The organism is Arthrobacter sp. TmtSoilC79 (assembly GCF_059739405.1).
On record NZ_AP046051.1, the window covers coordinates 57,672 to 109,730 of the forward strand.

The 52,059-nt window shown below is 62.8% G+C and carries 65 protein-coding genes and 1 tRNA gene (2 of these 66 running past the window's edge); 34 read left to right on the forward strand and 32 right to left on the reverse strand.

Annotated elements, in window-relative coordinates; translation table 11 throughout:
* The 5 genes from AC6JA3_RS00220 to AC6JA3_RS00240 all read left to right on the forward strand — a co-directional run.
* A protein-coding gene (locus AC6JA3_RS00220) for a response regulator (RefSeq protein WP_497919784.1) crosses the window boundary here: on the forward strand, positions 1-224 show its final stretch. It extends 469 nt beyond the left edge of the window; only the last 224 of its 693 coding nucleotides appear in the window; its start codon lies beyond the left edge, outside the window; the stop codon is at positions 222-224.
* A 152-nt stretch (positions 225-376) separates the two neighbouring features.
* On the forward strand, positions 377-826 hold the full coding sequence (locus AC6JA3_RS00225; RefSeq protein WP_026541048.1) for an Lrp/AsnC family transcriptional regulator: 450 nt from the start codon (positions 377-379) through the stop codon (positions 824-826).
* Between the two features lie 228 nt (positions 827-1,054).
* Entirely contained in the window at positions 1,055-2,497 is a 1,443-nt protein-coding gene (locus tag AC6JA3_RS00230) for an amino acid permease (protein ID WP_091553642.1), read from the forward strand.
* Between the two features lie 70 nt (positions 2,498-2,567).
* Positions 2,568-3,722, forward strand: coding sequence for an alanine racemase (alr, locus tag AC6JA3_RS00235; RefSeq protein ID WP_497919785.1), 1,155 nt, complete (start codon positions 2,568-2,570; stop codon positions 3,720-3,722).
* A gap of 36 nt (positions 3,723-3,758) precedes the next feature.
* Positions 3,759-4,541, forward strand: a complete 783-nt coding sequence (locus tag AC6JA3_RS00240; protein ID WP_497919786.1) for an IclR family transcriptional regulator — start codon at positions 3,759-3,761, stop codon at positions 4,539-4,541.
* Between the two features lie 124 nt (positions 4,542-4,665).
* On the opposite strand, the gene AC6JA3_RS00245 is transcribed toward AC6JA3_RS00240, so the two are convergent.
* The 3 genes from AC6JA3_RS00245 to AC6JA3_RS00255 form a co-directional block, all read right to left on the reverse strand.
* Positions 4,666-5,442: an IclR family transcriptional regulator gene (locus AC6JA3_RS00245; RefSeq protein WP_497919787.1), complete on the reverse strand. Its 777-nt coding sequence runs from the start codon at positions 5,440-5,442 to the stop codon at positions 4,666-4,668.
* Between the two features lie 87 nt (positions 5,443-5,529).
* Positions 5,530-6,270 (reverse strand): cyclase family protein, encoded by a 741-nt coding sequence (locus AC6JA3_RS00250; RefSeq protein WP_497919788.1) that lies wholly within the window; start codon positions 6,268-6,270, stop codon positions 5,530-5,532.
* The gene (locus AC6JA3_RS00255; protein ID WP_026547774.1) at positions 6,267-6,713 is read right to left on the reverse strand and encodes a hypothetical protein; all 447 of its coding nucleotides are present in this window, start codon (positions 6,711-6,713) and stop codon (positions 6,267-6,269) included. The genes AC6JA3_RS00250 and AC6JA3_RS00255 overlap by 4 nt, the downstream gene beginning before the upstream one ends.
* Positions 6,714-6,877: 164 nt before the next feature.
* Here AC6JA3_RS00255 and AC6JA3_RS00260 point away from each other — a divergent pair, with 164 nt between their 5' ends.
* The 3 genes from AC6JA3_RS00260 to AC6JA3_RS00270 all read left to right on the forward strand — a co-directional run bounded on the left by AC6JA3_RS00260 (position 6,878) and on the right by AC6JA3_RS00270 (position 10,742).
* Entirely contained in the window at positions 6,878-7,756 is an 879-nt protein-coding gene (locus AC6JA3_RS00260) for an intradiol ring-cleavage dioxygenase (protein WP_497919789.1), read from the forward strand.
* Between the two features lie 38 nt (positions 7,757-7,794).
* Entirely contained in the window at positions 7,795-9,102 is a 1,308-nt protein-coding gene (locus AC6JA3_RS00265; RefSeq protein WP_497919790.1) for a M18 family aminopeptidase, read from the forward strand.
* 224 nt (positions 9,103-9,326) lie between these two features.
* Positions 9,327-10,742: an amino acid permease gene (locus tag AC6JA3_RS00270; RefSeq protein WP_497919791.1), complete on the forward strand. Its 1,416-nt coding sequence runs from the start codon at positions 9,327-9,329 to the stop codon at positions 10,740-10,742.
* 84 nt (positions 10,743-10,826) lie between these two features.
* Here AC6JA3_RS00270 and AC6JA3_RS00275 read toward each other — a convergent pair whose 3' ends face one another.
* Both AC6JA3_RS00275 and AC6JA3_RS00280 read right to left on the reverse strand, forming a co-directional pair.
* On the reverse strand, positions 10,827-11,486 hold the full coding sequence (locus AC6JA3_RS00275) for a DUF1345 domain-containing protein (protein ID WP_026547772.1): 660 nt from the start codon (positions 11,484-11,486) through the stop codon (positions 10,827-10,829).
* A 9-nt stretch (positions 11,487-11,495) separates the two neighbouring features.
* On the reverse strand, positions 11,496-11,657 hold the full coding sequence (locus AC6JA3_RS00280) for a hypothetical protein (RefSeq protein WP_167332892.1): 162 nt from the start codon (positions 11,655-11,657) through the stop codon (positions 11,496-11,498).
* Between the two features lie 204 nt (positions 11,658-11,861).
* Here AC6JA3_RS00280 and AC6JA3_RS00285 point away from each other — a divergent pair.
* Positions 11,862-11,944 (forward strand) — tRNA-Leu (locus tag AC6JA3_RS00285).
* A 70-nt stretch (positions 11,945-12,014) separates the two neighbouring features.
* Here AC6JA3_RS00285 and AC6JA3_RS00290 read toward each other — a convergent pair.
* Positions 12,015-12,353 carry a YnfA family protein gene (locus AC6JA3_RS00290; RefSeq protein WP_497919792.1) on the reverse strand — a complete coding sequence of 113 codons (339 nt, stop codon included), beginning with the start codon at positions 12,351-12,353 and terminating at the stop codon, positions 12,015-12,017.
* 266 nt (positions 12,354-12,619) lie between these two features.
* On the opposite strand from AC6JA3_RS00290, the gene rpsF reads away from it, so the two are divergent.
* From rpsF to rplI, 4 genes are all read left to right on the forward strand, one after another.
* Positions 12,620-12,925 (forward strand): 30S ribosomal protein S6, encoded by a 306-nt coding sequence (gene rpsF, locus AC6JA3_RS00295; RefSeq protein ID WP_011776755.1) that lies wholly within the window; start codon positions 12,620-12,622, stop codon positions 12,923-12,925.
* A gap of 50 nt (positions 12,926-12,975) precedes the next feature.
* The gene (locus tag AC6JA3_RS00300; protein ID WP_011776754.1) at positions 12,976-13,557 is read left to right on the forward strand and encodes a single-stranded DNA-binding protein; all 582 of its coding nucleotides are present in this window, start codon (positions 12,976-12,978) and stop codon (positions 13,555-13,557) included.
* Between the two features lie 128 nt (positions 13,558-13,685).
* Complete coding sequence (gene rpsR / locus AC6JA3_RS00305) at positions 13,686-13,925, forward strand: 30S ribosomal protein S18 (RefSeq protein WP_003800144.1); 240 nt, start codon at positions 13,686-13,688, stop codon at positions 13,923-13,925.
* A gap of 18 nt (positions 13,926-13,943) precedes the next feature.
* Positions 13,944-14,396 (forward strand): 50S ribosomal protein L9, encoded by a 453-nt coding sequence (rplI, locus tag AC6JA3_RS00310; protein WP_024818808.1) that lies wholly within the window; start codon positions 13,944-13,946, stop codon positions 14,394-14,396.
* A gap of 64 nt (positions 14,397-14,460) precedes the next feature.
* Here rplI and AC6JA3_RS00315 read toward each other — a convergent pair whose 3' ends face one another.
* On the reverse strand, positions 14,461-14,883 hold the full coding sequence (locus AC6JA3_RS00315; protein WP_026547770.1) for a DUF1801 domain-containing protein: 423 nt from the start codon (positions 14,881-14,883) through the stop codon (positions 14,461-14,463).
* 70 nt (positions 14,884-14,953) lie between these two features.
* On the opposite strand from AC6JA3_RS00315, the gene AC6JA3_RS00320 reads away from it, so the two are divergent.
* Positions 14,954-15,805, forward strand: a complete 852-nt coding sequence (locus AC6JA3_RS00320) for a PhzF family phenazine biosynthesis protein (protein WP_497919793.1) — start codon at positions 14,954-14,956, stop codon at positions 15,803-15,805.
* A gap of 16 nt (positions 15,806-15,821) precedes the next feature.
* Here AC6JA3_RS00320 and AC6JA3_RS00325 read toward each other — a convergent pair whose 3' ends face one another.
* Complete coding sequence (locus AC6JA3_RS00325; RefSeq protein ID WP_497919794.1) at positions 15,822-17,354, reverse strand: DUF6297 family protein; 1,533 nt, start codon at positions 17,352-17,354, stop codon at positions 15,822-15,824.
* Between the two features lies 1 nt (position 17,355).
* Positions 17,356-18,033, reverse strand: coding sequence for an ABC transporter ATP-binding protein (locus AC6JA3_RS00330; protein WP_091553590.1), 678 nt, complete (start codon positions 18,031-18,033; stop codon positions 17,356-17,358).
* Positions 18,034-18,113: 80 nt separating this feature from the next.
* Between AC6JA3_RS00330 and AC6JA3_RS00335 the strand changes: the two genes are divergently transcribed.
* The gene (locus AC6JA3_RS00335; RefSeq protein ID WP_497919796.1) at positions 18,114-18,905 is read left to right on the forward strand and encodes a class I SAM-dependent methyltransferase; all 792 of its coding nucleotides are present in this window, start codon (positions 18,114-18,116) and stop codon (positions 18,903-18,905) included.
* Here AC6JA3_RS00335 and AC6JA3_RS00340 read toward each other — a convergent pair.
* Positions 18,862-19,071, reverse strand: a complete 210-nt coding sequence (locus AC6JA3_RS00340; RefSeq protein ID WP_035760803.1) for a hypothetical protein — start codon at positions 19,069-19,071, stop codon at positions 18,862-18,864. The genes AC6JA3_RS00335 and AC6JA3_RS00340 overlap by 44 nt on opposite strands.
* A 176-nt stretch (positions 19,072-19,247) precedes the next feature.
* Between AC6JA3_RS00340 and AC6JA3_RS00345 the strand changes: the two genes are divergently transcribed.
* The gene (locus AC6JA3_RS00345) at positions 19,248-20,165 is read left to right on the forward strand and encodes a diacylglycerol/lipid kinase family protein (RefSeq protein ID WP_245232926.1); all 918 of its coding nucleotides are present in this window, start codon (positions 19,248-19,250) and stop codon (positions 20,163-20,165) included.
* Between the two features lie 66 nt (positions 20,166-20,231).
* On the opposite strand, the gene AC6JA3_RS00350 is transcribed toward AC6JA3_RS00345, so the two are convergent.
* Positions 20,232-21,170 (reverse strand): hypothetical protein, encoded by a 939-nt coding sequence (locus AC6JA3_RS00350; protein ID WP_497919797.1) that lies wholly within the window; start codon positions 21,168-21,170, stop codon positions 20,232-20,234.
* Between the two features lie 69 nt (positions 21,171-21,239).
* Positions 21,240-21,638, reverse strand: a complete 399-nt coding sequence (locus tag AC6JA3_RS00355) for a hypothetical protein (RefSeq protein ID WP_238324888.1) — start codon at positions 21,636-21,638, stop codon at positions 21,240-21,242.
* Positions 21,639-21,752: 114 nt separating this feature from the next.
* On the opposite strand from AC6JA3_RS00355, the gene AC6JA3_RS00360 reads away from it, so the two are divergent.
* Both AC6JA3_RS00360 and AC6JA3_RS00365 read left to right on the forward strand, forming a co-directional pair.
* Positions 21,753-22,046, forward strand: coding sequence for a DUF4287 domain-containing protein (locus AC6JA3_RS00360; protein ID WP_497919798.1), 294 nt, complete (start codon positions 21,753-21,755; stop codon positions 22,044-22,046).
* An 85-nt stretch (positions 22,047-22,131) separates the two neighbouring features.
* Complete coding sequence (locus AC6JA3_RS00365) at positions 22,132-22,581, forward strand: SRPBCC family protein (protein WP_497919799.1); 450 nt, start codon at positions 22,132-22,134, stop codon at positions 22,579-22,581.
* Positions 22,582-22,590: 9 nt separating this feature from the next.
* On the opposite strand, the gene AC6JA3_RS00370 is transcribed toward AC6JA3_RS00365, so the two are convergent.
* The 3 genes from AC6JA3_RS00370 to AC6JA3_RS00380 all read right to left on the reverse strand — a co-directional run bounded on the left by AC6JA3_RS00370 (position 22,591) and on the right by AC6JA3_RS00380 (position 25,181).
* Positions 22,591-23,559, reverse strand: a complete 969-nt coding sequence (locus tag AC6JA3_RS00370) for a hydroxymethylglutaryl-CoA lyase-like TIM-barrel protein (protein WP_497919800.1) — start codon at positions 23,557-23,559, stop codon at positions 22,591-22,593.
* Complete coding sequence (locus tag AC6JA3_RS00375; protein ID WP_497919801.1) at positions 23,556-24,806, reverse strand: CaiB/BaiF CoA transferase family protein; 1,251 nt, start codon at positions 24,804-24,806, stop codon at positions 23,556-23,558. Before AC6JA3_RS00375 ends, AC6JA3_RS00370 begins: the two co-directional genes overlap by 4 nt.
* A gap of 246 nt (positions 24,807-25,052) precedes the next feature.
* A complete protein-coding gene (locus AC6JA3_RS00380; RefSeq protein ID WP_497919802.1) occupies positions 25,053-25,181 on the reverse strand; it encodes a hypothetical protein in 129 nt (42 codons plus the stop codon).
* A gap of 26 nt (positions 25,182-25,207) precedes the next feature.
* Here AC6JA3_RS00380 and AC6JA3_RS00385 point away from each other — a divergent pair, with 26 nt between their 5' ends.
* From AC6JA3_RS00385 to AC6JA3_RS00400, 4 genes are all read left to right on the forward strand, one after another.
* On the forward strand, positions 25,208-26,284 hold the full coding sequence (locus tag AC6JA3_RS00385) for an alpha/beta hydrolase (protein ID WP_091553578.1): 1,077 nt from the start codon (positions 25,208-25,210) through the stop codon (positions 26,282-26,284).
* Positions 26,285-26,346: 62 nt separating this feature from the next.
* Positions 26,347-27,303 carry an alpha/beta hydrolase gene (locus AC6JA3_RS00390; RefSeq protein WP_497919803.1) on the forward strand — a complete coding sequence of 319 codons (957 nt, stop codon included), beginning with the start codon at positions 26,347-26,349 and terminating at the stop codon, positions 27,301-27,303.
* 91 nt (positions 27,304-27,394) lie between these two features.
* The gene (locus AC6JA3_RS00395; protein ID WP_026547758.1) at positions 27,395-28,021 is read left to right on the forward strand and encodes an FMN reductase; all 627 of its coding nucleotides are present in this window, start codon (positions 27,395-27,397) and stop codon (positions 28,019-28,021) included.
* 108 nt (positions 28,022-28,129) lie between these two features.
* A complete protein-coding gene (locus AC6JA3_RS00400) occupies positions 28,130-28,486 on the forward strand; it encodes a TFIIB-type zinc ribbon-containing protein (RefSeq protein ID WP_497919804.1) in 357 nt (118 codons plus the stop codon).
* Between the two features lie 6 nt (positions 28,487-28,492).
* Here the strand turns inward: AC6JA3_RS00400 and AC6JA3_RS00405 are convergent, their stop codons facing one another.
* Positions 28,493-29,068, reverse strand: a complete 576-nt coding sequence (locus tag AC6JA3_RS00405) for a hypothetical protein (RefSeq protein ID WP_026547757.1) — start codon at positions 29,066-29,068, stop codon at positions 28,493-28,495.
* A gap of 7 nt (positions 29,069-29,075) precedes the next feature.
* Positions 29,076-29,549: a hypothetical protein gene (locus AC6JA3_RS00410; protein WP_026541077.1), complete on the reverse strand. Its 474-nt coding sequence runs from the start codon at positions 29,547-29,549 to the stop codon at positions 29,076-29,078.
* A gap of 590 nt (positions 29,550-30,139) precedes the next feature.
* Between AC6JA3_RS00410 and dnaB the strand changes: the two genes are divergently transcribed.
* The gene (gene dnaB, locus AC6JA3_RS00415) at positions 30,140-31,528 is read left to right on the forward strand and encodes a replicative DNA helicase (protein WP_026541078.1); all 1,389 of its coding nucleotides are present in this window, start codon (positions 30,140-30,142) and stop codon (positions 31,526-31,528) included.
* A gap of 97 nt (positions 31,529-31,625) precedes the next feature.
* Positions 31,626-32,357, forward strand: coding sequence for a hypothetical protein (locus AC6JA3_RS00420; RefSeq protein WP_497919805.1), 732 nt, complete (start codon positions 31,626-31,628; stop codon positions 32,355-32,357).
* Between the two features lie 72 nt (positions 32,358-32,429).
* Here the strand turns inward: AC6JA3_RS00420 and AC6JA3_RS00425 are convergent, their stop codons facing one another.
* From AC6JA3_RS00425 to AC6JA3_RS00440, 4 genes are read right to left on the reverse strand one after another with little or no spacing between them, the layout of a single operon-like run.
* Positions 32,430-32,888: a ribose-5-phosphate isomerase gene (locus tag AC6JA3_RS00425; protein ID WP_026541080.1), complete on the reverse strand. Its 459-nt coding sequence runs from the start codon at positions 32,886-32,888 to the stop codon at positions 32,430-32,432.
* Between the two features lie 8 nt (positions 32,889-32,896).
* Positions 32,897-34,645, reverse strand: coding sequence for a dihydroxyacetone kinase family protein (locus AC6JA3_RS00430; RefSeq protein ID WP_497919806.1), 1,749 nt, complete (start codon positions 34,643-34,645; stop codon positions 32,897-32,899).
* 33 nt (positions 34,646-34,678) lie between these two features.
* Entirely contained in the window at positions 34,679-35,452 is a 774-nt protein-coding gene (locus tag AC6JA3_RS00435; protein WP_026547753.1) for an SDR family NAD(P)-dependent oxidoreductase, read from the reverse strand.
* Positions 35,453-35,480: 28 nt separating this feature from the next.
* Positions 35,481-36,323 carry a sugar phosphate isomerase/epimerase family protein gene (locus AC6JA3_RS00440; RefSeq protein ID WP_497919807.1) on the reverse strand — a complete coding sequence of 281 codons (843 nt, stop codon included), beginning with the start codon at positions 36,321-36,323 and terminating at the stop codon, positions 35,481-35,483.
* A gap of 204 nt (positions 36,324-36,527) precedes the next feature.
* Between AC6JA3_RS00440 and AC6JA3_RS00445 the strand changes: the two genes are divergently transcribed.
* The 4 genes from AC6JA3_RS00445 (at position 36,528) to AC6JA3_RS00460 (ending at position 40,610) form a co-directional block, all read left to right on the forward strand.
* The gene (locus AC6JA3_RS00445) at positions 36,528-37,865 is read left to right on the forward strand and encodes an MFS transporter (protein ID WP_026541084.1); all 1,338 of its coding nucleotides are present in this window, start codon (positions 36,528-36,530) and stop codon (positions 37,863-37,865) included.
* Between the two features lie 64 nt (positions 37,866-37,929).
* Positions 37,930-38,826 carry a transketolase gene (locus tag AC6JA3_RS00450; protein ID WP_026541085.1) on the forward strand — a complete coding sequence of 299 codons (897 nt, stop codon included), beginning with the start codon at positions 37,930-37,932 and terminating at the stop codon, positions 38,824-38,826.
* On the forward strand, positions 38,823-39,842 hold the full coding sequence (locus AC6JA3_RS00455) for a transketolase family protein (protein ID WP_026547750.1): 1,020 nt from the start codon (positions 38,823-38,825) through the stop codon (positions 39,840-39,842). Before AC6JA3_RS00450 ends, AC6JA3_RS00455 begins: the two co-directional genes overlap by 4 nt.
* Before the next feature lie 111 nt (positions 39,843-39,953).
* Complete coding sequence (locus tag AC6JA3_RS00460) at positions 39,954-40,610, forward strand: GntR family transcriptional regulator (RefSeq protein ID WP_497919808.1); 657 nt, start codon at positions 39,954-39,956, stop codon at positions 40,608-40,610.
* A 6-nt stretch (positions 40,611-40,616) separates the two neighbouring features.
* On the opposite strand, the gene AC6JA3_RS00465 is transcribed toward AC6JA3_RS00460, so the two are convergent.
* From AC6JA3_RS00465 to AC6JA3_RS00480, 4 genes are all read right to left on the reverse strand, one after another.
* Entirely contained in the window at positions 40,617-40,817 is a 201-nt protein-coding gene (locus AC6JA3_RS00465; protein WP_497919809.1) for a hypothetical protein, read from the reverse strand.
* Positions 40,817-41,791: an acyl-CoA thioesterase gene (locus AC6JA3_RS00470; protein ID WP_026541089.1), complete on the reverse strand. Its 975-nt coding sequence runs from the start codon at positions 41,789-41,791 to the stop codon at positions 40,817-40,819. The genes AC6JA3_RS00465 and AC6JA3_RS00470 overlap by 1 nt, the downstream gene beginning before the upstream one ends.
* A gap of 62 nt (positions 41,792-41,853) precedes the next feature.
* A complete protein-coding gene (locus tag AC6JA3_RS00475) occupies positions 41,854-42,417 on the reverse strand; it encodes a hypothetical protein (RefSeq protein ID WP_497919810.1) in 564 nt (187 codons plus the stop codon).
* Positions 42,414-42,746: a PEP-utilizing enzyme gene (locus AC6JA3_RS00480; protein ID WP_026541091.1), complete on the reverse strand. Its 333-nt coding sequence runs from the start codon at positions 42,744-42,746 to the stop codon at positions 42,414-42,416. Before AC6JA3_RS00480 ends, AC6JA3_RS00475 begins: the two co-directional genes overlap by 4 nt.
* 117 nt (positions 42,747-42,863) lie before the next feature.
* Here AC6JA3_RS00480 and aztD point away from each other — a divergent pair, with 117 nt between their 5' ends.
* A complete protein-coding gene (gene aztD, locus AC6JA3_RS00485) occupies positions 42,864-44,177 on the forward strand; it encodes a zinc metallochaperone AztD (protein ID WP_497919811.1) in 1,314 nt (437 codons plus the stop codon).
* 125 nt (positions 44,178-44,302) lie between these two features.
* On the opposite strand, the gene AC6JA3_RS00490 is transcribed toward aztD, so the two are convergent.
* The gene (locus tag AC6JA3_RS00490; protein WP_026541093.1) at positions 44,303-44,737 is read right to left on the reverse strand and encodes a DoxX family protein; all 435 of its coding nucleotides are present in this window, start codon (positions 44,735-44,737) and stop codon (positions 44,303-44,305) included.
* A 67-nt stretch (positions 44,738-44,804) separates the two neighbouring features.
* Positions 44,805-45,377: an antibiotic biosynthesis monooxygenase gene (locus tag AC6JA3_RS00495; RefSeq protein WP_026541094.1), complete on the reverse strand. Its 573-nt coding sequence runs from the start codon at positions 45,375-45,377 to the stop codon at positions 44,805-44,807.
* Between the two features lie 41 nt (positions 45,378-45,418).
* Between AC6JA3_RS00495 and AC6JA3_RS00500 the strand changes: the two genes are divergently transcribed.
* From AC6JA3_RS00500 to AC6JA3_RS00510, 3 genes are all read left to right on the forward strand, one after another.
* Positions 45,419-46,759: an MATE family efflux transporter gene (locus tag AC6JA3_RS00500; protein ID WP_497919812.1), complete on the forward strand. Its 1,341-nt coding sequence runs from the start codon at positions 45,419-45,421 to the stop codon at positions 46,757-46,759.
* 9 nt (positions 46,760-46,768) lie between these two features.
* On the forward strand, positions 46,769-47,350 hold the full coding sequence (locus tag AC6JA3_RS00505; protein WP_223944244.1) for a DUF308 domain-containing protein: 582 nt from the start codon (positions 46,769-46,771) through the stop codon (positions 47,348-47,350).
* A 68-nt stretch (positions 47,351-47,418) separates the two neighbouring features.
* The gene (locus AC6JA3_RS00510) at positions 47,419-47,763 is read left to right on the forward strand and encodes a hypothetical protein (RefSeq protein ID WP_026541097.1); all 345 of its coding nucleotides are present in this window, start codon (positions 47,419-47,421) and stop codon (positions 47,761-47,763) included.
* 90 nt (positions 47,764-47,853) lie between these two features.
* On the opposite strand, the gene AC6JA3_RS00515 is transcribed toward AC6JA3_RS00510, so the two are convergent.
* The 3 genes from AC6JA3_RS00515 to AC6JA3_RS00525 form a co-directional block, all read right to left on the reverse strand.
* Entirely contained in the window at positions 47,854-48,213 is a 360-nt protein-coding gene (locus AC6JA3_RS00515; protein ID WP_139183519.1) for a hypothetical protein, read from the reverse strand.
* A 254-nt stretch (positions 48,214-48,467) separates the two neighbouring features.
* Positions 48,468-48,965 (reverse strand): hypothetical protein, encoded by a 498-nt coding sequence (locus AC6JA3_RS00520; protein ID WP_139183518.1) that lies wholly within the window; start codon positions 48,963-48,965, stop codon positions 48,468-48,470.
* A gap of 18 nt (positions 48,966-48,983) precedes the next feature.
* A complete protein-coding gene (locus tag AC6JA3_RS00525) occupies positions 48,984-49,532 on the reverse strand; it encodes a CGNR zinc finger domain-containing protein (protein WP_026541098.1) in 549 nt (182 codons plus the stop codon).
* Between the two features lie 71 nt (positions 49,533-49,603).
* Between AC6JA3_RS00525 and AC6JA3_RS00530 the strand changes: the two genes are divergently transcribed.
* A complete protein-coding gene (locus AC6JA3_RS00530) occupies positions 49,604-50,623 on the forward strand; it encodes an EamA family transporter (protein ID WP_223944242.1) in 1,020 nt (339 codons plus the stop codon).
* Between the two features lie 57 nt (positions 50,624-50,680).
* On the opposite strand, the gene AC6JA3_RS00535 is transcribed toward AC6JA3_RS00530, so the two are convergent.
* Entirely contained in the window at positions 50,681-50,944 is a 264-nt protein-coding gene (locus AC6JA3_RS00535; protein ID WP_011776688.1) for a WXG100 family type VII secretion target, read from the reverse strand.
* 158 nt (positions 50,945-51,102) lie between these two features.
* Here AC6JA3_RS00535 and AC6JA3_RS00540 point away from each other — a divergent pair, with 158 nt between their 5' ends.
* Positions 51,103-51,375: a DUF2277 domain-containing protein gene (locus AC6JA3_RS00540; RefSeq protein ID WP_026541100.1), complete on the forward strand. Its 273-nt coding sequence runs from the start codon at positions 51,103-51,105 to the stop codon at positions 51,373-51,375.
* Between the two features lie 25 nt (positions 51,376-51,400).
* Here the strand turns inward: AC6JA3_RS00540 and AC6JA3_RS00545 are convergent, their stop codons facing one another.
* On the reverse strand, positions 51,401-52,059 hold the final stretch of the coding sequence (locus tag AC6JA3_RS00545) for a heavy metal translocating P-type ATPase (RefSeq protein WP_497919814.1). Its footprint extends 1,906 nt past the window's final position; the window shows 659 of its 2,565 coding nt (coding positions 1,907-2,565); the start codon falls outside the window, past its right edge; it ends in the stop codon at positions 51,401-51,403.

Here is a 52,059-nt window from a genome sequence, read left to right on the forward strand (position 1 = left end):
ATCCGTTGCTTGATGAGCTCACCCCACGCGAAACCGAAATTCTCACCACTATTGCCGAAGGCCTGTCCAACGCGGAGATTGCCCACAAGTTCTTCCTCTCCGAGGCGACAGTGAAGACCCACGTTCGCCGGATCCTGAGCAAGCTCCAGTTGCGGGACAGGGTGCAGGTTGTGGTCTACGCCTACGAGACCGGGCTGGTTGTGCCAAGCAACCCGGACTACTGAGCCTTCGCCGGAAGGCCCCAACACCAACCGGCCGTCGATGTCCAATTGGTGGCAGGAAACGCCGCTGGGCTTGTGGACGTATCATTTCTTTCGCGGGCCTTTCGGTCGGGGCAGGAGCTTAGGGTTCCTGCAGGGTAGGTGGAAAGGGACACATGGAGCGGGCGGGTCTGGACGGCATCGATCAAAGAATCCTTGCGGAACTCACCAAGAACGCCCGTATCCCGCACGCCGAACTCGCCGGCAAGGTTCTCCTGTCCAGAAATGCGGTGAGGCAGCGGATTGACCGCATGGAACGGCAGGGGTATATCCAGGGCTACACGGTGGTGGCCGGAGTCGACGTCGAATCACTGGTTTCCGCGTTCCTGATGGTCTACCGCAAAGACCGAATGCGGGGTGCCGACGTCCTGAACGAACTCCGATCCATTCCGGAAGTGGTTCTGTGCGACGTCCTCAGCGGGGACTTTGACCTTATTGTGCGCGTCGAAGCACGTTCCCTGGGCCGCGTCCAGGAGATTTGGGAGCAGATCGCTGCCCTCCCCGGAGTGAGTGACACCGTGACGGCAATGACCTTGTCCAATGTGATCCGACGGGCTTCGCTGTAGGAGCTGCGTTTTTCGGGATCAGCAACCATGTTGGGGGCGTTCTGCCCTGCAAACAGTCACATCGTCATGCCATGCGAGCAAAGCGTGCGTTATTTGCATTCATAAATGTTTTTAATGACTAAAGTCACATGATCTGTGTTACCTTCGTCACTACAGGCGCCCCCACGGCTCCCCGCCCCGGAAGTCACCGGCGTACCGTTCGCAGCTGTCACTCAACGGAGACAAGACATGGAATCTTCAACACCCCTGAAGCTGGACCATCCAGTTGATACCCCCTTGGCCACCGCGGAACCCGGGTTGCGCCGCTCCATGGGACCCCGCCACCTGATCATGATCGCGATGGGAGGAGTAATTGGCTCAGGTCTCTTCCTGAGTTCGGGTTACACCATCTCCCAGGCAGGCCCCTTGGGAGCGGTGATCGCTTACCTGGTGGGTGCCTTCGTGGTCTATTTGGTGATGGCATGCCTTGGGGAGCTCGCCATTGCCTACCCCGTCTCCGGCGCTTTCCATATCTACGCTTCCCGTTCAATCGGTCCGGCAACGGGATTCGCAACGGCGTGGCTGTACTGGCTCTGCTGGGCAGTGGCCATCGGATCGGAATTCACGGCCTCCGGCTTGCTCATGCAGCGCTGGTTCCCAGACGTCGAGGTCTGGGTATGGTGCCTCGTTTTCGCGGGCCTCCTCTTCGGTTTCAACGCTTTCTCCTCCAAGTTTTTCGGGGAATCCGAATTCTGGTTTTCGATCATCAAAGTGGGCGCGATCATCGCTCTTATCGTCTTCGGCGGGGCCGCGTTGTTTGGCTTCCATCCCCTGGCAGAGTCCGGTAACCACCCCTTCCTTTTCGAGAATTTCAGTACCCCGGGCGGGCTTTTCCCCAACGGTTTCGCCGGAGTGCTGGTCACCGCGCTGGCCGTCTTCTATGCCTTCTCCGGCTCTGAACTGATCGGCGTCGCCGCGGGGGAGACCAAGGACCCTGCAAAGAACATCCCCAAGGCCATGCGCAGCACCGTCATCCGGCTCCTGATCTTCTTTGTTGGAGCCATCGCCGTCATTGCTGCAACAGTCCCTTACGACCAGGTGGGCTTGGATGAAAGCCCGTTCGTGACCGTCTTTTCATCCGTAGGCATCCCGTTCGCGGCGGACATCATGAACTTCGTCATCATCACGGCGCTGCTGTCAGCGGGAAACAGCGGATTGTTCTCCTGTGCACGGATGCTCTACTCCCTTGCCGATGAAGGACATGGCCCCCGGGCACTGAAGAAGCTGACCCGGCGCGGAATACCCCTGGTTGCCCTTTCGGTCAGCATGGTGGGAGGACTGGCTTCACTGGTCAGCAGCGTGGCTGCACCGGAGACCGTCTACCTGGCCCTGGTGTCCATTGCCGGATTCGCGGTGGTGGGAGTCTGGATGTCCATCACAGCATCACACTTCTTCCACCGCAGGGCATTCATCCGTAATGGCGGGAAGGTGTCCGATTTGGCCTACAAAGCGCCGTTCTTCCCGGTACTGCCCATCCTGGCCTTCACCCTGTGCCTGGTGTCCCTGGTCGGGATAGCGTTCGACCCTTCCCAAATTGCTGCTCTGTACTTTGGCGTTCCGTTCGTTGCCGCGTGCTACCTGTTCTTCCACTTCCGCTATGGTCCCAAGGCCAAGGCAAAGCGTTCTGCCTGATACGGGATTCGCCATGCGTCACAGTCGGGCTTTGTGCCCGGCTGTGACGCCATTTCCGGGGGACAACAGTATGACTGCGAATAGGAAACTCTCTGTGGTGACCGACAACCTGGCCAGTTGGCTTGAGATTGACGGTGCTGCCTTCGACGCGAACGTCCGGTCCATGATCGCAATGCTCCAGGACCGGGCCCTGTTGTGTGCCGTGATCAAATCCGACGCCTACGGGCACGGGGCGGACCTCCTGCTGCCGTTCCTGGTGGCGTCCGGCGTTCCGTACATAGGGGTAGGCACCAACACTGAAGCGGCACTTGCCCGGAAACATGGGTTCACCGGGAAGCTGCTGCGGGTCCGTGCCGCGGCGCCCCAGGAGATCAGGGCGGGCCTGCCCCACCACATTGAGGAACTCGTTGCCGATCCTCAGAGTGCGTGGGAAATGAGCAGGATCGCAGCGGGGGAGGGGCGAAAGCTGCGCGTGCATCTGGATATCAATTCCTCAGGAATAAGCCGGCACAGCCTCGAGGTGTCCTCGCCTTCGGGACGTGCATGCGCTGCGGGAATCATCAGTCATCCGGAGTTGGAACTTGCCGGCATCATGACTCATTTTCCGCACGACAACGTGGGCCACGTGAAAGAAGCCTCGAGCCGCTTCAAGGCCGACTCGAACGCGATCCTCTACCAGGCCGGAATCTCCCGCCACAGTGTCCTCCTGCATGCCGCCAACTCCTACACGGCACTGAACGTTCCGTCCGCTTGGTTGGACATGGTCCGGGCGGGTGCTGTGCTCTACGGCGATTCCGATCCCGGGCACTCCATGTTCCAACGCTGCATGAAGTTCAAAGCCCGGATCGGGTCCATCAACAGCTACCCGGCCGGCAGCAGTGTCGGATACGGGCTGACCCATACCCTTGCCACCGATTCACGCCTCGCCACAGTAACTGCGGGCTACGGTGACGGCTACCGACGCTCACTCGGACGGAGGGGGCATGTGCTGGTCCGTGGTCAACGGGTACCGGTGGTGGACATCGTCTCCATGAATTCGATGGTTGTGGATGTCTCTTCCGTCCGGGATATCAGCCCTGGTGACGAGGTAGTCCTCTTTGGTGGGCAGGATGGCGGGCAAATCACGGTGGGGGAGCTGGAGACGGCGAATGAGGCGATCCTCGCGGACCTCTACACGGTGTGGGCCAACGGTGCCCGTGTCCTTGCCGCGGACGTCAGCGTGTGAGAATGGCGTGAACGCTAGGTGGAAGGAGCGGATTTCGTGGAGGTGTCACCGGAGGCGTCATCCCTGGCCCAGGGTCTTCGCCTTGTCCGCATGGTCACGGACCGCGAAAAGCAGGGACGCCAACTGTTGGGTGTCTCCCAGCTCGCAGCTGGCTTGGACATGGAGCAAAGCCGGGTCTCCCGATTGGCCCAGGAGTTGTGTGACCTGGGGCTGCTGGAGCGGGTGGACCGCGGACCGTTCCGGACAGGACCACGCTTCTTCAGCCTTGCAGCGTCCCTCAACAGCACGTGGGTACAGCAATCCCGAGCCGAGCTTGAAGAGCTGGTTTCCGCGTTCGGACTGCGGTCCAGGCTGTCAGTGCGGGAGGGTGTCCGCGTTCTCTTGCTGCGTTCGTCAACCAACAACTCGGTCCTGGGCGGATTCGCCAAGCCCGGCATGGTTACGCCCGTATGGTGCACGGGGTCCGGGCGGGCCTTGCTGTGGGACTATTCGCAAAAGGACATTGGTTCCCTGCTCAGGGATGTCAACTTCATTGGCGTAGGTGGACCCGCGGCCGCACACACAGCTCCCGAAGTGTCAGATTTGATGGAACGCGACAGGCCGGGAGGCTACGTCCTGGCTGCCGAAGAATTTGAACATGGAGTCTGGGAGCTGGCCGTTCCCGTTCGCGCTGAGGATGGCCGGATCATTGCTGCCCTGAGCGTGCTGGGCAGCCGGTCCGGCGTCGAATCCAATGCCCCGGAAATCGCCGCCGTGCTTCACGCCGGCGCCGAACGCCTTGGCACCCAGGGATCCGCCACCCAGGGACCCGGCGCCTAAAGCCCCAGTACCTAAAGCCCCAGTACCTAGAGCCCGGCCATCCAAGAAACCCAAGCGCCCAAAAGCCCGGCCACCCAAGAAACCCAAGCGCCCGAACCCCCAGCCGCCCACCGGCGTCGGACGTTTAGGCCTCAACCCCGGGGTCAATCCCGCCCACCCGGGACTCAAGCCACGTCCGCCAGGAACCAAGCGCGACGGCGAAAGCCTCCCGCTGGGGCTCTACGCGCATCTTCGGCCCAACAATTTGCAGGGCTGCGGCGACATCGCCCTTGAAGTCCCGGATGGGCGCGGACAAAGAGTAGAGGCCGGGCTCGGCTTCTTCATCAACAATCGAGTACCCGCGGACGCGCGCCTTGCGGAGCCTATCCAGGAAGTCATCCACGGAGACCGGCGTATTGGGCCCGTGCTTCACGAACTCCACTGTGCCAAGGATCTTCCGGATTTCCGCCTCGGGGGCATCCCACAGAAGCGCTTGGCCGGCATCACTGCAGTAGGCGGGGTAGGGGCGGCCCAACCAGGAGCCCACAAGGTTTGCACTTTCAGGAACCTGCTCGCCAATGGTGACCGTACTGTTTCCGCTCAATACGCCAAGGAAGCAGGCCTCGTTGGTTTCCGTGGCCAAGCCCTCCAAGGCGGTGAGGCCATCGGTCTTCAAGCGTTGTTCGGTGACCAGTTGGGCATCCGTCAGGATGGACCAGTCCAAGCTGTACTCGCGTTGGTCCGAGCGGGTCAGGAAGCCCTCTTGCTGGGCACCCTTGAGGCTTCTGGACACCTGGCTGCGGTCTTTGCCAAGGTGGGCCGCGACGTCGGCCACCGTGCCGCCGTCGAAACCGTCCGCATGACGCGCCCCCACCGCAAGGAGGGCCATCATGCCGCGTCCCATGCTGGAGCTCTTTGACATGGATCGATTCTAGCTACCCCGGCCTGCCCAGGTGTCACAGCAGCGTGCCACGCCGTAAGGCCGCGCCAATTATGCGACGGCCGGCAGCTAGTGGATGGCGAAGACCCTCGCGGGAAAACCGCTGCCCTCGAGCGGTTTGGCCCATGAAGCTACCAGGGCGGCGCCTGCTTCCGGGAGGTGGTCCATGGAGGCAAGGAGTTCAATTTGCCACTTATCCTGCGCCAGGACGTAGGTTTCCAGGCTGAAATCCTGCCGGGACGTAGCCCTGCCGGGGTCGGTATCCGTCTGTTCGTGTCCTACCGCGCTGACTGACCGCTTTTCGATCAGGTACTCCAGGACCTCCCGCGACCACCCCGGGGTGTGGCTGATTCCGTCGGCGTCGACGTTCGCCATGGCGGCGCTGTCCGGCCAGCGGTGGCTCCACCCCGTGCGCAGGGCAACAAATGATCCGGCCGGGATCTCTCCGTTGCGCGCTTCCCAGTTGTGGACGTCATCCAAGGTAGGAGTGGCATCCGGATCTGCCGCGACGCGTTCGCTGATGTCCAGGACAACCAGTGGCAGGATCATGTCCTCCACCGGCAGTTGATCGAGGGTGCGGCCACCGCGGATAAAATGCGACGGCGGATCCACGTGGGTGCCCCACTGGCCCACGATCGAGTATCGGTGCGCCGTGAACCCGTCGCCCTTTTCCAGGTCGAAGAGGGCTTCCCTGGACTCGTCGGGGAAGGCCGGAAAGTGCGGCTGTCCGGGATGGAAGGCGTGGGTGAGGTCCGTGAAAGTCCTGTTGCGGAGCAGTGGTGCCAGTTCCTGCCAAAGGGGAGGGGTCATGATGCCACCCGCGTTTCGGCGTGGATTGCGGAGCTGCTGGAGACGCTGAGCGGCCCTGATACTTCGATGACCGGAACTTCCCAGGGGTGGATATCCACAATCCGTTGCACCAGCTCCTGGACGGTGCGGTGGTCCAGGGAATCGTCAAAGTAGGTGGTGAACACAAAGGTGGGTGAGATGGTTCGCTGCCCTACGGTTCCCAGTGTGGGCTTTGCGCCCTCGGCCACGGTGAAGCCCTCGAATCCGGCAGAGGACTCGAACACGTGGTGGTAGTTGCCGAAGCCGCCCAGCTCGGGAGCGGTCTGCAGTTCGTTCAGCAGTGAGGTGATGCCAGCATCGGACTCAAGGGCTGCAAGGTCGCCACTGGCAAGCTGCTTCATGGTCTCCACCGGTATGGGCCAATGGATCCGAAGCTTGCGCACTGGTTTCAGTTCAATATTCATGCGAGTGACCTTCCGTCATTATGTCCGTGGAGCCATCGTGTCATGATGTGACGGGCATTACAAGCATATGAAAATGTCTATGTTGCACGTTGCGGCCAGCTCTTCACAGTCTTGCCACAGCGGCACCATGTACAAGACACAGGCTGCACGGGTTTTATGGAGGCATGAATACTCCCCACCCGAACCACGACCGCGGGCTTGAGTTCGACCTCTCCACGCTCCTCAACCGGCGGCGCACTCTGGGTGTCCTCCTGGGCGCCGGTTCGGCAGCAGCCCTGGCTGCCTGCACCCCGGGTACGGGAGGTAGCGCCGCAACGCCGTCGAGCACCGGCAGTGCCGCCGCAACAACGCAAAGTTCGACGGCGGCCGCGTCGCCTTCCGCTACCAGCACGGTCACGCGGGCATTCGCCGAATGCGGCGTGGAAATCCCCGAAGAGACGTTGGGACCCTACCCCGCCGACGGAAGCAATGGCCCCAATGTGCTCGAAGCTTCCGGGGTGGTCCGGAGGGACATCCGTTCCAGTTTCGGAACCTCCACCGCCAAGGCCGAAGGCGTGCCCCTGACAGTAACCCTGACGCTCCTCGACAATGCCAACGGCTGCGCGCCCTTGGCCGGCGCTGCGGTATACGTCTGGCACTGCGACCGGAACGGAAAGTATTCGCTCTACGATGCAGGCCTGAAGAACGAGAACTTCCTGAGGGGAGTGCAGGAAGCCGATGCAAAGGGCCAGTTGACCTTCAGCACCATCTACCCGGGCGCCTACACGGGACGATGGCCGCATATTCACTTTGAGGTATTTGAATCCATGGGCAACACCACCGCGGCTGGGCAAGTGTTGGCTGTCTCGCAGATAGCCCTTACGGAAAAGGCGTGCAAGGAGGTCTATGCAACCACCGGCTACGAGTCCAGCGCCCGGAACTTCCCCAGGACGACGCTGACGTCCGACAACGTCTTCGGCGATGACGGAGGTATATACCAATTGGCGACTATATCCGGCTCGGTTGCGGGCGGTTATACGGCCGCGCTGAACGTCACCGTGTAAGCCCCGCCGGCACCGGAAGCGGGGTTAGACTCGGGGTCATGCCTTCGAATGCCTCCACAGCAATTGACCATGTCCAGGACCTGGGTGCCTACGTTTCGGCATCACCGTCGAGCTTCCATGCAGTCCACGAAGCAGGGCGACGCCTGGACGCGGCCGGCTTCACGGCGCTGGATGAACTGGAGCCTTGGGATGGCGGGGCAGGTAGGTTCTACATCATTCGCGACGGCGCCCTGATCGCGTGGGTGACGCCGGAAAATGCAGGCCCCACCACGGCTTTCAATATCCTTGGCGCCCACACGGACTCACCGTCGTTCAAACTGAAGCCCAAGCCCACCACCGGCAAATTCGGTTGGTTGCAGGCCGGCGTCGAGGTTTATGGCGGTCCGCTGCTCAACTCCTGGCTGGACCGGGAACTGCAGTTGGCCGGAAGGTTGGTCATGCGTGACGGTACGCAGCATCTGACGGCCACTGGTCCCCTTCTTCGCTTCCCGCAATTGGCCATCCACCTGGACCGGGGGGTCAACGACAACGGGCTGCATTTGTCCAAGCAGCAGCACATGAACCCGATCTTCGGCCAGGGGGACCCTGCTGGTGAGGACCTCCTGGGATTGCTCGCGGATCGCGTTGAGGGCGCCACAGTGGATGCGGCTGCCATTGGCGGGTACGACGTCGTAGTGGCAGACACGCAGCCACCCGCGGTTTTCGGGGCCAACAGCGAGTTCTTCGCTTCAGGCCGAATGGACAACCTGTCCTCCACCCACGCCGGCTTGGTGGCATTGATCAACCACGCTGCAACAGCTACGGAAGGGGGCCCGATCGCTGTGCTGGCCGCTTTCGATCATGAGGAGATCGGCTCCAACTCGCGCTCCGGCGCCTGCGGCCCCATCCTCGAAGACATCCTGGTCCGCATTTCGGACGGGCTCGGTGCCTCGGTGAGCCAGCGGCGGCAGGCCCTTGCGGCCTCGTTCTGCGTCTCGGCCGACGCGGGCCATGCTGTCCATCCCAACTATGCGGAAAAGCATGATCCTGCCAACAAGCCAGTGCTCAACGGTGGGCCGCTGCTTAAGATCAACGCGAACCAGCGCTATGCCACGGATGCCACGGGTGCTGCGTTCTGGGCCCGGCTGTGCGATGAGTCCGGTGTTCCATACCAGGAATATGTTTCGAACAACGATCTCCCGTGCGGATCCACCATTGGGCCCCTGACTGCTACGCGCCTTGGCATCCGTACGGTGGACGTGGGCATCCCCTTGCTGTCGATGCACTCTGCCCGCGAGCTGTGCGGCGTTGAGGATCCCCGGTACCTGGCGACTGCTGTTGAGCTGTTCTTCCGCACTTCGCTCTGACGGATAGCCTCAAACAGTTATTTCAGGGGTGTGACAAAAGTTTCGAATATGAAACATGGGATGCCTCACGGTTTACATTTTGTGCACACGCCCCTTTTTGGTGCTGTCAAAATGTTCGGCCGCACAGGCATGGTGGTGGGGTAGCAGGCTAGCGTGAATGAGTCATGTGGCCCGTGGCACACCGCGCGGCCACCCCGCGAAAACCTAAAGGACGGCGCAGATCCATGCACGCTGACCAACAACTTTCAAAATCCCTGAAGCCCCGCCACCTCTCCATGATCGCCATTGCCGGCGTGATCGGCGCAGGACTGTTCGTTGGCTCGGGGGCCGCCATCCAGCAGGCCGGTCCCGGCATCCTCGTGGCCTACCTGGCTGCCGGCCTGGTGGTCATCCTGGTGATGCGCATGCTGGGCGAAATGGCTGCTGCCAACCCGGAGACCGGCTCGTTCTCCACATACGCTGACAAGGCCCTTGGCCGCTGGGCAGGGTTCAGTATTGGCTGGCTCTATGCCTGGTTCTGGATCATCGTCCTCGGCATCGAGGCAACGGCGGGCGCCGCCATCATGCACCGCTGGGTGCCCGGTGTGGACCAGTGGATCTGGGCGCTGGTTTTGATGGTGCTCCTGACACTGACCAACCTTGGCTCCGTGAAGTCCTATGGTGAGTTCGAGTTCTGGTTCGCGTCCATCAAGGTCGCTGCGATCGTCATCTTCCTCCTTGCCGGCATCGCTGCCATCCTCGGCCTTATGCCGGGTGTTTCAGCGCCGGGTGTCGCCAACCTCCTGGACCAGGGCGGCTTCATGCCCAATGGTCCAGGTGCAGTCCTGGCGGGCATCCTCGTGGTGGTGTTCTCGTTCTTCGGCGCCGAAATCGCCACCATTGCCGCGGGCGAATCGGAGAACCCCGTAGACGCCGTGAAGAAGGCCGTGAAGTCCACCGTGTGGCGCATCCTGATCTTCTACATCGGCTCCATCGCCATTGTTGTCACGCTCCTGCCGTGGAACGACGCCTCCGTGGCCAAGAGCCCCTATGTTGCCGTGATCGAGCTCTACGGCATCCCGGGCGCAGGCACCATCATGGACATCGTGGTCCTCACCTCGGTGCTGTCCTGCCTCAACTCCGGCCTGTACACCGCCAGCCGCATGCTGTTCTCGCTCTCGCAGCGCGGCGACGCTCCCAAGTCCTGGATGAAGATCTCCAAGCGTGGCGTGCCGGCAGCAGCAGTCCTGGCCTCCACCGTGGTGGGCTTCGTGACCGTTGGCCTGAACTACATCGCCCCGGACACAGTGTTCCTGTTCCTCGTGAACACCTCCGGAGCCATCGCACTCTTTGTGTGGCTGGTTATTGCGGCCTCGCAGCTCATCCTCCGCAAACGCATGGGTGCCGCGGCCAAGGACCTCGACCTCAAGATGTGGTTCTTCCCGTACCTCACGTGGATTGCGGTCGGTGCCATCGTGGCGCTGATCATCGGCATGGTCATCATCGATTCCACCCGTGAATCGCTCTTCCTGTCGCTGGCACTGGCCGCGATCGTGGTGGGCATCGGTGTGTGGCGCTACCGCAAGCGCGGCGTCACTTCACCTGAGCCGACCACTGAAGAAGCCGAGCAGGCCAGCATCGGTGGGGGACCGGCGTCGTAAGCGTCTTTCAACAGCGGGGCAGCAACCGTCAACATTCGACGGCGGCTGCCCCGTTTCGCTTTAAGCTCCCGTTGAACGTCTTGGTTATTGGGCCAGGCCGATGACCAGGTTGATGGTCACTGCCAGGATGACGGTTCCAAACAAGTAGGAAAGAAGGCTGTGCTTGAGCGCTTCCAGCCGGATCGAGTGGTTTCCGAGATTGGTGTCGGAGACCTGGTAGGTCATACCCAGGCTGGTGGCCAGGTAGGCAAAATCCGTGTACTGCGGTGGCCGGTCCTGATTGAAGCTGATGCCGCCCACGGAACCCCCGGCATGGGCGTCCCTGCTGTAGTAGAGCTCTGCATAGCGAAGGGTGAAAAGTGTCTGGACCAGCATCCAGGACAGGCCCACGCACCCCAAAGCCAAAGCTGCAGAGGCCAAGCGGGAGCCCGTCCCCTGGGCATGGGAATCCACGATCACAGCTGCCACGGCGGCGAGGCTGGCCAGATTGGCGATGAGGATCAAAAGATCCGTAACTCCCCTGGAGGGGTCCTCGGAGGTTGCGTGCTGTTCCGTGCGGGACGGATCCAGCCGGGCAATGACAAGCCAAACCCAGGCAACGTAGACCAGCGCGGCCACGGCCCAACCAACTGCCGGAGCGTCCACCCAACTGCCCGAGAGGCCGGTGGCGGCAAAAGCCGCTGCGCCGGCCAGCACCATGACCACAAACCGCAGCCGGCTCCGCTTCACCCTGACATTGTCCATGTGCCCACCCTAGCCAGCTGGAGGTTGGGCTTCCTTGTGTCCGCTGCGTTTCTCGTCGGCTTGGAGGATTCCGTCGCGTACGCCGGAGCGGACCACGAAGTACAGGGAGTAGAGACCTATCGCGGCGAACACGACGGTCAGGAGCAGAGCGCTGATGGGTGTGGCATCCATGTGCACCACCCTAGCGAGGAACCGGCGTGGCAGGCCTGGCGATGAACCGCCCTGGCGCTGACGGCCTTGGTGAGCGCCGCCTTGGTGAGGACCGCCTCGGCGGGGGTGCTAGAGGCGACAGGAATCCACGGATCGGCTTCGTTCGTGTTATTGTCTTTGTCGCTGTCAAGGAGAAAATGGAACATTGTTTCTCCTGATCACCTTGCGCGGGTGGCGGAATGGCAGACGCGCTAGCTTGAGGTGCTAGTCCTCGAAAGGGGGTGGGGGTTCAAGTCCCCCTCCGCGCACAGAGAAACCCCCGGAAGGAAATCTTCCGGGGGTTTTGTCGTGTTCGGGCCTGTACCCTCGGTGCCGGGCCTAGGCGCCCGGGCGTGGTGCGAACATGATCACGCCTACGCCCACAACACAGATGGCCGCGCCGATCACGTCCCAGCGGTCGGGACGGAAGCCGTCCATGAGCATTCCCCACGCGAGCGAGCCGACGATGAAGACGCCCCCATATGCTGCCAAAACCCTGCCGAAGTGGGCATCGGGTTGGAAGGCTGCGAAGAAACCGTAAATGCCAAGTGCCAGAATGCCCAGTCCAGCCCACCACCAGGCCTTGCCCTCACGGACGGCTTGCCAGATCAGCCAGGCGCCGCCGATCTCGGCAACGGCGGCAAGAATGAAGAGAATGATGGACTTCAGGACGGTCATGGCTCCAGTATTCCCTGCTCCATCCCTCATCGTTTCCTGCCTGTTCCGTGCTGGGCGCCCTTGGTTATCCACATACGCCAAGTGCCCGGTTCCAGCCGCGGACACCCTCGAATAGCTTTGAGTGCAGGAGATGCACTAAGATATTGAAGTCTGTGTTACGCCCTCTTGCCGTGTCTTCGGTCGGGGAGCGCCAACGCAGCATCGCAAATGAACCTCCTGTTACGGAAATACCGTAACCGCTTAGCCCAAAGGAGGTGGGTTCACATATGCGTCCTTACGAATTGATGGTAATCATCGACCCCGAGGTCGAAGAGCGTACCGTAGAGTCGTCGCTTCAGAAGTTCCTCAATGTCATCACCACCGATGGTGGAACCATCGAAAAGGTAGACATCTGGGGCCGTCGCCGTCTGGCGTACGACATCAAGAAGAAGTCCGAAGGTATCTACGCAGTGGTGAACTTCACCGCAGCACCGGCTACCGCCAAGGAACTTGATCGCCAGCTGTCTCTCAACGAGACGATCATGCGCACCAAGATCATCCGTCCTGAAGACCAGAAGGTTGTTGCTGAGTAATCAGCCCCTTTCAGATCTTTACCCCGCAGGAACGAACAAGGAGGAAGTAGATGGCAGGCGAAACCACTATTACGGTCATCGGTAATCTCACCAATGACCCGGAGCTGCGGTTCACCCCGTCTGGCTCGGCAGTAGCGAACTTCACCATCGCTTCTACTCCCCGGACCTTTGACCGCCAGTCCAATGAGTGGAAGGACGGGGAAACCCTGTTCCTCCGCGCATCTGTCTGGCGCGAAGCGGCCGAGAACGTAGCGGAGTCCCTCACGAAGGGAATGCGCGTCATCGTTTCCGGCCGTTTGAAGAGCCGTTCCTACGAAACAAAAGAAGGCGAAAAGCGCACCGTTATCGAGCTTGAGGTCGACGAAATCGGCCCCAGCCTGCGTTACGCAAACGCCAAGGTCAACCGTACCCAGCGCTCCGGCGGCGGGCAGGGCGGCTTTGGTGGCGGTAACGCCGGTAATTCCGGTGGCTTCGGAGGTGGCGCTCCTGGTGGAAACCAGGGCGGCGGCAACTCCGGTGGAACCTGGGGCGGCAACCAGCCCGCACAGCAGCAGGATGACCCCTGGGCTACGCCCGGTGTCAGCAATGCTGGCGGCTGGGGCAACGGCCCGGATTCCGAACCTCCCTTCTAAACACAACATTAAAGTCCGACGCCGGACGCTCACCGGAACTGCCGCAAGGCACCAAGGTGGCAACCGCCGTCGAACACCACCATCCCGTGGATCAATATCCACGGGCTCCATAGAAAAGGAGCTCCACGATGGCTAAGGCTGAACTCCGTAAGCCCAAACCAAAGTCCAACCCCTTGAAGGCCGCTGACATCACTGTCATCGACTACAAGGACGTAGCACTGCTGCGCAAGTTCATCTCCGACCGCGGAAAGATCCGCGCTCGTCGCGTCACTGGCGTTACCGTTCAGGAACAGCGCAAGATCGCCCAGGCAATCAAGAACGCCCGCGAAGTTGCTCTGCTGCCTTACTCCGGCGCTGGCCGCGGCTAAGGGAAGGGATTAACTAACATGGCAAAGCTCATTCTGACCCACGAAGTAACCGGTCTCGGTGCTGCTGGCGATGTCGTCGAGGTCAAGGACGGTTACGCACGTAACTTCCTGCTGCCCCGCGGTTTCGCCCTGACCTGGAGCAAGGGTGGCGAGAAGCAGGTTGAGTCCATCAAGGCTGCCCGCGCTGCTCGTGCCCACGCTTCTGTCGAAGCTGCACAGGCACAGGCCCAGGCTCTGTCCTCCAAGAAGGTCAAGCTCGAGGTGAAGGCCGGCGAGTCCGGTCGTCTCTTCGGCACCGTCAAGCCTGCTGATGTCGCTGCTGCTGTTGAGGCCGCTGGCCTCGGCGCCATCGACAAGCGCAACGTTGAACTGCCGAACCACATCAAGTCTGTCGGTTCGTACACGGCCAACGTTCGCCTGCACGAGGACGTTTCCGCTGTTATCGACCTTGAGGTCGTAGCCAGCAAGTAGTCTCTGACTGCAACTGAAGACCCCCGCTACCGGATTCCGGTGGTGGGGGTCTTTTTGCGGGAAATCATGGGGTGTGCAGCGACTCCATGACGTGCTGGTATCCCGTGCGGATCATCTGGGCGAGGACTTCGCGGTCGATGTCGTCCAGTTTGTTCACGTAAAGGCAGGCCGCGCCGGTCTTGTGTTTGCCAAGGTCGGGAAGCAGCCGGTCAGCATCCGGACCATAGGTCAGCCCGTACAGCGCCAGGTTGGCCTTGCGTGGCGAAAACCCGACGGCGGCCGAGTCGCCTTCGCGGCCGGTCCCGTATTTGTAGTGGTAGCTGCCGAAGCCCACAATGGTGGGCCCCCACATGACGGCCTCCTGACCGGTGATGGTGCGCATCATCCCGAGCAGCTCGAAGCCGTCCGCACGCCGCGTCGGGTGTTCCACTGCGGCCAGGAAATCTTCAGCGGACACGTCCGTGGGCTGGGTCTTGTTCTCTGCCATAGGGGTAGTTTCGCAGACGCAGGACAGGTTCGTCAGCAATACCTGGCGGCGCCGATGGTAGCCTTCAGCGGTGACTTCACAAGCCCCGCGCACCCGCCCGTTCCACCAAGTGGATGTCTTTTCCGACCAGCCTTACCGGGGCAATCCGCTCGCCGTGGTGGTCGATGCCGAAGGCCTCAGCAGCGAGCAAATGCAGCACTTCGCCAACTGGACAAACCTCTCGGAGACCACGTTCCTCCTCCCTCCCACCGACCCCAGGGCGGACTACAAGGTACGGATCTTCACGGGCAGCGAGGAGTTCCCGTTTGCCGGGCACCCCACCCTTGGTTCGGCACACACGTGGCTGCAGGCCGGGGGAGTGCCAAAGACAGATGGCATCCTTGTCCAGGAATGCGGCGCGGGTTTGGTCCGGGTGAAGCACGACGCCGGACGGTTGGCTTTCGCCGCGCCGCCGCTGACCCGCTTCGGCCCGGTTGATAACGACATCAAGACCCAGCTCGCGGCAGCCCTGCGTCTGCGCGAGGAAGAGTTGCTGGATGTGTCATGGCTTGTGAACGGGCCCACCTGGATTGGAGTGCTCCTCAGCTCGGCGGAACAGGTGCTGTCCATCGACCCCGACTTCGTTTCCATGGGTGACCTCAAAGTGGGAGTGATTGGTCCGTACCACCCCGGTTCCGCCGTCGACTTTGAAGTCCGCACGTTCATTCCGGGCGACGCCATGGTGGAAGACCCCGTGACCGGCAGTTTCAACGCCGGCGCGGCCCAATGGCTGATCGGAAGCGGCCGTGCGCCCGAGGAATACGTCGCTGCCCAAGGTACTGTGCTCGGCCGGGCAGGCAGGATTCACGTCAAGGCCGGGGACGGCGAAATCTGGGTGGGCGGAGCGTCGGCAACGTGCATCGAAGGGACCGCCCTGCTCTAGGGAAGTCCCTGTGCACTCAGGGCTGCTTTGGCCGCGTCAACACAACCACCAGGAAGATCCCTGCACTGAATGCGGCCTGCACCATCAGTACGGACCACGGGACGTACCCAAGGTAAAGGGCCACCAGCAATGGAATTGTCGCCAGGATGGTTACATCCAGCCCGCGGAGCAGGGACCCCAACTGGGCGCGTGGTACAGGGCCAAAGGGGGTTTCAACCGGCGGAGCTGTCCAGTCCGGCGGGGTCCTGGCGGCCGCCCGGAGAGTGCCCGCACCCATGCCCACGCCCGCAAGGCCGCCAACACCAACCAACCACGGATCCGCAGCGCCCAAAAGAACCAACAGCCCGCTGAGCGTCGCCATCCACGCGGCCATGGCCAGGCACGGCATCAGGGCGCGGCTGGTCTTCACCAGCGCCGGATGCAAGGGCAGCAGGGCATCGAGCTCAGGAACCAGCGCGGTCTTGCGGGCCACGGTTCCCATGCCGGATGCAGTGGCGCATCCCGCGATCACGATCACCGCAAGCTGCGCGAACTCGGGCAGGCCGCCTTCTACGAGGAGGATTGCCACGCAGGCCGCAAGCCATAGGCCGGCTGGGATCAGCGGGGGATTCAGGCGGAGGAAGGCAACGGCGTCAGCGCGGATCAGCGAGCTCAGTGGACCACGCGCCGGCCTGGCGTAGAAGCGGCCCGCCCTGCCGCCGTCGACCCTTTGACGGCCGCCACCCAAGGCCCGAAGTACCTCGTTGGAGTCCATCAGGAACAGCGAAGCGCCGGCGTGGCCGGCCACGGCACCACCGCGAACCAGCTCTTCACCCCGCACCTTACCGGCGCGGGGTGCCACCAGCGCCAGTAGTCCGACGGCGGCAGCGGCTACCAGCGCCGCCGGCCAAGGCGATCCGGACAGTGACGGCAGTACTGCGCAGGCGAGGAGGCCCGCCGTCGTCGCAGCTTTACCAGCCCGTGGTCCCAACCAGCCCAGTTGCTGCACTGCCGCCATCGCCATGGCAACAGCGGCGGCACCGCCAAAGGAAAGTGCAGCGAGAAGATGTTCACTGGGGGCGCGGTCAACGGCGGTCACCAGGCTGAAGGGCAAGTAGACGATGCCCGACCCTGCCGCCGTAAGCGTGACCTTGCGGAGGAACGACGGCAGGACCATGGGCCGGCGGTCCACCGGCAGCGACAGCCACCAGGTACTTTCTGCCCCATTTGCCGTTATGGGCCCAAGCTTTCGCGCCAGGTTGCTGATGACCATGAGGACCGCGAAAGTTACTGAAGTCCACAACACGGTTTCCGGAAGAACCAACCATCGCTCGTCGATGATGCTGTCGGTAGTGGACGCCCTGTCCGCAATCTCATTGCGCAGCGCCAGGACGAACGAGGCCGCGATGGTGAGGGCGACGCCGATCCCCAGCCCCCAGCTGTAGGCGTCCACAATACGGTCACCCCAGGAGGTCCGGCTGCGTTTGTAGCGTCGGGCGGATCGGCGCGTGAACCGGACCAGCTCGGCGGCCAGGTTCCTGTTTTGCCTCGACGGTTCAAGATCGAGCATGTCAGGAGCCGGCAATGATCGAGGCCCCCTGTTCCGGATCGAATTCCCGGACTTCCTCGTCAATGACCAAGCATGTGGAGGCCGTGGCCAGGAGCATTTGGGGATCGTGGGTAACCAAAACCACCGCACCACCGTTCTTGGCATGGGCTGTGATGCGCTGGCCCAGCGCAATCCTCATGCGCGGATCGAGCCGTTGCTCCGGCTCGTCAAGAACCAGGAGCGACGACGGGCGGATCAGTCCGGCTGCCAGCAACAGCCGGCGCCGCTGACCGGAAGAAAGAGCATCAGGTATTGCGTGGGACCTGCCTGTGAGTCCGAAGAACGCCAGCTCTTCCTCCACCCGCTCTTCAGGGGCGTCCAGGGAATGGCCGCGGGCAATGAGGAGCAGATGTTCCCGGACGGTGAGGGAGGGGAAGAAGAGGTCGTCGTCAAACACCGCGGAGACCTGCCGGCGGAAGGGGACAGCGTCCGGGTCGATGAGGAGGCCGTGGACTTTCACTTCGCCGGCCAGGGACGCCTGCCGTCCAACGAGGGTGCGTGCCACCGTGGACTTTCCTGCGCCGTTGTCGCCCACGATCCCCAGCACTTCACCAGCGTCGACAGACGCAGTAACTTCGCCGCATACCGGGGCTCCGGCATAACCGACCAACAGGCCTTCGGCCTCCAAAACTGTCCCCATGCCTCAACCCTACCGGCGGATTGGCGGGTGCCTGCCGGACCGTTTAGCGTGGCCATGGCAGATACACACCGGAGGCACTGATGCGTGATTTTGAGACCTTGGTAGCTGAGGCTGAAGAAGCCGACGTGAACGGCTGGGGATTCGGCTGGCTGGAGGGACGGGCCACCGAGGAACGGCCGCCCTGGGGATTCGCGAAGCTCTTGGCGGGCCGCCTTGCTGCTGTGCGCAGTGCCCTCGACCTGGACACAGGGGGCGGGGAGGTCCTCTCCGAAGCTGCCCGGTTTCCGGAGGTCATGGCTGCCACCGAGGGCTGGCCGCCCAACGCGCAAAAGGCCCGTGAATTGCTGGGTCCGCGCGGGGTGGAGATCGTGGAAACAACGGCAGGTTCCGGGCTGCCTTTCCCGGACGGGTCTTTTGAATTGGTGACGGCGCGTCATCCCGTCAGCCCGGACTGGGCAGAAATCCACCGCGTTCTTGCCCCCGGCGGCCACTATTTCGCGCAGCATGTGGGGCCGGCGTCGGCCTTTGAGCTGATTGAACATTTTCTCGGCCCCCTGCCGGAAGAGCGGAAGGGCCGTGATCCACACTCCGAGGCAGCTGCCGCGGAAGCTGCGGGCCTGACAATTACCGGCCTCCAAACAGCCAGGAGCCGCATGAAGTTTTTCGACGTAGGCGCCGTGGTGTGGATCCTGCGCAAATGTGTGTGGTGGGTTCCCGGCTTTACACCGGAGGGCTACGAGGAAAAGCTCAGGGAGCTGGACCGCCGGATGCGGGCGGGACAGCCGTTTGTTGCCCACTCAACGCGGCACCTGATCGAGGCAGGCAAACTTACAGCAGCGCCCGGGCATCAAGGTCTTCCATTGCCCAGCTGAGGATCTTCAGCTCGAAAGGATCGCGCTCCTGGATCCCAAAAATATAGGCATCGAAATCCCAGAGCCGGGCATTCCCGCCATTCGCCCAGTACCAGGCCCAGAGATCGTCCAGGGTGATCTCATGCTCAAGGACCAGCGTGCGTGCAGTCTGGCGTGAGTCGTCCATGGGTTGTCCCCGCTGCTGACACAGCACCACACCGTATCAGGCTGATTGAGTCGGATCTCCGCTTCTGGAAACCCTTTCTCATGTTTTCACGTTCATGGGCCATCCGGAACCCCCACTGGATTACGAATAGTATGGGAACTTCCGAGGAAAACTACCGCCTGAAAAGGGACCTCGCAATGAATCAGGAGCGCACTGTGGATTCTGCCCGGACCTTTGAGTCGATCGTCATCATCTTTAACCCCAACAGCACCGGGGATGCGCCCGAGTTGGCGCAGCAGCTGCATGACCGCCTGAAGGAACTCCTCACGTATCAGCCTGAGATCACGCTCCAGCCCACCGAGCACGCCGGGCATGCCGTGGACCTGGCCCGTGAAGCTGCCTCAAAGGGCGGCGACGTCCTGGTGGTTTCCGTCAGTGGCGATGGCGGCTACAACGAGGTGGTCAACGGTGTGATGCAGGCCGGGAACCCCAAGGCAGTGTGCGCCGTCCGGGCTGCGGGTAACGCTAACGACCACAGCAGGATCATTGCCACCAAGCCGTTGGAAGAGGCAATTGCGGAGGGGCGGGTCCATAACATCGACCTCCTCCGGATCCACACCGGACAAAAAGAGAATGAGCCGCTCCAGTATGCGCATTCGTACATCGGTTTCGGCCTTACTCCAGTGGTGGCCACTGAGCTTGAAAAGGGCAGCAAGGGTGCTCTGAAGGAAATGGTCACGGTGATCCAGACCTTTTCCAAGTTCGAGCCCTTCGGCATCCGCCTGGCTGACGGGAAGCGCAGGAAGTTCGACAGCCTGGTCTTCGCCAATATCAATGAAATGGCCAAGTACGCCACGTTGAGTGAGGCGGAGAACCACCCTTCGGATGGCAAGTTCGAGGTCATCGTTTTCCCGCACATGCCAAAATGGCGGACGCTGCTGACGGCATTGAAGGCCACCACGCAGGGCCTGGGTGACCAGCCGAGCGTGAGCCGCTACGAATTCACCACGCTCAAGCCGCTCCCGTACCAGATGGACGGCGAAGTGAAGAGCGTCGAGGCCAACGTCAAGGTCATTGTGGAGTGTGCTCCGGGGGCCCTGGCCACGCTCGGTTAGCCTGCCTGCAGGAGCGCATCGCTGTGTCCCTGCGGGGCGCAGCGCCTAACCTGCGGGGCGCAGCGCCTAACCTGCAGGGACGCAGGCGGCCGTAACGAAGTCGTAGATTCGGCCACGCAGGTCATTGGACGCCGGAATTTTCAGTACGCCTTCCCTGTCTCCCACCGTGACCCGCAGCGGAAGGAGTGTCCCCACTTTGTCCTCGGCAACAGCGTGCGGATCGCAACGTGCCGGGCGAACGGTCAACGGGATTTCCTGAGGCGCCCCGCCCACGGTCACGTTGACGGGCCACGGAGCTTCGGGGGATTGCGCCAGCAGGGTGGTTTCGTCGATCGACTCAATAGTGATGCGTTCCGCCCCTTTTCCCGCCGTGGTCGGTGCTGGCGTAATGACAAGGCGCACGACGGCGGTGCGGCCGTCCGCTGCCACCTCCAGTTCGGGGTCCAGGACAATGCCCGCGACGGCGGCCGCCTCCGATGCGAGGCACAGCTCGCCGGCATTTCTGGAAAGGACGCCGAAGGGATCCGAAGCGCTGGTGTCTTCCTCCACAGACGCCTTGTCCGGTGCTGAGTAGGTTACCTGGGCTTTGAGTTCAGCGGACGTGCTTACGGATGCTTCGCAGGTGGCCGCGGGCAATACTGCCGGAAGACTTTTAGGCTGATGGGGCGGCAACTCAAGGCTGCCCGCAGACGGTTCCCAGGAGATGTCACCGTTAAAGAGCGTGGATCTCAGCTGGGCGCGTGTCACTGTCAGGGGCAGATCCGTGGTGTTGGTGAGCTGCAGCAGGATGGCCTGCTTGCCGTATTGGTCCCTGGACTGATTGACCTCAACGGTGATGGGGCCATGGTTTGTGCCCGTGGTCTCTGGGCTCGAACCGCTTGAAACGCCGGGACCTGGCCCGCTGGAACTTGAACCGCCGGAACCTGGTCCTGCGGGATCGCAGGCGGCCAACAGCGGTACTGCCATGGCGAATACCACGCCCACCGCAATCGAACGCCACGTCATGCGATCAGTGTAGGGCGCAGGTCAACGTCAAGGGCTGGAACAGCTATTTTCCGCTGCCCAGCCGCCCTACTACTTCGACAGTGGGGACGAGTACTGCAGGTAGATCCGGAATTCCTTGCCGCCGGCGTTGGCGATCCCGGTGCAGGTCTTTCGCAGGGTCCACAAGTTCAGGGGGCCGCAGCGTTCAGAGGTCAGGCCTATTTCGGCTCTTAGCGATTGGGCTGTGTGTGGCGGTTGGACGTCCACAACCATTTCGCGCGAACAGCCTCCTGATCCACATTCCAGGGAAATTACTCCTGCTTTGCTGGGTGCGGGAACCGCGGGGAATCCTGCGTCGGATGGGACGCCGCCTTCATCTATTGCCGTCCAGAGAATGGAGCAAAGCCAGGCAATGAACACAACTCCAACGAACAGCACGGAGATGCATCCAGCGCGTGGCCGTGCATGGGAGTGAAACTGTTTTGCCATTGATTCCCCCAAATTCAAGATGCCAGCCTACAGGGGCCACCTGATGATTCGTTCGGCCCGGTACGATGACCGCACGAATAGATGAATTCATGAAACAGAGATGGGGCACCACTGATGTCATTCCAGGCTTACCTCGATGCCATTGAAGACAAAACCGGGCTAACTCCGCGGGAATTGGTGGGGATCGCCGAATCCAAAGGATTTAATGATCCTTCCGTGAAAGCCGGGACCATCCTTGAATGGCTCAAAGCTGACTACGACCTCGGGCGGGGACATGGAATGGCCTTGGTTCACGCCATAAAGAAAGGGCCACAGATCGACAGCAAGCATGTGGGATCGGATGGAACGCACCGGGACGAGTCGGACATGCTCTGGTTGGACGGCAAGGCCACCAAGCCGGGCTCGTAACAGCCGGCGGCCTATGGCGGGCAAACAATAAGCATGCTTAGCTTAACGTCATCGCCGCGGCTACACCTGCTCAGAGAGGAACACCATGTCCACCGTGACGCAGCTGTTCACGTCCCCCGCCACTGACGTCTGGAAGGTCATCGAAAACGGCTGGCTTTATTCAGGCTGGGTGGTGGGTGCCTCCAGGATCCGCGCCGTGGACGATCACTGGCCGCAGGTAGGTTCCAAGCTGCACCACTCAGTGGGGTCGTGGCCCTTCCTGCTCGACGACAGCAGCAGGGTGACCGGCATGGATCCGGGCAAGTCGCTGGAACTTGTGGCCAGGGGCTGGCCCTTGGGCGAAGCCAAAGTGCTGATCACCATGGAAGACCTTGGGGGTAACCAGTGCAGGGTCTCCATTGAAGAGGACGCCGTGCGTGGTCCTGGAAAAGTGATACCCAAGGCCCTGCGGGACCCGGTGATAGCTGTGCGCAACCGCGAGACCCTGAAGCGTTTGGCGCTGATGGCTGCGGGCGGAGCAGGCAGGAAGAACTAGGAAACAGCATTAGGGCGCAGGCTGAACAGGGGCAGGAACCACCCAGTCAAAGGCCTCTGCCTTCGAACGCGCGCCCTGGGCCGCCTTGGAACGGTTCGGTTCACCCAGTTCGGCCAGCAATTTCTCGGACAGCGCCACGAGCTCTCCGAAAATCTCCGGAGTAAGCCACTCCGGACGGGTTGCGAAGAGAATGTCCTCGCTGGAGGTATTGCCGCTGGCGCCGGGGGCGAACGGGCAACCACCCAATCCGCCAAGGGCGCCGTCCACCATGGCGGCGCCGGCTTGAATGGCCGCGAGGGTGTTCGCCACCCCCAGGCCCCAGGTGTCGTGCCCGTGATAGACGATCCGGCGCTCAGGGGACTCGTCGCGCACGCGGGTAATAAGGCGGGAAACCTGCGCAGGGACGGCCTGGCCCAGGGTGTCGCAGATGACGATGTCCGCGGTGCCTGCAGCACGGGGATCGTTGGCAATGGAAAGGATGCGTTCCTCGGGGACGTATCCCTCAAAAGGGCAGGTGAACGAGGTCGCAATGCACAACTGGATCCGCCCGTTCACGGCACGGGAGTATTCCACAGCTTCAGGCAGCGCGGCCAGGCTCTCATCCGTGGTGCGCCCGATGTTCGCCGTGTTGTGCGAATCCGAGGCAGACAAGCAGTACTGGAAATTACGGGCACCAGCCGCTGACGCCTTGGCTACGTGTCCGGGTGTGGCTACCCAGATCCAACACTTTTCCAGTTCCTCCGGCGTGAGGGCCCGGACTACGTCCAGGGTGTTGGCCATGGTGGGGACCAGGTCTGCGCGGGCCATGGAGCCCAGCTCGATGGCGGGCACTCCCAGCCGCAGCAGTTCCCGTACGGTCTGGATCTTCTGTTCGGTGGGCAGGAGCTTGCCGGTGAGCTGGAGTCCGTCGCGCAGCGTGACGTCACGCAGGATCACGTTGCCCAGCGTTGAGGCCAGGGGGCTTTCGTACGGGTTCATGGGTGGAGGGCCTCCTTGTGGCCGGTAGCGGCCTTGATCTGTGCGGCATCCATGTTCAGGAGCCCACCAAGGATCTCCTGGGTATTTTCACCCAGGTCGGGTCCCAGGTTCCGGATGGGCAGGGACTGGTTGCCAATGACCGGAACAATGCCGGGAAAGCCGACGTCGGGGAGGACTTCCTCGCCGGTAGAGACGTCGAACTTCTGGATCATGTTGCGGGCAGCGTACTGGCTGTCCGTGCTGATATCGGCCGCCGTGTAGATGGGCCCGGCTGGAACCCCTGCAGCCTCAAGCGCCGCGAGAGCCTCGGCAGCGGACTGCTCAGCAGTCCATTCTCCGATCGCCTGATCCAGTTCTTCGCGTTGCGCCCAGCGCCCGGCATTCGATTGCAAGGAAGGGTCCTCCGCCAGGTCCGGGCGCCCAATGGTCTGCATGTACCGCTGAAAGATCGAGTCGCCGTTGCCGGCCACCACAATACTGGAACCGTCCTTGCACAGGTATGCGTTGGACGGCGCAATGCCCTCCATCCGGCCACCCACGCGTTGCCGGTCCACGCCATAGGCCTGATAGTCCGGGATCAGCGATTCCATCATGGAGAACATGGCCTCGTTCAGCGCGACGTCGATAATGCGCTCGGTGAGGGGTACAGCGCCTGCCGAGTCCCGGCGTCGTGCTTCACGCTGGTACAGGCTCATCACGGAACCGAAGGCGGCATACAGTCCCGCGATCGAGTCGCCAATGGAAACGCCTACCCGGACGGGAGCACGGTCCGGGTCGCCCACCAGATTGCGGAACCCGCCATACGCTTCGGCGACGGCGGCGAAGCCGGGCCGCTCAGACAGCGGTCCGGTCTGCCCAAAGGCGGAGATGCGGGTGATGATCAGGTCCGGATTCGCTTTGTTGAGGACGTCCGGTCCCAGGCCCCACTTTTCCAGGGTGCCTGGCCTGAAGTTCTCCAGCAGGATGTCGCACTTGGCAACGAGCTCGAGCACCGCCTTCTTGCCCGCATCGGTGCGAAGGTCCAGGACCACGGACTTCTTGTTGCGGTTCAGCGTCCGGTAGAGCATGGATGTGGTGCCTTTGTGCAGGCGCCAGTTGCGCAGTTCGTCGCCGGTCCCGGGCCGCTCCACCTTGATGACCTCGGCCCCGAAATCGGCCAGCAGGCGTCCTGCCGTGGGTGCCGCGATGTAGTTGCCGAGTTCCAGGACCCGGACACCGTCCAGAGGGGCGATTGCTGGCTGTGTCATGGTCTGCTTTCGTAGGTGCCGTTCAGGCGTCGGTGGCCAGATTCCACTCTATGAGCTGGCCCTCATAGTGCAAGCAATTCCGCTGATTAGACTGGGCCGATGTCTTTCACGATCCGACCCGCCCTGCCCGCTGACGTGGCGGGCATACTGGCTGTGGAGCTGGACGCGGGTCGTGTTTCCGCGTCCGGATCTGGGTCGTTCGCCGCGAATATGACCGCCGCTATGGTGGACCCCGTCCGTCTGGTCCTAGTGGCCGATGCGCAGGATGACACGACGGCGGCTGGAGGTTCGACGGCGGCGAAGGCGTCCTGCTGCGGGCGGCGCGACCGTCGGACTGACGTCGGCAAACGCCTTGGCGGCCGTAGCATGGTCCACAGGTGCACCGACCGGGGGAGTGTGTGATGGGACCGTTGGAATCAATCCAAGCCAGCACGGGTAAAGACCAACCAGCAGGCGCGGGTCGATTGTCGCGGCCGGGGCGAAAACGGTCCTTGCGGCTGAAGAAGCTGGACATCGCGATCGTGCTGGTATTGATCGTCCTGCTGGTGTTGTCGGCGACGCCATGGCCTTCGGCGATGCTGATCCGGAGCGTCTTTGAGCGCGGGGCGCAGGCAACCATCGACGAGATGACACCGTATATCCCGGATACCCCGCTGCAGACCCAAGCTGGAGTGGTCTACAAGCCCGGTTCAACCTTTGACGTTTTCAGCCCCGAGGGAACCACGGCGCCCCTCCCCACGGTGGTGTGGATTCATGGGGGTGCCTGGATTTCCGGAGCGCAACGGGACGTGAATCCGTATCTCCAGATCATTGCCGCCGAGGGGTACACCACCATTGGCATGAGCTACCCGATCGCGCCCGAAGCCACGTACCCCACTGCCGTGCGTGACATCAACGAGGCCTTGGCCTACATCAAGGCCCATGCAGCCGAACTGAATGTGGACACCAGCAGGATTGTCCTGGCCGGCGACTCTGCCGGTGCCCAGCTCGCCAGCCAGATGACCACCCTGACCGTAAACCCGGAGTATGCCAACCTGATGGGGATCGAGCCGGCCCTCCAGAAGTCGGAGTTGGCGGCCACCATCCTGCATTGCGGTGTCTATGACCTCCGGGCCATGGCGGACCTCAGCGGGATCGTTGCCTGGGGATTCAAGACGTCCTTGTGGGCCTACACGGGCACCAAGGATTGGTCCGCCACCTATGCCGGGGCCACCATGTCCACCATTGACTTCGTCACGGACGATTTCCCGCCCACTTTCATCAGTGGTGGGAACGGTGACGGACTCACCTGGCTGCAGTCGGTTCCCTACAGCAACCGCCTCAAGGATGCCGGCGTTCAGGTGACCGAGCTGTTCTGGCCCGCCACCCACGAGCCCGAACTGCCGCACGAGTACCAGTTCCACTTGAACTTTGACGAGGCCCGCGAGGCGCGGGACAGGACGTTTGCTTTCCTCTCCACACACGCCCCGCGGCGCTAAAACTTCAGCGTCCCACATGCGGAAGGCTCAAAGTATCTCCATGATGGAACTATTATTGGAGTATGACTTCCTCTCCTGACGCCATTCAAGCCACTCGCAGGCCCGTTCTTTACTGGGCGTCCGGAGTGTGCGCGGCGGCTCTGGTCCTTGTTCCCCTGTGGATGCTGATCGGGAATCCCGCCGTTCTGCGCGGCCACCCGTTGATGCCCGCGCTGTTGGTGACTGCCGCCGTCGTCGGGCTTCTTTGGGCTGTCCTGCTGTGGCGGCGCCGCCGCGTTTCCCTGAAACGATCTGCATGGCGTACCGTCGGCGCCTGGGCAGGGCGCGTGGCGGTGCTCGCGCTGGTGGCCATGCTGGTGTGGCTGAACCCTTTCGCGTACCAGCCGGCGGCCGCAGCCGGGGCAGCGGCCGGCGTCTCTGTGGCTGAGGAGCCGACGGCGATCGTCCTGGCGCCCGAAGGTGGACAGGCCACCAAGGGCCTCGTCTTCTACCCGGGCGCCCGGGTTGAGGCCAGGGCCTACGTGGATATTCTCAAGCCCGCAGCGGATGCAGGAGTGTTGGTGGTGATTTTGAAGACACCCCTTAATCTCAGTTTGCTGGATGGCAACCAAGCCCGTGGTGCGATGGCTGCGCATCCGGAGATTTCCACGTGGACGGTAGGCGGCCATTCGTTGGGCGGCGTCAGTGCGAGCTCGTTCGCGCTGGGCAACCAGGACGTTGACGGCCTGCTGCTGTATGCCTCCTATCCGCTGGATTCCATGCGTGACCGCGCCGGGCTGAAGGTGCTGTCCATCTCCGGCTCGAAGGACGGACTCAGCACGCCGGAAAAGATCAATGCTTCGCGCGAACTGCTGCCCTTGGATTCCACGTTCGTGGAGGTGCAGGGCGGTAACCACGCGTTCTTCGGCAGCTATGGCCCCCAGCCCGGTGACGGCGACCCTTCTGTGGATCGCGAGGATGCGCAAGGGCAGATTTCCGCGGCCACGGTGGCGTTCCTGACCGAGCTGAAGGGGAGCTAGAGGGTTCAGGGAATACTTCCGGGCGGCCCCCTGTTCATTGATTTAGATGCAAACGCATGTAAACTGGATGAACAAGCAACAGGAGAATGCCATGGAAACCCGCCGCATCACCGTACTTTCCGCCGGACTCGGTGTCCCGTCGTCGAGCCGCCTGCTGGCCGACCAACTGGCCGCCTCCGCCGAGCGACAGCTGCGTGCGGCAGGCTACGACGCCACGATCGACATCGTCGAACTGCGCGACCTCGCGGTGGACATCGCCAACAACTTTGTGACCGGCTATGCCGCGCCCCGTCTGGCTGAGGTGATTGCCGGCGTCGACCAGTCCGACGCCATCATCGCCGTGAGTCCTGTCTTCAGCGCCTCCTACAGCGGACTCTTCAAGTCGTTTATCGACGTCCTTGATCCGAAGTCCCTGGATGGCAAAGCCGTTCTCCTCGGCGCTACAGGCGGCACGGACCGCCACCAGATGGTGCTCGACTACGCCATGCGGCCGCTGTTCACCTACCTCCGCACCAGGATTGCGGCTACCGGCGTCTTCGCGGGGCCGCAGGACTGGGGAAACACCGACGACGGCGGCTCGCCCCTCTCGGCGCGCGTGGACAGGGCTGCGGGTGAACTGGTGCAACTGCTCAGCGGCCCCCAACCAAACCGCAAGAATGATGCCCTTGAGTCATTGCCGTTCGAGCAGCTGCTCGCAGGGATCTCAGCGGGCCGTTAGCCCTGTCCGGGAAGCAGCCGCGGAAGAGGCTGCCTGGGGGAGTTCCGGTCCTTGGCTGGCCTGAACTATTTGGCACGGTTGATCGTTGGGGCAGACATGAAATGTCCTGTGGATTCCATTGACCTGGTGATGAGCGAACGAAGCGGCGTGGAGATCGACTACTGCCCGCAATGCAGGGGTGTATGGCTGGACCGTGGCGAGTTGGACAAGATCATTGATCGCGTCGCCGCGGAAACAGGCCCTGCGGCCGCCCGTCCTGCAGCTGCACCGGCCCAGCCCCCTATTGCGCCGCCGCCCCTTTACAACCCGTTCGAATCCCGTCCCCAGCAGCCGCGCTATGACGACAGGGACAGGCGTGACTACGACCGGCAGGATGGGGACAGGCGTGATGGCTACGACCGCGATGGATATGGCCGCAAGCGCAAGAAGAAGGAAGGCTTCCTCGGGGACCTGTTCGACTTCTAGGGCTTCCTAGTCGTCCAACAGTTCAATAAACTCGCGGGCCTGTTTGATGGTGATGTCCGAGTGGCGTGTCAGCGCGATGGCAGCGCCCTCGACATCGCCGCTTTTGGCGAGCGTGCGGATTCTTCCGTAGATCTCGTCATTGAGCATGTTGCTGCTCACTTCCCGGGTCACCTCGCCTTTGCTGACGATGGCCCGGTACCGGTACGGGAAACGCTCCGGCTCGTCATCGTCCTCGGCCAGCAGGTCCTTGGCGGGGACCTCGGGCGTGAACGGCTGCGGGTGCGCTGCGAGGGCACCTACGGCATCGCGCGATGCCCGTAGGCCTTCTCCGGTGGACTGGAGGTATAGCTTGATGGCTGCCATGCCTTGGCCCCGCGCAATCAGGGAGTACAGCTGCCGGTGCTGCTCCTGGTTCAGCTTGGCGGCAGATTCCCTGGCAAGCTCCACGGGATCCGTAGGGGTGTTGGCCGCTGCTGCGTCCGCCTTGGATTCGGCGGAGCGCTTGGTGAACGAGCGAATGAGCAGGAGCACGCCCGCAATGACCGCAACGAGGATCAGGAGCGGGATGAGGATGGAATCCATGGCGTTGTCAGAGCCGATCTACGTAGTTCTTGGCGGTAAGCAGGTCTGAGTGGGTGGCTTGGCGCAGAACCTTGATGGCCTCGATCTTTTTCCCGCTGCGAACCAGGTTTTGGAGCTCGAAAGCAAGCTGTGGGTTCAGTTGGCCATTGGGAAGGACTGCGGGCTGGTGTCCGGCCTGCCCCGCCGATGCTGACCTCCCGGCCTGGGCTTGGATGGCGGTCCGGGCGTTCTCCGCCTGTTCCCGGTGGCTGGCCTCGTTCTGGCTTGGCTTGGTGGTGGCCTCGATGCGGGCCCGCAAAGCCAGTGCTTCCTGGACTTGGGACGCTTGGTGCGCAGCCGAGCGGGCCGCCAGTTCCCGCTGATACCTCTCGGCGTCAGAGACGCCGGTATCGCGCGGTTTGAAGGCCGCCGTGAGCGCCCACAGCAGGCCGACGAGGACTAGAAGCGGAAGGGCAATCGTCAACACATCACCAAAGTTCATCCCCATGCCTAGAGCTTATGCCAGAAGTTGGTTATCCACAGCACATTCCATGAACGGCATAAGCTTCCGAGAGAGTCGTGTCAAATTCAAGCTATTTTGTAAGATGCATCACATTTGAGGCATGTTTGGTGTGTTTTCTGCGCCCTTCCATGCGTGGTTGGACGCGGGGTCTGTGGATTAATCCGCGGCGAATCTTTCTTCAGTCCACAGCTTGTGAAGTACGTTTTCGCAGGTCAGAGGCTGTTTTCCTGCAAAAGAATTTCTCTATCCACAGGGTAACGCACAGTCTGTGCACAACGTGGGGCTTGTATTCCACAGGTTTTCCACAGGGGGTGTCAGGCACCTGCTGTAACGTGTCTGGAGTGTCCATTTTGGACCTGGATATCCCCTGTTGAGTTTCCCCGGACCCTGAAATAGCCACTTCTGGCGGCAGGTGGGAGATATCAGCTGTGGATAACTTGTGGATACGCTATTTTGTCCGCCCTGTCTGGCATCGTCAGAGACACCAGGCGGACCTCGTAGCCACACACTGCGCTTTACGGGCCGCCAGGGAGTAGATCTCTGCAGCGGTACACAAATGGAGGACGGCTTTGTCAGTTACGCACCTGGACTCAATCGAGGGCACACGCGCTTCGGACTCGAGCCGGAAACCTCCCCAGGACATTCCTGCCGAGCAATCGGTGCTCGGCGGCATGATGCTGTCCAAGGACGCAATCGCGGATGTGGTCGAAATTGTCCGCGGCCACGACTTTTACCGTCCGGCGCACGAGACCATCTATGAGTCCATCATCGACCTCTATGGTCGTGGTGAACCTGCCGACGCCGTCACCGTCTCGGATGAACTGACCAAGCGCGGGGAAATCAACAGGATCGGTGGTCCTGCCTACCTTCACGAGCTCATTCAGACCGTGCCCACGGCAGCCAACGCCGGGTACTACGCCGAGATCGTTGCCGAGCGCGCAGTCCTCCGCCGCCTCGTTAATGCCGGCACCAAAATCGTCCAGATGGGTTACGGCCAGGACGGCGAAGTGGAGGACCTGGTCAACCAGGCCCAGGCCGAGGTCTACGCGGTGGCGGAAAAGCGTACCGCCGAGGACTACGTGGCGTTGAAGGACGTCATGGAATCCACCGTGGACGAGATCGAAGCCTCCGGCCACCGCGGCGAAGGCATGACCGGCGTCCCTACCGGCTTCTACGAGTTGGATGAACTGACGCACGGACTCCACCCCGGCCAGATGATCGTTATTGCAGCACGTCCCGCCGTGGGTAAGTCCACGTTCGCGCTGGACTTCGCCCGTTCCGCCGCCATCAAGAACAACCTGGCTACAGTCATGTTCTCCTTGGAAATGGGCCGGAACGAGATCGCCATGCGCCTTCTCTCTGCGGAAGCCACGATTGGCCTGCAGGACCTCCGCAAGGGCACCATCAAGGACGAGCAATGGTCCAAGATCGCCACCACCATGGGCCGCATGAACGATGCTCCATTGTTCATTGACGACAGCCCCAACATGTCCCTCATGGAGATCCGGGCAAAATGCCGCCGCCTGAAGCAGCAGCACGACCTCAAACTGGTCATCCTGGACTACCTCCAGCTCATGAGCTCCGGCAAAAAGGTGGAATCCCGCCAGCAGGAAGTTTCCGAGTTCTCGCGTGCGCTTAAGTTGCTCGCCAAGGAGCTCCAGGTTCCCGTCATCGCCCTCTCGCAGCTGAACCGTGGTTCCGAGCAGCGTCAGGACAAGCGCCCCATGGTGTCCGACCTCCGTGAATCCGGCTCGATCGAGCAGGACGCCGACATGGTTATCCTGCTGCACCGTGAGGATGTCTATGACAAGGAATCGCCGCGCGCCGGCGAGGCAGACATCCTCATCGCCAAGCACCGTAACGGTCCCACAAAGGACATTGTGGTTGCGTTCCAGGGCCACTACTCGCGTTTTGCCAATATGGCGGGCGACTCAGGCGCTGGTGGCGGCGGTTTCTAGCCCCCAAGCGGCGCAGTCCAGGGCAGCCAAGCAGGACCAGTAGTCTAAGTGGGGTCCGTGTCTGCGGGCGCATCACTAAGAATTATTGGGGAAACACATGAAGAAAAATTCGTTGCTCGGATTCGGGGCATCGGCACTGGTAATTGTGGCTCTCACGGCCTGTGGTGGTGGGACGGCGGCCCCACAAGGATCAACGTCCGCCCCGGCAAGTGAGGCTGCTGCTCCGGCGCCGACGCCCGTGAAGCAGTACACCAAGGAAGAGCTCATCGGATTGGCCGGGCAGGTCAAGCTGGCCGATGGCACCACCCCCGCCGTCCTCTCCGGCGACGAGCTGCTGGCGCAGTATGACTCGGTGGTCAAGGGATTCGCGGGAGCCACCATTGAACCCGCCGCCTGCAAGGATCCATTCCTGCTCGGGGCGCCGCGCACCATCGACGGTTCCGCGGTGGCCGGCACCACCCGCACCAAGGCCAACGGTTTCATCAGCAGTGTCTCAATGACCTCCGGCGTCGATGCCGCCCGCCTCCGTGACGACTTGGAGAAGAGCAAATCCCAGGCGGAGGAGTGCAAAAAGGTCTCGTACTCCGCTGAAGGGCAGACGCTCACTACCTCTACCGAGAAGGTTGAAGGCATGGGCAAAGTACCCGGAACAGCGGGTTACAAGACCGTCATGGCCCTTCCTGACGGAAGGGTGGGTGCAATCTACATTGCCCATGCGGTCAAAGATGGTGTCCTGATCTCCGCCACGGCGTCCGCCAGCGAGGGTGTGGACGGCGGGCCGGAAGCGGCCGGTGCCCTTATGGATCAGGCAGCCGCGCTGATCAAGTAGGTTTTACGCCTCGAGGGCCGCGCAGGAGGGTTTCTTACCGCCCGCGCGGCCTTTTCCATGCCCAAGAGGTTTTCAGCAGCCCTCGAAGTCGCTGAGGACCTTCACTTTCGCAGCTGACCCGGACGAAGGGTCGAAGACGTAGCCGATCCACTCCCTGGCCAAGCGGCGGGCCAACTCCACGCCCACAACCCGCTGGCCCATGGTGAGGACCTGGCAGTCATTGGACAAGATGGAGCGCTCAACGGAGAAGGAATCGTGTGCGGCTGTGGCCCTGATACCGGGAACCTTGTTGGCAGCAATTGCAACCCCGATTCCCGTGCCGCAGAACAGGATGGCCCGGTCGGCCTTGCCGTCGCGGATCATTTCACCGGCCGCGATGCCAACGTAGGGATAGGGCCTGGTGAAGTCCTCATCGGCCCGGTTTACTCCGATATCGATCACTTCAGTGATCCGGGAGTCAGCCTCAAGGTCGGCCAGAATCCTGTCTTTGTAGTCAACGCCGGCTTCGTCGGCGCCCACAATGATGCGCATAAGTTCTCCTAGGTGGTTGCTGCAACGGGGGCTGCAACGGGAACGGCAGTGAAGTGAGGCCCGACGGCGGCAAACACCATGGCGAGCGATGTCGCCCCGGGATCCGGGGTACCGAGGCTCTTCTCCGCCAGCGGCCGGGCACGGCCCTTCAAGGGGCGAAGTTCCGCAGTGGACGCAGCGGCCCGGGTGGCGTCGGCCGCGGCGGCGGACCAGGCTTGCTCCGGGTGGGTGCCGGCGCTGATTCGCTCCTCAAGGGAGGAGGCAAAGGGCAGCAAAGCGTCCATCATGGTCTTGTCGCCAAGCTCCGCCTTTCCGAGGCTTGCGATGCGGTCGGCGAAGGCCCGGACAGCCTGGGCGAGGACCTCCGGCGTCGGGATTTCCGCATCTCCCAACCGCTCACCAAAGGCGCGCAATCCCGCGCCCCACAGCACGCCTGACGTTCCTCCGGCTTTGTCGGCCCACGCGTCTCCGGCAGCGGCCAGCAGCGAGCCGGCTCCGGCACCGCGCCCAGAAGCAACTGCCGCTGCGTCCAGGGCTGCGGCCGAGCCACGGACCATCCCGCGGCCGTGGTCGCCGTCGCCTGCTATTGCGTCCATGTCGCCCAACATCGCTTCGGAGATGCGCAACAGGGCTGCAGTAGTGTCCAAGGCACGCAAGCAGTGCCCGGCGTATGAGCGCGACTCCTCTGTTGAGGAGTAGTCGGCGGTGGTCGCAGCATCCAGCTCGGCGTCTGCAGCAACTGCGGAAGGAACCTCGAACCCCAGGGCACCCCTGCGGTAGGCCGGTGTCAGCGCCGGAGCGGTCCAGTACTGCTCGAGTTCCTCATCCAGCCACGTCAGCGTCAGCGAGGCACCGGCCATGTCCAGGCTGGTCACCAGCTCGCCAACCTCCGGCATCACCAAGGTGTAACCGGCTTCGCGAAGCAGCGGAGCCACGGTGCGCCAGAGGACAAAAAGTTCCTCGTGCTTGGTGGAACCCAGGCCATTGAGGATCACAGCCAGGCGGCGCGAACCATCCGGGGGCGCTTCAGCCAGCACGCGCCGCACCAGTTCCCGGCCGAGTTCGACGGCGGATGGCAGCTCGGTATCGAACAGTCCAGGTTCGCCGTGGATGCCAAGTCCCAGGCCCATCTGCCCCTCGGGAAGGCGGAACAGGGGCTGCTCGGCACCGGGGAAGGTGCAGCCGCTGAAGGCTGTGCCGATGGTCTTGGTGAGGCTGTTGGCCTTTCGACCCAAACGAACCACAGACTCAAGGTCCAGCCCGGCTTCGGCCGCTGCACCCATGACTTTGAAGACCACGAAGTCACCGGCAATACCGCGACGCTTCTCCGACTCTGCGGGGGATGCGCTGGCGATGTCATCAGTCACCAGCACGTTTTCCGTCGGGATCCCCTCGGCGTTCAGGCGTTCGCCCGCCATGCCGAAATTCATCACGTCACCGGCATAGTTCCCGTAGGTGAACACCACACCGGCTCCGGAGTTGGCCGCTTTGGCCACTGAGTAAGCCTGCTGCGCTGACGGGGAGGTGAAGATGTTGCCCACCACGGCGCCGTCAGCGAAGCCCGGGCCGATGATGCCGGCGAAGGCCGGGTAGTGTCCGGATCCGCCGCCGGTGATAACGGCGACCTTGGGGGCTGACGGGCGGTGCTGGCGTACGGCGCCGCCCTCCACCTGGCGGACGAGGTCCGAGTGGGCATCGCAGAAGCCGGCCAAGGCCTCGTCCGCAAAATCAGCTGGATCGTTGAAGATTCTGGTCATTGGGGCTCCTGGTGCTGGTGCGGGCGACGAGAGTCAGTGGATGTGGCTGCCGCCGTTGATGTCGATGGTGGTGCCGGTCAGGTAAGCCGAGTCTTCGGAGGAGAGGAAAGTGATGACTGCTGCTACTTCCTCGGTGGTGGCGTTGCGGCCCAGCGGGATGCCGGCGTTGATGGCGGCTTCCTGCTCCTCGGTGCTGCCCACGCGGATGTTGGTGTCCACGGCCCCGGGGGTGATGGCGTTTACGGTCACACCGGTCTCGCCGATTTCGCGGGCCAGTGCCTTGGTGAAGCCCAGGATGGCGGCCTTCGCAGCGGAGTAGGGCACCTTGCCGAAAACGCCGCCGCCGCGCTGGGCCGAGACCGAGGACATGTTCACAATGCGGCCCCAACCGTTGGCGATCATGTCCGGCAGGAAGGCCTTGGTGACGAGGTAGGTTCCGGTGGCGTTGACGTCCATGACCTTGTGCCACAGTTCGAGCGTGGTTTCCAGGAACGGGACGGGGGACGTGATGCCGGCGATGTTGGCCAGCGCTCCAACGGGAGGGAGGTTTCCTGCGGCAACTTCAGCGGCGACGGCGGCTTGGGCTGCAATGACGGAGGCTTCATTGGCAACGTCGATCTCGTAGCCGAACGCCGGAACGTTGAACTCGTTGGCAATCTCGGCGGCAACCTTGGCAGACTTCTCGCCGTCCAGGTCCAGGATGACGATGCCCCAGCCCTGGTTGGCGTAGCGGCGGGCGGTGGTGAGGCCAATGCCGCGATCGGAGGTAGCTCCGGTGAGGACGGCGGTGCGCTGGATGGTGGTCATGGTGCTCCTTGAATATGAGGTGGCGGGTTTAGATGAGGTCTGTGATGAAGCTGGCTGCCTTGGCGGCGGCCGCCGGGCGTTCGTCGTGGGTGACGTCCCGGGTTTCGAGTTCCAGGGAGAAGTAGCCTGTGTAGCCGACGTTCCCCAGTGCTGCCAGGCCTGCAGCGAAGTCTGCGTTGCCGTTGCCGATGCTGAGGTTGATGTTTCCGGGTTCGGTTTCCGTGGCCGGAACTGCGTCCCGGAGGTGGACGTGCTTCACCAGTGGGGCGAAGCGGTCCACGAAGTCCACGGGGTCGCCGCCTGAAGCGACGATGTGGCTGAAGTCCATGACGATTCCGATGCCGGAACCGGCCAGGCGGTCGGCCAGCAGTTGGGCCCGTTCCGTGTTCCAACACAGCCGGTAGTAGTGCAGGGATTCGGTCCAGAGCTCGACGCCGAACTCTGCTGCACGGGAAGAGGCATGGATCAGCTGCTCCGCCACGAGGTCGATGTCTTCTTCCAGACTGCGCACGGGATCGTGGTCGATTGCCCCGCAGGGCAGTACAAGCGCTTTCGCGCCGGTCTTGGCAGCCAGAGCGAGCAGCATCCCGAGGTGCCGTTCGCGCGCTTCCCGGGCACCGGCGTCGAGCGTTTCATTGAGGTCCCCGATATCGCCGTTCACCGAACGGACGCGCAGTCCTGAGCTGTTGACGACGGCGGCAACGGCCTCGACTGCCGCAGCGTCCAGTACGTACGGCACATGGTCGCAAACGCCCGGAAGTGCGCCGAGGTCGATTTCTTCGAAGCCGAGGCTGCGCATCGTGTGCAGGGCACTTGCCAGATCCTGGTGGCGGAAGCTGATGGACGAGCAGCCCAGTCGTTGATGAAACATCGTCGTTGATCCTCAAATTTGGGCCCTCCCCAGAGAGGGACCTTAGTGATGGACACCACGTTACTTCCGTCAACTGTCAACAGTCAACCTTCTAAGTTGACTGTTGACATTGCTGGTGTCGTCGGTCACAGTTGTCGTATTATGTTGACTGTCGACAGTGGGGTTGCCGAAGAAGCACCACACTCTTGAAAGGGAAAGACACACATGAGCAATGAAGCTCTGACCATGCGTGGTCCGGTTCATGGAACCAAGGAAGCAAAGCGCGTCGCCGTCGGTTCCGGCGTTGGCGCAGTCATCGAAACCTACGACTTCATCGGTTTCGGCACCGCCGCTGCACTGTACTTCGGTACGGCATTCTTCCCGGGCGCCGACCCGGTGACAGGCACACTGGCCTCCTTCGCGACCCTCGGCGTCGGCTTCGCTGCCCGTCCCCTTGGCGGCATCATCGGTGGGCACCTCGGCGATAAGCTCGGCCGCAAGCCGGTCCTGGTGGCCTCCCTTATTCTTATGGGCCTGGCCACCTTCGCGATCGGCCTGTTGCCTACCTACCAGCAAGTGGGCCTCCTGGCTCCCGCCCTGCTGGTACTGGTCCGCGTCATTCAGGGCCTGGCCTTCGGAGCCGAATGGGGCGGTGCCATCCTCATGAGCTACGAGCACGCACCATGGCGGAAGAAGGGCCAGTTCACGGGAATCGTGCAGGCCGGCTTCCCGGTTGGCCTGCTGCTCGCAAACCTGGTCTTCCTCAGCAGCGTTGGACTCGGCAGCGAGTGGGCGTGGCGTGTCCCGTTCCTCGCCAGCATCATCCTGGTGGCTGTTGGACTGATCATCCGTTCCAAGGTTCCGGAGTCCCCGGTATTCGAGGACGTCAAGAGCAAGGGCGACATCGTAAAGTCCCCCATTGTGGAGGTCATCAAGACCGACTGGCGCAACATCGTCCGCGGCATCGGGCTGCGCATTGCTGAAACGGCCGGCTACGCCGTCTCCGTGACCTACATGATCTCCTACCTCCACACCAACAAGCTGGCGGACAAGACCGAGACGCTTGTGGCCCTCTGCATCGCCGCCGGCATCGGAATCTTCGCCACCTACTTCTGGGGCAAGCTCACGGACCGCGTTGGTCGCCGGCCCGTCTACATCTGGTCCACGGCCTTCGCAGTATTGTTCGGTATCCCGATGTTCATGCTGGTCAACACCGGCCTGTTCTTCCTGATCATCGCCACGATCGTGATCGCCTACGCCGTGTGCCAGAACTCCCTTGCCGGCGCGCAGGGTGCCTGGTTCCCCGAACTGTTCCAGGCCAAGACCCGCTCCTCCGGCGCCTCGCTGTCCTACCAGATCTCCGCCATGGTCTCCGGCTTCACGCCTTTCATCACCACGCTGCTGTTCGTCAGCATGGGCTGGATGGGCCCGGCACTGCTCTTCAGCGTCTACGCAGCAATCGGCCTGTGGGCAGCGCTGATCACCCGGGAAACCTGGGGCAAGCGTGAGCGTGCACTCGCCGAAGAAGCCGCCAGCAAAACTCCCCAGACGGTAAACGCCTAAAGCACCAATCGACGTCGGGCGCGTTCTCCCCATCGGTACGCGCCCGGCTCCGGAAGGAAACCCAATGACTCTCTCATCAGTCGAAGCGGCTACGGCTGCAGCAAACCCAGAACCCGAGCGCGTGGACCGTATCCGCGCCGCCGCCTACCGCATCCGGCACCACGCCCTGAACATGGGCGAGGTCCAAGGCCAGGGGTATGTTGGCCAGGCGCTGGGTGCAGCCGACATGCTCGCCGCGGTCTACGCTGACCAGCTGACGTACCGCGCCGAAGACCCGCACTGGGAGGGCCGCGACAGGTTCCTGCTTTCCACCGGGCACTACGCAATCGGGCACTACGCCGCGCTGGCCGAAGCCGGAATCGTTCCCGTAGCCGAGCTCGAAACCTACGGATCCGACGACTCCCGCCTGCCGATGTCCGGGATGTCCACCTACACCCCGGGCATGGAAATCTCCGGCGGTTCGCTGGGTCACGGGCTGACGGTCGCCGTCGGAATGGCGCTTGGCTTGCGGCTCCAGAGCTCGGGATCCCGTGTGATCAACTTCCTCTCCGACGGCGAACTGGACGAAGGTTCCACCTGGGAAGCGGCCATGGGTGCGCACCACCACCAACTCGGAAACCTGACCGCCATGGTGGACATCAACGCACTCCAGGCCGATGGCGCCACTGACACCGTGCTCCGCACCGAACCCGTTACCGAAAAGTGGGAATCGTTCGGGTGGTACACCCAGCGTGTGGACGGGAACGACGTCGGTGCGCTGCTGGCCGCGTTCGACAACATCGCCGCCGTCGCGGCTCCGGTCGGGCGGCCCTCGGTGATCCTCTGCGATACCAAGGTGGGACGCGGCGTGCCGCTGCTGGAGACCCGCGAAAAGGCGCACTTCATGCGCATCGAAGAGCACGAGTGGCAGATCTGCCGCGAACAGCTGACCGCAGGATACGAAGGGACGGCCGCCCGATGAGCGCCACCACTGAAGCCCCCGACACCACCGCCACCGTGAAGCCCAAGCTGAAGACTTCCGCCATGATCGCGTCCTTCGCGGACCCCGGGCAGAAGACCACGTCAGCACCGTTCGGCCATGCCTTGGTCAAAGCCGCAGAGGCTGATCCGCGGATTGTGGGCCTGACCGCGGACCTGGGCAAGTACACGGACATGCATATCTTCGCCAAGGCCTTCCCTGAACGCTTCTTCCAAATGGGCATGGCTGAGCAGCTCCTGTTCGGTGCCGCCGCCGGCATGGCCGAGACCGGCCTGATCCCGTTCGCTTCCACCTATTCGGTGTTCGCGGCACGGCGCGCTTACGACTTCCTTTGCCTGGACATCGCTGAGCCGAACCTCAACGTCAACATCATCGGCGGCCTGCCCGGCCTGACCACCGGGTACGGACCGAGCCACCAGGCCACCGAGGACATGGCCATCTTCCGCGGAATGCCCAACCTGACCATCGTGGACCCCTGTGACTCGGTGGACATCGAGCAGGCCGTTCCCCAGCTGGCGGCCTCCGAGGGGCCCACGTACCTGCGCTTGCTGCGCGGCAATGTGCCCACGGTCCTGGATGAGTACGACTACACGTTCGAGCTCGGCAAGGCCAAGGTCCTGCGCGGCGGCAATGATGTTGTGTTCGTTTCCTCGGGTTTGATGACCATGCGTGCCCTGCAGGCGGCGGATGCCCTGGCCAAGCACAACGTCGATGTTGCCGTGGTTCACACGCCCACCATCAAGCCCTTCGACTCCGCCACTGTCCTGGCCGAGCTGAACACCGACCGCCTCGCCGTCACGCTGGAAAACCACACCGTTGTTGGCGGCCTGTTCGAAACTGTTGCCTCCGCCGTCGTAACCTCCGGCCTGGGCAAGCGCGTGGTTCCCATTGCGCTTCCGGACCAGTTCCTCGACGCCGGTGCGCTGCCCACCCTGCATGAGCGCTACGGACTGTCCGTGGACAGGATCGTCGCGAAGGTGCTCGCAGAGCTCGGCTGAGGTGCGCCGCATGCGCGGGACAGGACTTACTGCCTGTCCCGCGCATCTGCACGTAGTATCGACAGTTAACACCCGACTGTCAGCAGTTGCCCATAGAACCGAGGACCCACCATGGCCGTCACCGCATCCCTGCTGGGACTTGAAAAGAAGAGCCTGCGAGAACAGGCGCTCGCAGCACTGCGGACCGCGATCACCAGTGGTGAGCTGGAACCCGGACGGCACCTGGTGGAAACCGAGCTGTCCGAGATGCTCCAAATCAGCCGCGGCACGCTCCGGGAAGCCCTGCGCCAGCTGGAACAGGAAGGTCTGATCTCCGCCGGAGCACGCGGCCGCATGTCAGTGCGGCACCTGGACGTCAAGGAAATCCGCGATATCTTCGCCGTCCGTGGAGTATTGGAGTCCCTCGCGGCACGGACGTTGAGCGATATGCCCGACAAGGAGGCCGTGCTCGCAGAGCTGCGTGCCGCCGTCGATGCGATGGAGAAGGCTGCTGCATCTTCCCTGGAGGAACGGATCGAATCCGACCTCGAGTTCCATCGCACCCTGTGCCGGCTGTCCGGCAACGAAACGCTCCTGCACTCGTGGGAATCGCTGGAGGGTTCCATCCGCATGTCCATCATGTTCGCCGGGCTGGAACGCGCCACCCGGAACATGAGCGTCGGGCGTCACCACGACATTGTTGCAGCCATTGAGACCGGAAACGCGGCCAAGGCTAGGGAAACGATCATCGCCCACATGGACGGTGCGGCGGAGAACTTGGTGGGGTAGTCCGCCCTACGTGCCGCTGCCCGGAGTCGCGTTGTGGCTGGTGGAGCCATGCTTGTATACCCGTCCGCGCTGGGATTGGTACGCCCCCCTGTGCGCCGGCGGTTTCACCTTCGCCCGCCTGCCCTGCTGCACGTTGGTCCAAACTATGCTGCCGATGGCAACGGCAAACACCGCCACGAAGACGGCCACCACAAAAACGACGTCCATCAGCTGCCAGCTGCCTTCAACAAGTGGTCCGGCAGCCGGTTTCCGGGCGCCCGCCCCCGGATTTCCAGGAGTTCGCGGGCGTGCGCGTGCAGCTTCTTGTCCTCGTCCGATACCGGAACCCATTCGGGAATAGGTACAGCAGTGCCGGTGTCATCGCGGGCCACCATCACCGTGAGGCAGTAGGTGGTCAGGTTCATTTCACGGGTTTTCGGATCTCCGGAACGGACGTGGACTGCGATGTGCATGCCCTTGGCGCCGGTGTAGACGAGGCGGGCCTCTACCTCTACTACGTGGCCGATCAGCAAGGGCCGGTAGAACCGGACGCCGCCGGAGAAGACGGCCACGGTGTCCTTTCCGCAGTACCGGGAGGCGCACACATACGCGGCCTCATCGATCCACTTCATGACGATGCCACCGTGGACCTTGCCGCCCCAGTTCACGTCAGTGGGGGACGCCATGAACCGCAGCGTGACCCTTTCGGCGGTCCCGGCGTCGGTATATTCCTGGGCATTCATCGCGTTGACGATCTGCTCGCGGACCTCGATGCGCGCCAAGGCGTGGTCGCGCTGCTCAATCTCGTCCGGCGTTGACGGCTCAAACTGGGGGACAGGAATTGGTTTGCCGTCCGGGCCCACGGCCACGAAGATGACCATGCATTGGCTGTGCATCGTCTCCGGACCGCCTTTGGGATCACGCGAGCTGACCACGGTGTGGATATGCATGGAGGACCGGCCGGTGTAGACGATGGTGGAGGTCACCTCAACCATGTCGCCGCTGTTGACCGGATCCGTGAAGTGGATGTTGCCCACGTAGGCGGTGACGCAGTACGACTTTGACCAGCCCACTGCTGCTGCGTAAGCTGCCTTGTCCACCCACTCAAGGACCGTGCCGGCGTCGACGGACCCGCTGTGTCCGATGTCCATGGGGGCCGCCAGGAAGCGGAGGGTCACTGAATTGGCGGCGTCATCGCTCATGGTTGGAATCTTACTGTCGGCAGGTTTCTGTTACGTGACTAAGACGTGTTGGCCCGTAGGCGTCAGCTGCGTTGAATTCCGAGGCTGGCGATGAGGTCCTCGTGGAGCTCGAACCAGACGCGGTGGAAGGAGTCACGGTCCGTGGCCGTGAGCCACGCGGTGTCATGGGGAGCGTGCTTTAGTGCTTGCATCAACCGCTCGGCGTAGCCTTCGAATCGGGGCAGCGCACCGGTGAGTTTCGCTTCGGAGGGATGCCACGCGGTCAGGGCCTCGCTCAGGACGTCCGTAGCGTGATCCTTGGCTGCTGCCTGCAGCTGGACGGCGCTGCAAGCCTCCACAACTGACTTGTTCAACCCGCCGAATGCGTCGTGGACGGCCAGCACGGTATCGCGGGCGCCGGCTTTGTCCAGTTCATCGGCAAGGAGCCGCTCATTCTCGGCCCTGCCCCGGCTCGACAGCGACCACCCGCTGCTCCCCGCAAAGGTGCTGTATGACACGAAGCCGTTCACACCGGCGTCGATGAGTTCCGACTCCACCATGGCGCGATCCCGGGCGAAGCGTTCTGCCACCGCGTCAGTGTCTGCGAATCCAAGAAGGCGTACGGAATGCAGGGTGAGAAGCGTCATTTGCTGTCCGTGACGGTGATGGTTCCCTGCGTGCCGTCCACGTGCAGGGGGCTTCCGTCCGTCAGCAGGTCCAATGCATCGCGGACGCCCAGGACGGCAGGAATTCCGTACTCGCGGGCCACGATTGCGGCGTGGGAGAGCATTCCGCCGGTTTGCGTCACTACGGCGGAGGCCATTCCGAAGAGGGGCGTCCACGCGGGGTCTGTGGTGCGGCAGACCAGGACGTCGCCGGGTTGCAAGCGGCTGAATTCGTCGGGGCCGTGGATGAGGCGGGCAGGGCCGTGGGTGGTCCCGGTACTGGCACCAACACCGGTGAGGATCGTGGTCATCTGGCCATTTCTATCACTGAAACCGTCCGGGGGAGGCGTGGGTGCCGGCGGCGTGCAGTATGACAACCATCTGGCAGCCATATTTGCGCCTTAGATGAGAATGAATATCATTTAAGCATGTCTCATCACCTCACCCCCTCGCCCCTTGTCCTGACCCCGCGGAAACGCCGGCTGCGCGCCCAGCCGATTGCCGCCGTCGGGCTCTCTGCTCTCTTGCTGACGGCGTGCGCCGCCCCTGGTGGCTCAGCCGGCAACCCGGTTGACCAAGCGCCCCCGCCAACGTCATCCCCAAGTGCAAAGGAGGCCGGAGCGCCGACTCCGCGGCTCGTTTATACGCACGACGCCGGCATCTCGGTTCTGGACGCAGCCTCGCTCAAGCCGGTGGGAAGTGCTGAAATTTCCGGGTTCAACCGCTTGAACCCCGCTGGCGACGGGCGCCACGTCTTCGTATCCACGGGGGACTCCTTCCGACTTTTCGACGCCGGCGCCTGGACCGAGCCGCACGGCGATCACAGCCATCATTACGTGACTGATCCCCGGCTGACTGACCTGGCATTCGGGGCAGACAAGGCCGGGCACGTAGTGCTGCACGGGGGCAAGGCGGTGCTGTTCAATGATGGTTCCGGCAAGGTGGAGAGCTTTGAAACTTCCGCGTTGGCAGCTGCCGTGGAGGATGGAAAATTACCCTCTACCGACGTTTACACCACTCCGGAGGCCCATCACGGAGTGGCCGTGGAGCTTGAGGATGGCGGGCTCCTGGTAACCCTTGGCAATGAGGAAGGCCGTTCCGGTATCGCAGTCCTTTCCGCAGGCAAGGGCCAGGACCGAAAGGAAGTGCTGCGTAACGAGGACTGCCCCGGCGTTCATGGTGAGGCCGTAGCGGCGAACGAAGCCGTGGTGGTTGGCTGCGAAAACGGAATGCTCATCTACAAGGATGGTGCCATTACCAAGGTAGCGAGCCCGGATGCTTATGGTCGGATGGGAAATCAGGCAGGCTCCGAAAAATCGCCAGTGATCCTGGGCGACTACAAGGTGGATAAGGCTGCAGAGCTGGAGCGGCCCACCCGGATCTCACTGGTCAACACCGAGACGGCCAGTCTCCAGTTGGTGGATATTGGCACCAGCTACTCCTTCCGCTCATTGGGCCGCGGGCCTGCTGGTGAAGCGCTGGTACTCGGCACGGATGGTGGATTGCGTGTCATCGATCCGCTGACCGGCACCATCACTTCCACCATTCCGGTGGTTGGGGCATGGGAGGAATCGACCACATGGCAGGACCCGCGGCCCACGCTGTTCGTTCAAGGCTCGACGGCGTACGTCACCGAGCCTGCGACGCGAACCATCCACGCGGTGGACTTGAGTGCCGGAAAGGTAGCGAAATCGGCTCAGCTGGAGCACGTGCCGAACGAGCTGACGGGCGTCAAGGGCTAGACCGTCTCTCACATCCCCTGCCTTAAGCACCGACGCTCTCTCCCTTTCTTGAAGCAAGGGAGAGAGCGTTGGCGTTAAGGGACGTTTATGTGAGAGAGGATCGGTGGGGGCTGGCGGGGAACTGGCTACGCGAGAACGCGGAGCTTTGATCCGGAGCGACCGAACAGTGCTGCGTCGGCGGAGATTTTGCCTGCACCTGCCAGTGCCAGGGCCAGGGCTGCGCCGGCGAAGAGCAGCACCAGCTCGTACCCGCCATTGCCGACGAAGACGCCTGCCGGTGCGTGCACCAGGAAGAGGGCGCCGAGCATATTGACGGCCAGGAGCGTTGCGAACACGCGGGTCAGGAACCCGATGATCAGCGCAATGCCACCCACCAGCTCCAAGGTGGCAACGATGGGGGCTACTGTCGAGGCTCCGGGGACACCCATCTGCGCGAAGGAGGCCTGGGTGCCAGCGATGGTGAATTCGTTGAACTTCTGCCAACCGTGCGCGGCGAAGAGAAATCCTGCAATAACGCGCAGGATGGTCAGGGCTGTGGTGGTCAAGCTGGACTTGTTCATCCTTCAACCCTCCCGGAGATCAGTTGAAGTGTCAACTAATCGTGGCTTTTTATGACCAAACTCCCAGCTAGCGGCTGCGGCGGGGTTTCGCTTGGAGCCACGGCTGCAGCAGCCGGGTGGTGATCGGCAGGAAGATGTACGTCATCAGCGGCGTGAGGATAACGATGTTCAGGAGCACCGCGAACACCAGCGGCCAGTCCTGCGTCAACGGATGAAGCAGGAAGTTGGCCAGCAAGCTCAGCGGGAAGAACGGCAGGAAGATGCTGATGGCCTGCTTCCAACGCGGCGGCACCACCGTTTCGGGCACCACCACCGAGACGTCGCCAGGCTGCGAGAACCAGCCCTCAATCCCCGTGTGACGCTCCACCCGGGTGGTTTCCATCATGTCCCTGGCGCTGTCAATCCACCAACGCCGTTCCTCGGAGTCCTCCCACTCCTGCAGCGACTCGGCGTCTGAGAACCGATAAAGCATGTGCCATTCGGTGGAATCCACCCCATTGCGAACCCACCCCGACCCCAAATATCCGGGCCATTCGCGGGCGAGTTCCTGGCCGGCGTGGGCCCACGCGTTGGCTTGGCGGGTATAGCCCGGGAGGATGGTGCGGGCTACGGAAACGGTGACGGGATGCTCATGTGACACGGCCCAAATGTACCCGGCCCGCGGCGGACTAGTCTGGTTTAGTGCCTCAAACCACAACCGCCCCCACCCGCTCCAACGCCCGCGAGATCCTCCGCCTGGCCGTCCCCGCGTTCGGCGCACTCATAGCCGAGCCCCTGTTCCTGCTGGCCGACTCGGCAATCGTCGGGCATCTGGGCGTCGACCAACTGGCCGGAGTAGGCCTCGCGTCCACCATTCTGCACACCGCCGTGGGGCTGATGGTCTTCCTGGCGTACTCGACGACGCCGGCAGTGGCCCGCGCGATCGGCGACGGCAAGCTGGGCAAGGCTTTGGCAGCAGGGCGCGACGGCGTGTGGCTGGCGCTGCTGCTCGGGCTCGCGCTCGCCGTGGCCGGGTTTGTGACCGCCGAGCCCCTGGTGGGCTTCATGGGAGCGACAGGAGACGTGCAGCAATTCGCCGTCGATTATCTGCGCTGGTCCATGCCTGGCCTGGCCGCGATGCTCCTCATTTTTGCCGGCACGGGTGTTCTTCGCGGACTCCAGGACACCAGGACGCCGCTTGTCGTAGCAACTGCGGGCTTCGCCGTTAACATCGCCCTCAACCTGTTCTTCGTCTACGGCCTGAACATGTCCGTGACGGGTTCCGCGATCGGTACCAGCATCGCCCAATGGGCCATGGCCGCCGTCTATCTGGTGATGGTCAGCCGCAACGCCCGGCAACACGGCGTGTCCTTGCGACCCGACTGGCATGGCATCCGCGCCATGACCAAGGTGGGTTCGTGGCTCATGCTCCGCACCCTCAGCCTCCGCCTCGCCATCCTCGCCACCGTCCTGGTGGTCACAGCCCAAGGTGCCGTGAACCTCGCGGCCCACCAGTTGGCCATGACGATTTTCTCGTTCCTCGCCTTCGCCCTTGATGCCTTGGCCATTGCCGCGCAGGCGTTGATCGGCAAGGAACTTGGCGCCCGGAACGCCGGCCGGGTCCGGGAACTGACGCACACCATGATCCGCTGGGGCTTGGGATTCGGGGTGATCACCGGGGTGCTGCTGGCCATCGCGGCGCCGTGGGCCGGCTACCTCTTCACCCCCGACGCCGGCGTACGCTCAGCCCTCACCGTTGCCCTCTGGGTCCTCGCGGTGGGACAGCCCCTGGCCGGCTACGTTTTCGTCCTCGACGGAGTCCTCATCGGCGCCGGCGACGCGCGCTACCTGGCGATTGCCGGCGTCGTAAATCTTGCCGTCTATGTGCCGCTGTTGGTGGCAGTCCACCAACTAAGGCCCGACGGCGAGGCGGGGCTCCTGTGGCTGTGGGCGGCGTTTGCGCTGGGCTACATGCTGGCCCGCGGGGTGACTTTGGGGCTGCGCGCACGTACGGATCGGTGGATGGTGCTGGGTTCGCACTAAACTGGACGGGTGACTCTCCCAGCGACTCCTGCCCAGACTCCTTCTGCCTCCGCGGCCGGACTCTGGAAACCCGTGCTGATCCGTGCCACTGTTGCGCTGGTGTTCGGCGCGGTCACGATCTTCTGGGCCACCCCGTCCGTGCATGTCCTGGCGTGGGCCGTGGGCCTGTATCTGCTCGCCACCGCAGGCGCGGTGTGGATGTCGCGTGCTTTGCCGGTGGCAGTCCCCGCAGTGGTGGCCTTGGCTGGACTCGTGGCGCTGGTAACGCAGTCGGACGCAGGCGTAGCTTTGTCGGCGATGCTGGCCCTGCTGGTGCTGGGGCTCCTTGAATTCGCCCATGGTTTCCGGAAACGGGACATGTTGGCGCGGGACTGGCTCGTTTCCGGCGTCATTTCCGTCGGAACCGCAGTTCTGTTGCCGTTCTTCACCTCCCTCGGAGCCCACGCGCTCCTGGGTGTCGCCGGTGGAGGGGCCATCATTTCCGGTGTGCTGTGGATCCTGTCAGGGCTGACTTTGCGGCACGATGCCAAGACAGCCTCCGGCACTTCCCAGGCCGCTGCTCCCGGCGCTTCGCCCGAGGCCGTAAACTAGTAGCTGGACGTTCTACTCGTTGTAGAACTTTTGCAGACCGGCGGACACTAACCGCCATCATTGGAGGAATGACCGTGGCTGACCAGACACCAGGAGAACCGCGCAAGATGCGGACCTCGGTCAAGGGACCGCTCATGTTCTCCGCGTTCTTTGCGGTACTGGCTTTCGTGGCTGTTCTCATCTTCGCTTCCGGCGGCAGCGCGAAGGCCCCGCGGTTCGACCTCGCCTTCACGGGCGCCGGCATCGCGTTCATCGTGAGCCTCGTTGTGGCGGCCATGTTGTCCATGAGCCACAAGGAAAACGCCGACCACCTCGGCAAGGGATCCGGCGTCAACCTCAGTTCCAAGCGCCCCAACCATGGCGGCCCTGGTGCTCCGGATGATGGCACGGAAACGCACGACGCCGGCCGCTGACCTTCGAGCGCTTCCTCACCTTGGTGGGGGAGCGCTTTTTTGTGGGCTGCTGGTCTCTGCCTTCAACGGTGCGGCGGGTGGTTCGAGGGATCAGGCCGCTCTTGATTTCTTCGACCACCGAAGGGGGAGCGACGCGTTGACCAGGAGCAGGGCCGCCAGAAGCCAACCGGCGCATAGGAGGTAGGGGTCCGGGGTGACGGTGTCATAGGCGATTCCGTCCAAGTCGCCAACCTGGCGGACTGTCATAACGAATCCGGCCGCCATGAGGCCGATGGTGATGGTTGCCAGAGACGCATATACGCGCAGGTTTCCTGACCACCAACGGTTCACTGCGGGGATGAGTCGAAGCGGCAGGCCGACAACAACCGCGGCCACGATCGCCAACGGCGGAATGATGAGGCCGCTCAGCGCCAGACCGATGAAACTTAGCAGTCCGTCATAGCCCACCATCAAAGAAAACTGGAAGCTAACCCAGGTTGGTGCGAGCACTGCGAAGGCGAGAGCCAGTTGGCTGAAAGGTGCCAGGCCCGTGCTGCCTGACCGCTCCCGGGGAAGTTCCCGCAGAGTCAAAGGCCGTGGGGCGCCAGGCTGTGGCAGTGGTTGTCCGGTTGCCTGCGGATGATGCCTTTCCGCGACAACCGGATATCGGGGTGGTCCCAAGGGGTTGGTTGGCGGTTCCGCGGCTGACCCGCCGTGGAGGTCACTCATGGTGCCATGCTCCCCACGTCGGTGCGCTTCTTGAATCGGAGAGGGAGCGAAGCGTTCACAGCCAGGAATGTGATGATGAAGCAGCCGGCGGCCACAAGTCCCATGTCGGGGGTCACCTCGTCGTATGGCATTCCGTCGATCACCCCCGTTTGGCGAATCCGCCGGGAATAGCCCGAAATCATGAGGAGTGTCGCGGCGGCAGCGAGCAAGATGTAACAGCGGCCATTTCCCATCCACCAGCGTGAAAGGCGTTGGTTGAGTCGCAGCGGCAGGCCAGTCAGCAATGCCAGGCCGATAGCAAAGACCGGAACATGGGTCACGGCCAATAAGACGCCAAGTATGGTGTCGACGCCGATCATCGGCGGCGTTAGCATCGCAGCAATCCAAGCCGTAGCTACGAATGGGTAAACGACGGCAATTTGCCGGAAAGAAGCAACACGCAACCTGGTTTGTCCGTGGTGATTGATTCCAGGCCCGATGCGTTGTTCCCCCATGCCCGCCATTATGCCCTTCTATTCGCCCCCGGCGGCCTTCCTGGCCCGGTATGCGGCGACGTGGGCGCGGTTGGCGCAGTTGCCGGTGTCGCAGTAGAGCTTGGAGCGGTTGCGGCTCAGGTCCAGCACCACGGCGTCGCAGTCCTCTGCCGCGCACACCCGCATGCGCTCCATTTCCCTGCTGCGGATCACGTCAATGATGCCCATGGCGGCTTCGGTGCCCATCCGGTCTGCCAGGGGAGCTTCGGGGGTGGTGGCGTGGAGGTGCCAGTCCCAGTGATCGTGCTTTACCAGCTGGGGGAGTGCCTTGGCGTCGGCCAGGATCTTGTTGACGGACTTTGCGGCCGTGTCCTCATCGGCGCTCCAGAGGGCCGTGAGTTCGCTGCGAAGGTGTTTGATGCTGTTCAGCTCGGCAGGGGAATTGACCCGCGAACCGGTGAACTCTTCCGCTTTCAGGAATGCATCGAGGTCCTCAAGGGTGACGAGTGATTCCTGCCCATTGGCTGCGGTGTTGATCAGGTTGACGACGCTGCGAAGGGCAACTTCGGTGTCAGGCGCAAAAAGCACTTTGACTCCTTACAAGTTTCGGGAGTACTGTCATGACCATAAGCCCACTTTACTCCTGACAGGAGGCTGCTGTGTCAGCTCCAACGACGAAGGCTGATGCAAAAGGTTTCCTGGCATCAGGACTCGGCATCGCACTCTTTTCTTCCGCTGTCTTTGGCACGTCCGGCTCATTCGCCAAGTCGATGCTGGAAACCGGCTGGTCACCCGGCGCCGCAGTTGCCGTGCGCCTTACAGGTGCTGCGCTGATCCTGCTGATACCCGCCGTCGTGGTTCTTCGTGGCCGCTGGCACCAACTCAAGGACAACTGGCTCACCATCCTGCTCTTCGGACTGATCGGTGTGGCAGGGTGCCAACTGTTCTACTTCAACGCCGTGGCGCGGTTGTCCGTAGGTGTTGCCCTGCTGCTCGAGTACCTGGCTCCGGTGATGATTGTCCTCTGGCTCTGGATTGCCAGCCGGCGGCGGCCTCGCGCGCTGACGGCTGCCGGGACCCTGCTCTCGCTTTGCGGATTGGTCCTGGTGCTTGACCTGACAGGTGCCGTGAAGGTGGACTTCGTCGGAGTCCTGTGGGGCATGGCAGCGGCCGTGTGCCTGGTGATCTACTTCTTCATTACCGCCAAGGAGAATGACACCCTGCCTCCACTGGTGCTCGCTTCCGGCGGCCTCCTGGTCGGTGCAGTGGTGATGTGGCTGGTAGGCCTGTTGGGGCTGCTCCCCATGACGTTCAGCGCTGCCGACACAACCCTTGGCCCGTGGACCACTCCGTGGTGGGTGTCCGCCGTCGGGCTCATCATCCTGGCCACAGTGCTCGCCTACGTTTCCGGCATCATGGCCGCGAGGAGCCTGGGTTCGAAGGTGGCATCCTTCGTCTCACTGACCGAAGTGCTGTTCGCCGTGATCTGGGCATGGCTGCTGCTGGGCGAACTCCCGGGGCCAATTCAATTGCTGGGCGGCCTCCTCATTGTGGGCGGCGTCGTCCTGGTCCGGGTTGACGAGCTCCGGGGCGACCGCCGCGCCGCCCGCGTCCTGGACCACCCGAACGACGTCGAACCCGTCCCGAGCGGTTCCGTCACCGAGTCGCCCCGCAGCTAAGCGGCTTTAACAGCAAAGAACCCGGACGCTGGTGCGTCCGGGTTCTTCCCAACTGTCTTAGTTGGAAGCCTGCTGCTGCTGCTCAGCGTTCTTCTGAGCGCGGTCGCCGGCTTCGCGAAGTGCGTCGGCAACTTTCTTCAGGTTCGAAGCGTGCTGGCTGTCCCACTCGCCGCGGAACTTGTCAGCGTCCGGGCCCTTCCAGTCGGTGCCATCAAGCGCGCCCTTGAGCTGTGAACGCTGCTGCTCGATGTTCTCGGCACCTGCCTTCAGCTTGTTACCGAGCTGACGAAGCTGATCAACATCTGCACCCCAAATAGCCATGAGATTCTCCTTCATTTGTTCGGACCCGAGCTCTTCGGCATCCCCAGCGGCCTCCGGCTCATCCGGAAGATCCAATAACTAAAACCTATCCCGGGAATCCAAAAACCGTCGATGGGCACCCCTCCCCATGCAGCACTGCCCATAGTTAGCATGGGGTTATGTGCCGCAATATCAGGACCCTGCATAACTTCGAACCGCATGCCACGAATGCCGAAGTGGAGGCCGCAGCGCTGCAGTATGTGCGCAAAATCAGCGGATCCACCAAGCCTTCCAAGGCCAACGAGGAAGCCTTCGCGGAGGCTGTCCACGAGATCGCGCATATTACGCAACATCTCCTGGACTCCTTGGTGAGCAATGCTCCGGCGAAGAACCGGGACGAGGAAGCAGCCAAGGCAAAGGCCCGGTCGGCCGTCCGTTTCGGGACAGCCTAGCCGGGCCCTGCTTCCGTTCCTGGGGCTACTTACCGAAGGAGCGCAGCCTCAGCGAGTTGGCTACTACCAGCACCGAGCTCGCTGCCATCGCTGCGCCGGCGATCATGGGGTTCAGGAATCCCAGTGCCGCCACCGGGATGCCGATTGCGTTGTAGAAGAACGCCCAGAACAGGTTGGTCTTGATGGTGGACAGGGTCTTGCGGGACAACTCAATTGCCTGCACCAGCTGACCAAGGTCGCTACCCATCACCGTGAGATCGGATGCCTCGATGGCAACATCCGTGCCCGAGCCCATCGCGATGCCAAGGTCCGACTGTGCCAAGGCGGCAGCGTCATTCACGCCGTCACCGGCCATGGCCACGGTGGCCCCGGAGGCCTGGAGTTTCCGGACTGCCTCGACCTTGCCTTCGGGCAGGACACCGGCGAAGACATCGTCCGCTGAAATCCCGACGGCGGCCGCTACTTGCGCGGCCACGGCAGCGTTGTCGCCGGTCAACAGGATGGGACGGATGCCCAGGTCCTTCAACTTTTGGATTGCCGCTGCCGAACCGGGCTTGATGGTATCGCTCAGGCTGATGATGCCGGCCGGCTGGCCGTCAACCGCAACCCAGATTGCCGTGGCGCCCGCGTTTTCCTCTGCAGCGAGTGCTTCCCGCTGGCTGGAGTCGAGCGTGATGCCGTTCT

Bases quoted from the DNA above. Each gene is read 5' to 3' on its own strand.
- AC6JA3_RS00225 (WP_026541048.1), top strand. From the start codon at position 377: ATGGAGCGGGCGGGTCTGGACGGCATCGATCAAAGAATCCTTGCGGAA.
- AC6JA3_RS00230 (WP_091553642.1), top strand. From the start codon at position 1,055: ATGGAATCTTCAACACCCCTGAAGCTGGACCATCCAGTTGATACCCCC.
- alr (WP_497919785.1), top strand. From the start codon at position 2,568: ATGACTGCGAATAGGAAACTCTCTGTGGTGACCGACAACCTGGCCAGT.
- AC6JA3_RS00245 (WP_497919787.1), bottom strand. From the start codon at position 5,442: ATGTCAAAGAGCTCCAGCATGGGACGCGGCATGATGGCCCTCCTTGCG.
- AC6JA3_RS00250 (WP_497919788.1), bottom strand. From the start codon at position 6,270: ATGACCCCTCCCCTTTGGCAGGAACTGGCACCACTGCTCCGCAACAGG.
- AC6JA3_RS00255 (WP_026547774.1), bottom strand. From the start codon at position 6,713: ATGAATATTGAACTGAAACCAGTGCGCAAGCTTCGGATCCATTGGCCC.
- AC6JA3_RS00260 (WP_497919789.1), top strand. From the start codon at position 6,878: ATGAATACTCCCCACCCGAACCACGACCGCGGGCTTGAGTTCGACCTC.
- AC6JA3_RS00265 (WP_497919790.1), top strand. From the start codon at position 7,795: ATGCCTTCGAATGCCTCCACAGCAATTGACCATGTCCAGGACCTGGGT.
- AC6JA3_RS00270 (WP_497919791.1), top strand. From the start codon at position 9,327: ATGCACGCTGACCAACAACTTTCAAAATCCCTGAAGCCCCGCCACCTC.
- AC6JA3_RS00275 (WP_026547772.1), bottom strand. From the start codon at position 11,486: ATGGACAATGTCAGGGTGAAGCGGAGCCGGCTGCGGTTTGTGGTCATG.
- AC6JA3_RS00280 (WP_167332892.1), bottom strand. From the start codon at position 11,657: ATGGATGCCACACCCATCAGCGCTCTGCTCCTGACCGTCGTGTTCGCC.
- AC6JA3_RS00290 (WP_497919792.1), bottom strand. From the start codon at position 12,353: ATGACCGTCCTGAAGTCCATCATTCTCTTCATTCTTGCCGCCGTTGCC.
- rpsF (WP_011776755.1), top strand. From the start codon at position 12,620: ATGCGTCCTTACGAATTGATGGTAATCATCGACCCCGAGGTCGAAGAG.
- AC6JA3_RS00300 (WP_011776754.1), top strand. From the start codon at position 12,976: ATGGCAGGCGAAACCACTATTACGGTCATCGGTAATCTCACCAATGAC.
- rpsR (WP_003800144.1), top strand. From the start codon at position 13,686: ATGGCTAAGGCTGAACTCCGTAAGCCCAAACCAAAGTCCAACCCCTTG.
- rplI (WP_024818808.1), top strand. From the start codon at position 13,944: ATGGCAAAGCTCATTCTGACCCACGAAGTAACCGGTCTCGGTGCTGCT.
- AC6JA3_RS00315 (WP_026547770.1), bottom strand. From the start codon at position 14,883: ATGGCAGAGAACAAGACCCAGCCCACGGACGTGTCCGCTGAAGATTTC.
- AC6JA3_RS00325 (WP_497919794.1), bottom strand. From the start codon at position 17,354: ATGCTCGATCTTGAACCGTCGAGGCAAAACAGGAACCTGGCCGCCGAG.
- AC6JA3_RS00330 (WP_091553590.1), bottom strand. From the start codon at position 18,033: ATGGGGACAGTTTTGGAGGCCGAAGGCCTGTTGGTCGGTTATGCCGGA.
- AC6JA3_RS00335 (WP_497919796.1), top strand. From the start codon at position 18,114: ATGCGTGATTTTGAGACCTTGGTAGCTGAGGCTGAAGAAGCCGACGTG.
- AC6JA3_RS00340 (WP_035760803.1), bottom strand. From the start codon at position 19,071: ATGGACGACTCACGCCAGACTGCACGCACGCTGGTCCTTGAGCATGAG.
- AC6JA3_RS00345 (WP_245232926.1), top strand. From the start codon at position 19,248: ATGAATCAGGAGCGCACTGTGGATTCTGCCCGGACCTTTGAGTCGATC.
- AC6JA3_RS00350 (WP_497919797.1), bottom strand. From the start codon at position 21,170: ATGACGTGGCGTTCGATTGCGGTGGGCGTGGTATTCGCCATGGCAGTA.
- AC6JA3_RS00355 (WP_238324888.1), bottom strand. From the start codon at position 21,638: ATGGCAAAACAGTTTCACTCCCATGCACGGCCACGCGCTGGATGCATC.
- AC6JA3_RS00360 (WP_497919798.1), top strand. From the start codon at position 21,753: ATGTCATTCCAGGCTTACCTCGATGCCATTGAAGACAAAACCGGGCTA.
- AC6JA3_RS00365 (WP_497919799.1), top strand. From the start codon at position 22,132: ATGTCCACCGTGACGCAGCTGTTCACGTCCCCCGCCACTGACGTCTGG.
- AC6JA3_RS00370 (WP_497919800.1), bottom strand. From the start codon at position 23,559: ATGAACCCGTACGAAAGCCCCCTGGCCTCAACGCTGGGCAACGTGATC.
- AC6JA3_RS00375 (WP_497919801.1), bottom strand. From the start codon at position 24,806: ATGACACAGCCAGCAATCGCCCCTCTGGACGGTGTCCGGGTCCTGGAA.
- AC6JA3_RS00385 (WP_091553578.1), top strand. From the start codon at position 25,208: ATGGGACCGTTGGAATCAATCCAAGCCAGCACGGGTAAAGACCAACCA.
- AC6JA3_RS00390 (WP_497919803.1), top strand. From the start codon at position 26,347: ATGACTTCCTCTCCTGACGCCATTCAAGCCACTCGCAGGCCCGTTCTT.
- AC6JA3_RS00395 (WP_026547758.1), top strand. From the start codon at position 27,395: ATGGAAACCCGCCGCATCACCGTACTTTCCGCCGGACTCGGTGTCCCG.
- AC6JA3_RS00405 (WP_026547757.1), bottom strand. From the start codon at position 29,068: ATGGATTCCATCCTCATCCCGCTCCTGATCCTCGTTGCGGTCATTGCG.
- AC6JA3_RS00410 (WP_026541077.1), bottom strand. From the start codon at position 29,549: ATGAACTTTGGTGATGTGTTGACGATTGCCCTTCCGCTTCTAGTCCTC.
- AC6JA3_RS00420 (WP_497919805.1), top strand. From the start codon at position 31,626: ATGAAGAAAAATTCGTTGCTCGGATTCGGGGCATCGGCACTGGTAATT.
- AC6JA3_RS00425 (WP_026541080.1), bottom strand. From the start codon at position 32,888: ATGCGCATCATTGTGGGCGCCGACGAAGCCGGCGTTGACTACAAAGAC.
- AC6JA3_RS00430 (WP_497919806.1), bottom strand. From the start codon at position 34,645: ATGACCAGAATCTTCAACGATCCAGCTGATTTTGCGGACGAGGCCTTG.
- AC6JA3_RS00435 (WP_026547753.1), bottom strand. From the start codon at position 35,452: ATGACCACCATCCAGCGCACCGCCGTCCTCACCGGAGCTACCTCCGAT.
- AC6JA3_RS00440 (WP_497919807.1), bottom strand. From the start codon at position 36,323: ATGTTTCATCAACGACTGGGCTGCTCGTCCATCAGCTTCCGCCACCAG.
- AC6JA3_RS00445 (WP_026541084.1), top strand. From the start codon at position 36,528: ATGAGCAATGAAGCTCTGACCATGCGTGGTCCGGTTCATGGAACCAAG.
- AC6JA3_RS00450 (WP_026541085.1), top strand. From the start codon at position 37,930: ATGACTCTCTCATCAGTCGAAGCGGCTACGGCTGCAGCAAACCCAGAA.
- AC6JA3_RS00455 (WP_026547750.1), top strand. From the start codon at position 38,823: ATGAGCGCCACCACTGAAGCCCCCGACACCACCGCCACCGTGAAGCCC.
- AC6JA3_RS00460 (WP_497919808.1), top strand. From the start codon at position 39,954: ATGGCCGTCACCGCATCCCTGCTGGGACTTGAAAAGAAGAGCCTGCGA.
- AC6JA3_RS00465 (WP_497919809.1), bottom strand. From the start codon at position 40,817: ATGGACGTCGTTTTTGTGGTGGCCGTCTTCGTGGCGGTGTTTGCCGTT.
- AC6JA3_RS00470 (WP_026541089.1), bottom strand. From the start codon at position 41,791: ATGAGCGATGACGCCGCCAATTCAGTGACCCTCCGCTTCCTGGCGGCC.
- AC6JA3_RS00475 (WP_497919810.1), bottom strand. From the start codon at position 42,417: ATGACGCTTCTCACCCTGCATTCCGTACGCCTTCTTGGATTCGCAGAC.
- AC6JA3_RS00480 (WP_026541091.1), bottom strand. From the start codon at position 42,746: ATGACCACGATCCTCACCGGTGTTGGTGCCAGTACCGGGACCACCCAC.
- aztD (WP_497919811.1), top strand. From the start codon at position 42,864: ATGTCTCATCACCTCACCCCCTCGCCCCTTGTCCTGACCCCGCGGAAA.
- AC6JA3_RS00490 (WP_026541093.1), bottom strand. From the start codon at position 44,737: ATGAACAAGTCCAGCTTGACCACCACAGCCCTGACCATCCTGCGCGTT.
- AC6JA3_RS00510 (WP_026541097.1), top strand. From the start codon at position 47,419: ATGACCGTGGCTGACCAGACACCAGGAGAACCGCGCAAGATGCGGACC.
- AC6JA3_RS00515 (WP_139183519.1), bottom strand. From the start codon at position 48,213: ATGGTGGGCTATGACGGACTGCTAAGTTTCATCGGTCTGGCGCTGAGC.
- AC6JA3_RS00520 (WP_139183518.1), bottom strand. From the start codon at position 48,965: ATGGGGGAACAACGCATCGGGCCTGGAATCAATCACCACGGACAAACC.
- AC6JA3_RS00535 (WP_011776688.1), bottom strand. From the start codon at position 50,944: ATGGCTATTTGGGGTGCAGATGTTGATCAGCTTCGTCAGCTCGGTAAC.
- AC6JA3_RS00540 (WP_026541100.1), top strand. From the start codon at position 51,103: ATGTGCCGCAATATCAGGACCCTGCATAACTTCGAACCGCATGCCACG.